Here is a 50,077-nt window from a genome sequence, read left to right as displayed (position 1 = left end):
TGAGCAGAGCGGGCAATGTCTGGGACAACTCGGCGATGGAAAGTTTCTTCTCAACGCTGAAAACTGAACGCACCGCCCGAAAAGTGTATCGGACCCGAAATGAAGCCCGCGCCGATATCTTCGACTACATCGAACGCTTCTACAACCCGCGGCGGCGCCATTCGAAACTGGGCTATCTCAGCCCCATGGAGTTCGAGGCCCGCGCTATGCTAGCTTAACCTGCTGCCCACAAAACCGGTAGCAGCTCACCCCGCCCGGTTCAACCCGCAGACCGCCTTCGGCCGCGTTCGCAGGAAGACACAGCATTTCGGATCGCTGCCTTGGGAGCGGATGCCAGAGCTGTGGCAATGGCTGACGGCGGTGCGCTGCGACGAGATCACACGTCAGTTCGTGATGCTTCTGCTGCTAAGCGCAAAGCGGACCGGGGAGGTCAGGTTCGCGCGGCACTCCTGGTTCACCGAACCGCCACAGGCGGTCTGGGAGACCCCCGCAGAGCACATGAAGATGGGTCAGAGCCATCGCGTCCCGGTCAGCCGCCAGATTGCGACCGTCGTGGACAACATGGCGATCCTTTCCGGTGGAGATGGATGCCTTTTCTCGAAGCCACACACCAAAAGCGGTGTCATCTCGGAGAATGCTGCGCTTGTTCTGCTCAAGCGCTTTAACGCCTTCATCACGGGTCACGGCGCCCGGGCCAGCTTCAAGGGATGGGCGCGGTCGCAGGGTCGCTATCAGAGGGACACGATCGAGTTTGCTCTGGCTCACGGCCTGCCTCCCCTCGAAGCCGCCTACATGCGCGAAGACCTCTTGGAAGAGCGACGGCCGATGATGCAGGACTGGGCCGACTTCGTGACCGGAGACGCGGGCGTGCCGTCCCTTCGGAAGTTACGGACTGACATTGCTCCCTCGGCGGAAGTGGCAAGTCAGGACGTAGGGGTATTCTTTGACTGGGAGCGCAATGCTAAAGGCAACCGTTCAGGCTAGAGGAGCGGAGGCCCACAGGCCCGCACATCCTTCTCTCGAGACCCGCCACCTAACCCAAGCTATGCGACAACCGAGAATGACGCGCCAACCGTGACAGAGCCTGCGCTGGCGGTTGCCTCGCGGGCGCCGCCAAGAAGGATCGGGCCGATGCGCGCGCCCGAGATGATCACCGTCCCCGTCACCGGCGGCAGGCCCATATCCGCCGCACGGATCGAGAGCCAGGCCAAGAAATCCTCGGTCTGCAGCAGGGTCGCACCCTGCTCGGTTGCTGCGACACGCCGGCCGTCCAGTGACACGGTCAGGTCAAGCGGCCCGTTCAGCCGGTCCTGCCAGTCGGGAATGGCACCGCCCAGCACGATCCCCGCCGAATTGAAACAGTCAAGGGCCTCCTCTACCACAGGACATCGAGCCTCATCTGGCCAGCCATCCGCCGAGAGGGATTTCTGCGCCCGGGCCCGCACGGCCACCAGCATGTCTCGCTGTCGCGCGATCCCCGGGTGGCGCGCTACTTCGCGGGCCTGGCAGCAGGCGCGCACGATGAAGGACAGGCAGCCGAGCCGGTCATTCTGGCGGTCTCTCGCGAGGAACTGGCGGGCGTGGGGCTCACGCCCCTGCCCTTCATCGACCTAGTCTGGGGCGCGGGCGAATGCGAATGGGAGGCCGAGGAGGCGGTATCGGGCTTCATACCGGCCAGACTGCTCCGCGAAATCGACATGACGGAGTTCAGGGACAAGCTATTGCGGGAGGAGATCATCGCCCTACGGGAGGCAAGCGATCCGCTGCCCGGCCCCTTTTGATCGCCGCGCCAAGGCGGCTTACTTGGCAGCCTGCCCTATTTCCTTTGCAACGATGCTTTCTATCCGAGGGACGACCTGACCGCAAAGCGCAAGGTCGGCCTTCGCCAGTGGGTCGCTCTCAAGCATCTGGCCAGTAAGGTCGTAGTTGTTCTGCAGCCGGCTGCTGTAGATGTCGCGAAAGCGAACCGCTTCGGCGTCCGAGTTCTTGAACTCAACCTCGAAGTCCTTCGCGGGTAGTCCGCGGTCATGCGCCTGATACGCTCGGATGATCGTCGTGCCGATGACCAGCGTCGTCGAGGCTTTCTGATACTGCTCGACCAGCTCGGCCGGCATGTTCTGCCCGCCATATGCCACGATGCCATCGAAGAGGCCCGCGCACCGCATTGCGGTGTAGGCCGAGACATGGAGGAAGTCGTCTATGCCCTGCATCGTATCGTCGATCGATCGTAGTTCCTGGGACCACGCCGGCGAAGCGCTCACCAGCGCCAAAGCCCAAACCACCGTCCGCATACGACACCTCCATACAGCCCTGCCAATCCATCACATGACGCCGGCAATCCATGCAACCTTTACGTGCATTCAATTATGTCAGTTGCCGCGCGTTCCGTCTTTCCGGCGAACGCCAGTTTCCTTCGGTATCGTAGTGCGACTGGCGCCTGCCTCCCTTGGAGTCTGAGCACTTGGTAGGTATCGTCGTCCCGTGACGACACCAGGACATTCGATCAATGACACCAGATGAGTTCAGGGCTGCCCGCAAGGCTATGGGATTGACGCAGACGGAACTCGCGGTTGAGCTGGGCATGCAACTGCGCCAGATCCAGAACTTGGAAAAGGGGACGGCCGAGCTCCGCCGCATCCACGCCCTCGCAATCGAGCGGGTCACACTGGCCTATGCCGTCGGGTCAGGGAAACCGGACATCGCCGGGCCACTCATTCGTAAAGACGCCCTGGCATTCGCGGACATAGCTTAAGAAGGGAACAGCCCGTGACCAATTTCGAGATTGCTTCCCTGTCCATGCATGCGGCCAACCTTGCAATTTGGTCGACCGTTTTCTTCCTGGTCGTCCGTCGCAACCGACCGGGATCCTGATACCAAAGCGGCAAGTCATGCCACTTTGTGTGTGAGGTCATGCATTCATGGTGAGCAGCTGTCTACTTTGCAGAGGGGGATGCTGTTCGCATATCATGCGTAGCTCCGGATCTTAGCTATGACGTTCCCTTTGCTGTTGGTAAACTCGAGGATATGACAGAACCGGGTCTCGCCTCCGTTGGCGTCCTTGGTAATGCCGCTGACGGCACCAACCTTGCCGTGCGAGATCGCGTGTTCCACGATGACAGCGGACGGAGGTGTGCGCTTATTAAGCCTTTCCTTGAAAGCAGCCATACCTTCGAATGAGTCGTCGTCTACGTCATGCCAAATGACATTGTCGGCGACCATTGCTTCATCAAGCTCACCAATCGCCAGGCCGATCGCGGCATCCTGGACAAGTTTGTTCTTTGGTGAGTTACCGCAGTCCTTGCTTTCCACAATTTTGGTCATGTTCGCTCCGGGTCCGTCTCAGCATTGGAATAATGATAACTCCTCCATTGTTTTGTAGGGGCCCTTTTTTTACCGCCCACGTCGCCATAGACGAATGGCTCCACCGTTCCCGCCCGGAAGCCGATCAACCCTCTTGGCCCAAATCCAGCACAGTCACGCGATCGACCTCACCGTCATAGGTGGCGTCGACCTCGTAGCTGCGCAGGACATAGCCGTCGGCCGTCAGGTCCCAGACGCCGGACGAGTTCGCATCGCCGAGCCCTCGCCACCGCTCCTCAGTCACGATCTGTCCAGTCGCATCGTCGATCGACGGATTGATGAGAGTCGCGGCGGCCTTGTAGCCCACGATGTCGAGGCTCTCGACAGGCCCGACCGCCGGGTCGTCCCGGTTCTCAGCTGTTTCCACGTAGGCGATGTCGAGGACGGGCGTGGCAAAGGACGCTGGACGCAGACCATCCATCTCGGTGTGGATCAGAAATGCTTGCACTTCGTTGTAGGCTCCGAGCGCGCAGTCGAACTCGACGGTCGTTACGGTCACCGCCTCGGAGTAACCCTCGACCTGGAACTCGCGCCGAGTCGGCGACGGCTTCTCCTGCGCGTAATAGGGGCACTGCTCGCTGCCGTAGACGGCCTCGAACATGTGGATGGCCTGTGCATCAAGGTCGTCTGCCAGGGACGGCGTGGCCGCCAGGATGGCAAGGAGTGCGATGGCTTGAATGCGCATGTCGTTCCGGTGGGTCGCTGGCGCCTCCACGCTGGAGGCCCTGCGGCGGAGACAGCGCCATAAGGCGCTAGGTTGCAAGGTTCTTCGTTGACAGGTGCCTGGCGTGGCGGACGGCGCTGGATCAGATCCGCTCTGATCCAGCTGTTCTCTCGGCGCTATTGATGATGGGCATGCACCTCCCGGCGGAGATCGCTATGGATCAACTCTTCGACCCCAATCTGGAACAGCAAGTCGGAATATTGGCATCTTTGCACTGTCGCTTGTCTGAACATGCCGTCCAATAGCCTAGCAAGTCGAGTCACCGCCATCCTAGCCTGATCTGCCAGAACAGCCTCTACGACGATGACGTAGGTCTCCATGCGGTCATTCCTGACTTCAGCAGTCCCGAAGACGGCATATTGCGGGATCGTCGGCGCCACTCCCAAATGATAAGCTGTGATGACATGATCTCGCATCAGGGCGCTGAGCTGCTCTTGCAGCACCACGACAGCCTCAGACTGGTGTCGCAGGGTCTCGATCACGATCGTGCCGACAGCGCCTGCGCATCCCTGCCCCGCCGATGCGATGGTCGTGCAAGGGATACGTTCGAAGTTCCTGAACGCGGTCCGCATCTTTCTGGACCAAGGTGTCGGGTTATCCTGCAAGTCTCGGTATGCTGCGGTTTCGAGGACGTCTAGAGACGCAATGTCGTAGAGCGTGAAATACCGGCCTTCGGTGCTCCTGTAGTCCGCATAGCGGCGCCCGGAAAGAAATCCAGGCACGCAGACGCGTTCCGGCACATGCTCGAAGGTGTGCCATGCCTCATACTCGATGGCCTGCGCCGGATCGTGATCGTTCCAGATGCATAGGAATGCCTTACCCCGTAGGCTCATGCCGCGACCTCGTCCTGCAGGATAATGACTTTCGAGGCGCTTTTGGCCGCAGCGAGACGGAAGCCTTCTCCGACACGGGACATCGGCAGGCGGGCCGAGATGAGCTTCTCGACCCGTTCGCGATTATGTTCGAGATACTCCAGAACAATCGGCCAGGTCTCGACGGGCGCACGATACGTCCCGCGGATCTGCTTGTGGTCGCGAACCAGCGCCGTCAAGTCAATGCTGACGGGGGCAGAATGGATGCCCGCGATGACCAAGACACCGCGCTTGCGCAGCAACGCCAGTGCTTCCGGAACGAGAGCCGGCACGCCTGCGGCCTCGATCACCACATCGAAAAGTCCGACGTCGGTCCAGGGCGCTACCGCTGCAGCAAGGCTACTGCCCGCACTGTCCGCTGTGGCATGAAATCCAAGTTCATTCAGCGTGGCCAGTCTTGCGGCGTCTCCATGGCCGACAATCACGACCTCGGACGCTCCGGCGGCCTCAGCGAATAGAGCAATCCCCTGCCCGATCGTGCCAGGACCGATGACCAGAACGCGTTCGCCGCCGCGAATGTCGGCCGTCCGCACCGCTTCATGGCAAACCGTCATCGGCTCAGTCAGGGCGGCAATGTCGGGGGCCATGCCTTCGGGGGCAGGAACGCAGTTCTCCCAAGGTGCGATCACCTTCGCTGCCAATGCACCATCGCGACCGATCCCGATGCCCTTGCGGCCGGTACAATGGTCGGCGTCGCCTGCTGCACAAGCGGCACACCGATGGCAAAGCACCGATGGTCGCACGGTGACGCGCTGGCCCATCGCGGCCGCTGGAACGCCTGCGCCTGTCGCACGGATGACGCCGCAGAATTCATGCCCCAGGGTGACCGGCATGGCGTCGCGCATCGAGGCATACCCACTGGTCCACGCCGCGATGTGCAGGTCAGTGCCACAGATCCCGGTTGCCTCAACGGCGATCAGCACGTCGCCTTCGCCAAGCATGGCAGGGGCAGCCACCTCACGCAGGGTGATGCCCGGTTCCGGGCGCAGCTTTTGCAGTGCCAGCATTCTAACCCCTCCAGTCCAGAAAGCGCTTTTCGACCAAGCCGATCACCCAGCTGAGCATAAGTCCTAAAACAGAGAGCACCGTCACCCCGGCAAACAGACGATTCAGGTCGTAAAGTGAGCCAGCTTCGAGAATGTAGGCGCCGATCCCGTATTGCGCGCCCAGCATCTCGGCCGCGACCAGAAGAATGATCCCGATGGCCAGCGAGACACGTAGTCCTGACAGGATGCCGGGGAATGCGCCGGGCAACACGATCTTGCTGACGATGGCCCACCAAGACAGGCCGAAGCTCTGTCCCATGCGGATCAGCGAACGGTCCACGTTGTCCACCGCGCCAAAGGTCGAGACCACCGTGGGTGTAAAGACACCAAAGGCGATCAGCGCGTATTTCGAGGTCTCGTCGATCCCGAACCAAATCACAAAAAGCGGCAGCAGCGCGATCTTGGGGATCGGGAAAAGCGCCGATACCAGGGGCAAAAGGCCGGCGCGCACCAGCGTGAACAGACCGATCAGCGTGCCAAGCGTGACACCCGCTATCGTGCCGATCATCCCGCCCACGAGCAGGCGCTGCAGCGATGGCAGAAGATGCTGCCACATTAACCCGGTGCTAATCATGTTGCCTAGCGTCTTGGCGACATCCGACGGGCGCGGCATGGTCAGCCCCGAGATGAAGCCACTACGCGTGCCCAGTTCGAGCACAGCGATCAGCACGACAAAGACCACCGGCGCGACGACGCGCATCGGGCGCGGATTGAATCCGCCGCCCCTGAAGGGAACAGCGCGGGTTGCCGAACTATCCATTGACCAACTCCTGATCTGCGGCCATGGCCTCATCGCGCATCAGCTCCCACAGTTCGGCCTGCTTGGCCTCCAGCAGCGGATCGCCAAGACGCCGTTGCGAAAGAGGCATGTCGATCTGCATTTCCTTGTGCACGCGACCGGGCCTGCGGGAGAGAACGACGATGCGGTGGCCAAGGCGCACGGCTTCGTTGAGGTTGTGGGTCACATAGACCGAGGTAAAGGGCTGGCGGGTCCATAGATCGACCAGATCGTCCATCAGCAATTCGCGCGTCTGGCTGTCCAGAGCCGAAAGCGGCTCATCCATCAGCATCACCGCCGGGCGCACGGCAAGCGCACGTGCGATTGCGACGCGTTGCTTCATGCCGCCCGAAAGCTGCTTGGGCAGTGCCATGGCGAAATCGGTCAAGCGCGTTCGACCCAGCACGTCGCGGATAATAGCATCCGTTTCGCCCCGCGACAGCTTGTGACCCTCCAGCACCAGGCGAATATTGCCTTCGACCGTGCGCCACGGCAGCAGCGCGAAGTGCTGGAAGACATAGGTCAGCGGGTTGAGGGATCCCTTGGGCGGGGATCCGATCTGCAACACTTCTCCTTTTGTCGGGCGTTCCAGACCGCCGATAAAGCGCAGCAAGGTGGATTTGCCACAGCCCGAAGGTCCGACCAGACAAACGATCTGTCCTTGCTGTATCGTGAGTGAGATATTTCTCAATACCTCGACCGAGCCATAGGAGTGGCTGATCTCGTCAAGCTTGATGTCCATAATCTGCCCTATCTTGCGGCCTGAACGGTCACCGGCTCACTAACGGGTCGCCACGTAGCTGGGATCGACCAGCATATCGACCGTGATGCTGTCCGAGACGAGCTTGTTGTCCTGCAGGAACGACAGCTGCTTGGCTACAGATGACGTCGAGAGGGCCAGCCCATCGTTCACGCGCATCGAATCCTCTGTCAGAGAGGGTGCAAACTCAGCGACAGGCATGTCAGTGCCAACATACTTGTGCACCATGCCGACTAGCGCATTGGCCTCATCTTCCGATGCTGTCTTGTCAACGAACGCGGCGTTGTAATCGGTGACGCCGCGCGACAGGGCCCGCAAGAATGCTTCGGTCTGCTCACGCTCGTTCGTGGCGATCTCGGTCGAGGTGAACACGGCCGTAACCTGATAGTCGGGGTCATAGGCGTTGTATTCGCCGATCTTGAGCGCGCTGCCATCCGCCAAGAGCTTGTTGGCAATACTGGGCTGCATCACCCATGCGTCGATCTGGCTTGTGCTGAGTGCGCCCACGATCGCGCCGATCTTTTGCAGCGGCTTCAGTTGCACGCTGTCCAGAGCGAAACCGTCCTTCTGCGCGATTTCGGCCAGCATGTAGTGGAACGACGACCCGGCAGTCGTGGCGCCAAAGCTCTGGCCTTCGATTTTGGAGGGCTCCGTCAGTCCGGCCTCGTAGGCTTTTTGCGAGGCCAGAATGACCGCGCCGGGAATTTCAGGGTCTTCTGAAAGGGCTCCCGCGATCACTTTAACCACACCGCGCTCAGCCAGATTGAAAAGGCTACCGGTGATCGAGGTAATGCCGTAATCGATGTCACCGCCGGCAACCGCGACTGAAAGCGCATTCGCGGCTTCAAAGAACTTCAGGTCAACCTCAAGACCTTCATCTTCGAAATAGCCCTTCTCATAGGCGATAAAGGTCGGGGCCTGGCTTGCCAGACGCAGTGCCCCCACATTGATATCGGTTTCCGCGAAAGCTGTTCCCGTCATCGCGCCCAGCGCGACGATCCCAAAAGACGACAGCATTGCGTGACGCTTGCTTTGCATTTCCATGGATCTCCTCCCAGATCTAGGCTTGCAAAATGCGCTGTCCAATCCATGCGCGCAATCGACAAGTTTTGTGCTGGTCATGCCCTGAGGCTATGGATCAGAGGCAAGAATTCGGGAGAGCTCGTCGGCAAGCAGGTCGAGGTTGCGCGACAAAGGCCGGCTACTGTTCCACTGCAGAAATACTTCGAACTGCGGCGGATCGATCAGCGGCATTGCCAGCAGGTTTGCGCCGATCGGGCCCTTTATCGAAAACGTGTCAATAAGCGCCACGCCCATACCCTGTTCAGCCAAAGCGATGGCAGTGTCGGTAAAGCGAACTATCATCTTCGGATTGGCGATATCGACCACTCCGCCCAGAAATGCCTGAATTGCCCTCTGGTGCGGGCCGTTTGACTGAAAACAGATGATCTCGTGCCCGATCAGGCTCGGCGCGGCAATTGGACCTTGCTTGGCCAGTGGGTGATCGCGATGCATCAGCGCGACTAACTGACCTTTGCCCAGCTTGCGGCGCGCCAACGCAGGGTGGCGGTCCGGCGCTATGGTTACAAGACAATCCCCGGTGCCATTCAACAGATACTGTGCCATCTGGTCGACCGCGAGCACATCGAGGAACAGATCCAGTTCCGGGTGTTTGCGCGAGAGCGCGTGGATTGCCTGCGGCACCAGAGCGCGGGCAACACTGGCGGTGGCGCCCAGGCGAAATATGCCCTCATTGCTGCCAGCAATGCGCGCGATCCGTCTGCCCAGCCCATTCAACTGGGCCATGATGCCATCGACCTCGTCGAAAATGAGCATGGCTTCCTGGGTGGGCACAAGACGTTTGCCATCCTTCGTGAACAGACGAAGTTTCAGGATGTCCTCTACACGTTTGACTGTCCTGCTGATTGAGGGTTGCGATACGCCGAGCAACTTGGCGGTGGAAGTTATTGATCGCGTTGCGAGCACGCTATGCAAGGTTTCGATCTGCCGCAGGCTGAGCGCCGTGCGGTCGGCGGACGCCCTGACTATCGCCTTAACGGGTTCGCGATTTGGAGCATCGTCTGATGTGGACAATCCGATTACCTCCAAGTTCGCCGTGCTCGGCCTGTCTGGCACATCACGCAGACAAGCATGTGTCGGCTCGACGATGGGCATTGAAGAGACCGTATCATCGCCATAGCCTGTCTGGAACAGGGAGCGCACTATGGCTGATCACGATACTCATGAAGCGGCCTGCCATTGCGGTGCAGTCAAGCTTCGCATCCGGTTGGCTGACGGCTTCAATACGGCGAGGCGCTGCACCTGCTCATTGTGCCGCATGCGCGGTGCCGTCGCGGTCACTGCAGACGTTGACGGAATTGATATCCTCGAGGGTGCAGAGCACCTTACACTCTACCAGTTCAATACAGGCTTAGCCCGACATTATTTCTGCGCGATCTGTGGCATCTATACGCATCATCAGCGCCGTTCAAACCCTGATCAATACGGTGTCAATGTCGCCTGTATCGAGGGGGTCAGCCCGTTCGACTTTGCTGAAATCATCGTGACGGACGGCATCAATCATCCTAGCGATAACAGCGGCAGGTCGAGACAAGCCGGCGTGCTGCGTTATACGCCGTCTGTCTGACATAGATGTGCATCCGCTTAAGTGTGATGATTGGGCCGAGCTATGAACCCGATGCTTACGCTATACACTATTTTTCCAGCGTATCGCACATCCCATAGGCCAGCAGTATCGACGCCATCGAGCCCTATGGTCGACCTTGATGCATGGAACATCTGCCATTTGTTATGTGGCATCTAGATTTGTCCGGCACGCTAGAATAGATTTCTGCTACGCCCACTGCGTGAGATCAAAGGGAATATAGCGCCACTCATTGTTCGGAGAACAGCTGAGTATCTGCTTTTCGCATATGTACGTATGCGATCATACATCGCCAGCCGACCAATCGTCGTCCTTCACGCAAACTTGGGCATATGGGTAGCTATGCCGAGGACAAATGGCCGCTCTCTGTCTTAAGACCTTCGCATTGCTCCACTGCAGGAGGCCCGCTCTCTGCCCGTTAGGTTGGCCAAGCGCTCACGATGCTGCGCAGCATCCGAATGCCCGTTCTTGCGTTTCAAGCCCGTGGCTCGTTGCACAACTGGAAGATAGCTTATCGTTTAGAGAGGCCTCCATCCCGTGATCTCGCCGCCCAAACCGAGATGTCCTCGATGTCCTACATAGCAGTCCCCGCTCGGTTGACCTCGCTGCACCGGGTGCGAACGTCCGCTTCGAGGATCGACATCACTGCACCTCGGCGTCCGCGACTGTCTGGTATGGCCGGGTGCGCGTGACACGCTTGCATTCGTTGCGGCAGTCACGACTTTCTATGTCGGCTCTTCACGTCGATTTGCTTCCCCTATCCTATTCTTTGAGATGGTCGATCAACGCGCGCAGCGGCGCGGGGACCTGTCGCCGGCTCGGGTGGAACAGGAAGGCGCCGGGATAGGGTTGGCACCAGTCGTCCAGCACCCGCTCCAGCCGTCCGGTGACAAGGTCCTCGGCCACATCGTCCTGTTCGGTCCAGCCGGCACCGCAGCTTGCCCGCACCGCAGCAAGCGCCAAGTCCGCCGAATTGCAGGCGAGCGGGCCGCGAACCTGAATACGCAGTTCCTTGCCGTATTTTTCGAAATCCCACGGCAATAAAGATCCGTTGCCCAGGTTGCGATAAGCGATGCAGGGATGGGCGAGCAAATCACGCGGATGGCGGGGGCGGCCGTGGGTGTTCCAGTATTCCGGTGTCGCAACGACGGCCATGCGCAGTGACGGGCCGATCCGCACGGCGATCATGTCGCGCTCGACGCTCTCACCGAACCTGATGCCTGCGTCGAAGCCCAGAGACACCAGATCACGCAGGCCATCATCGACATTCACCTCGACCGTAACGCCCGGATGGCTGCTGAGAAAGCCGGGCAGCTTGCGCGACAACAGCGTCGAGGCCAGCCAGTGGAAGGTCGTCAGCCGCACCGTCCCTGCAGGCGACTCGCGCCAGTCCGCCAGCGCCTGTAGCCCCTCATCGATTTGCGCCAGCGCCGGGGCGAGGCGGCCGAGCAGCGCTATTCCCGCCTCGGTCGGGGCGACCGACCGGGTGGTCCGCGCCAGCAGGCGCAGGTCCAGCCGTTCCTCCAGCGCGCGCATCGCGTGGCTGAGGGCCGAGGGCGACACGCCAAGCTCCGCCGCGGCCGCCGTGAAGCTGCGCGTCCGGGCGATGACCGCGAAGGCCGCCAGATCGTTGAGGTTCTGCCGCATCATCTGTGAAGAATACTCACAGGCTCATGCCGCGGAAAGCGGCTAATGCGGCGCGCCGCGCGGCTCTACGGTCACGGCATCACCGCACCAAGGAGCATGATGCATGCAAATGACAGATTACCGCAGCTTTGGCCAATCGGGGCTGATCGTCAGCCCGCTTTCGCTTGGCACCATGACCTTTGGCGCGGGCCGGTGGGGCAGCGATCTGGTCGAAGCGCGAGGCATTTTCGACGCATATGTGGCAACCGGCGGCAACGTCATCGACACGGCCGACGTCTATAGCGGCGGCGAAAGTGAGCGGATGCTGGGACTAATCGTGAGGGACAGCGGGCTGCGCGACCGGCTAGTGCTGTCCACCAAGTCCGGCTTCGCCCGATCGCAAAGCCATCCGCTGCATGGCGGGAACGGCGCGATCAACATCCGTCTCGGGATCGAGGGCTCGCTGCGCCGGCTCGGGACCGACCGGATCGACCTCTACTGGATGCATGTCTGGGACCGAACGACCCCGCCGGAAGAGGTATTGCGAACGCTGGCCGCTGCAGTGGCGCGCGGTGAGATCCTCTATTACGGCTTCTCGAACACGCCTGCCTGGTATGTCGCCAAGATCGCCACGCTGGCCGCGGCGCATGGTCTGCCGGGGCCGATCGGGCTGCAGAACGCTTGGTCGCTGATCGATCGCGGGGTTGAGCTGGACCTGGCACCAATGGCTGCGCATTTCGGCCTTGGGATCATGCCCTGGAGCCCGCTGGCTGGCGGCCTGCTGACCGGAAAATATGGCCGCGAGATGCTGGCCGAGGCCGGACGCGCCTCGGCGGTGCCGGACCGCGCCATGGATGTCGAAGCGGGCAAGAGCGACCGGCTGAGCGGCGACAACCCCTATGGCGGCATGCTGTTCACCGAGCGCAACTTCAAGGTCGTGGACACCCTGCGCGATGTGGCGGCCGAGTTGGGCGTCCCGATGGCGCAGGCGGCGCTGGCCTGGGTCCTGTCGCGGCCGGGCGTCAGCACGCTGCTGATGGGCGCCAGCCGGCCAGAACAGGTCACGGCCAATATCAAGGCGCTGGAGATCACGTTGTCGCCGGAACAGCAGGCCCGACTACACGAGGCCAGCGCTTTGCCAGCGCTGAACCCCTACTTTATCTTCCAATTGCCGCGCGAGGTGATCTTCGGCGGGCAGTCCGTGCAGCCCTGGAAGGAGGCAGCGACCAGCCACGGAGCCGCTTAGGACGTTTCTTGCGCGGTTGAGACAGCATAAGGACGTTGCTACGCCTTATACCACCGTCCAATTTTGGGAAGTCGCTTTGCAGCCCAACAATAGATGGCCGTCCGCTTTGGGCCGTGTGCGCTCGCCAGCGGCTACCCCGCACCGTTTCCGGCGCATGACCGGCAGGTCGACGCGAAAAGACCAAAAAGGTCATCGCGACATGTGTTGATATCGCTCAACGGCCTTAGCGGTCGATGACCTGAAGACCCATGTAAAGAACTTCTCGTCGGAGACGTATCGAAGGATACCGGCAATTGCGGCGGTCGCGGCCAAGCCGAAAACGAGCCGGCCTCCAAGGACGGCCCCGAGATCTGCACCAAGCGCTACCACTATCAGGGTGTCCTCAATGATGCTGTGCGCAAATCCCATGAAGATGCACGAGATGAAGACCTGGCGCGGCGCGACTGCGCCGGATCTCGCCGCTCGGATCAGAAGACCGCCGCCATAGGATATTCCTAAAAACAGACCGACCGCGGTGAACTGCCCGGCCTCGCCCCGAATCCCGGCAAGCCGCAAAACAGGGGCGAGCGCCGTCATGATGAGATCCATGAGACCGGTGATTTTCAAGATCTCCAGCCCCCACGAAAGGGCAAGCAGGATGACAAGCATGGAGAGCATCGTTTCAAAAAGACTCCCGAAGAAACCTGGCCAGTCGGACGTAGCGTTCATCGAAATCCATGTCGGGTGCGCCGTCGTCGACAACCAGCCTGTGCCGTCAAACAAGAGGTGCAGCAGGAAGGCGTAGAATACGCCGCCAGCGACGCGAAGAAGCGTTGTCACGATCATTCCCGGTCCAGCCTTCTGGATGATCCTCTGCTCGATCGGCAGACCATGCGCGAAAAGAAGCAGCGCCGAGAAGATCGTGATGTCGGCCACGCTCAGTGAATCCACCGGCACAAGCACGAATACCAACGGCACCGCGCCCCATATTCCGATCAACATTCCGCTCAGCCATGCCAATCCCAATTCCGGCGGCAGCCCGACAAGGCTCATCACTGGCGCAAACGCAGGGGCTACCGCCTCGATCGCGCCCATCTGGGACAGCAGTTCCGTCAAAATGGTGATCGGAACTACGATCCGGATGAGCATCCAGTAGGTTTCGAGCGTGTTGAGCGTTTTGCGAAGGACGGCGGTAGGGGCGGGCATCGGATGGCTCCTGTAATAATGCCCTGATCACCTATCCCGAGCCAGATCGCATATGCGGTCAAAGATTGCGCATCTATGCAATTTTATTGCATGCCTGTCCTGAAAAGGGGGTCGCGCGATTGGACCGGATAGATCAAAAGCTTCTGAACCTGATGCAACGTGACGCGTCGAGAACGAACGTAGATATGGCCGATGAAGTTGGCTTGTCTCCATCCAGTTGCCTGCGCCGGGTCAGGCGGCTGCACAAGACGGGCATTATCGACCGCATCGTCGCGATCCTGAACCCTGCCAAGACCGGGCGGTTGCTGAAGGCGCTGGTCACGGTGGAACTGAAGCTGCACGGAGAGCAGCACATGCGCCGCTTTCTGGATCTGGCGATTGCCGAAGAAGCGGTATCGCAAGCCTACGCCGTGACAGGTGAGACCGACGTCGTGCTCATGCTGTGCTTGCGCGACATGGAAGAGTTCGACTCGCTCTGCGACAGGCTGTTCCGCGACAGGACCAATGTTGCCCGCTTCTTCACAATGATGGTCATCCGCACCGCAAAAGAGGAAACCGCGATTCAACTCTGATTGGGTCATTATCGGCTAGTAGGCCGCTGGCAGCTTTATTCCTCCGAGCAGACTTTGCCAGGTCGTTTCGCCGCGCCGAGCATGAACGTCTGATTTTGGAAGGCTGCACCGCAGCGCCCGCCAGGGGCCGACTGGCAGCATTGGCCCGTTACTTCTCTTGATAAGTATTTCCAGACCAGCTTGAGGCGGTTTGCCCAATGTGATCGGGCGTAGCTGGTCGAGGTGCTGTCGGTGATCTACCACTCCCAGTGCTGTCCGAATTGCACATTGTGCAAGCAGAATTGCATATAGCCTGTCGCCTTGTTCCGCACTCGACAATTTTGCATGCAATGCATTTTGCGATCCGTTGCCCCGGTTGCACCGCCCTGCGTCATCTCAGCTCACGCATCTGGCGTGTCCGTGACGCCGGAGCGAAGGAACAAGGGGCAGGCATGACCTTCAACTCGGATGGAATATCTCGGCGCTCGCTGCTGTCGATGATCGGTGCGGTAGCGGGTGCAGGTGCGATGTATGGCGCCATGAGCACGATGGGGCTGGCGCAGGGTTCGACTTATGCGGGGCGGCTTGACCTGCAGGGTAGTGTAAACGGCACGCGCGTGCTGGTCCTGGGTGCAGGACTCGCGGGCATGACGGCAGCCTACGAGCTTCGAGCCGCAGGTTATCAGGTGAAGGTGCTGGAGTTCCGCGAGAAGGCTGGGGGAAGGTGCTGGACGCTGCGTGGAGGCGACAGATACACTGAACTAGGCGGCGACACGCAGGACGTCACCTTCTCCGAAGGCAACTACCTGAACCCCGGCCCGTGGCGGATCCCCTCCGACCACTACGCTGTCCTAGACTACTGCAAGCGCTTTGGCGTGAAGCTGGAGCCGTTCATCCAAGTCAACTACAATGCCTATCTGCACAACACTGCCGCGTTCGATGGCCAGCCGCAGCGCTTCAAGGAGATCTCGACAGACTTCCGCGGCCATGTGGCAGAGCTTCTGGCAAAGGTCGTGGACCAGCAGGCGCTGGATGCGGATGTGACCGAAGCGGATGCCCAGCTGCTGATGGACGCGCTGAAGCGCTACGGCGCGCTGAATGACGACATGGCATATGTGACGGGCGAGGCATCATCGGCCTATCGTGGTTGGGCTGTTCCCGAAGGTGGCGGCACGACCGGCAAGCCCGAGCCCTCCGAGATCCATCCTCTGTCGGTCATCCTGCAATCGAACCTGTGGCGCAACCTGACGGCAGGCGACAACCTGCACATGCAGTCGACGATCTTCCAGCCCGTTGGCGGGATGGACCAGATCGCCCAGGCCTTCGAACGCGAGGTGGGCGATCTGATCACCTTCCAAGCGAAGGTGACCCGCATCCGCCACGAGGGCGATACCGTCACCGCGACATGGGTGCCAGCCGACGGTGGAGAGGAACAGACCGAGACGGCCGACTACTGCATCTGCACGATCCCCTTCTCGATCCTTGGGCAGATCGATCATGACTTCTCGGCGCGCATGTCGGGCATCATCGACGGCATGTATTACGCCTCTTCCTTTAAGTGCGGGCTGGAATTCAAGCGCCGCTTCTGGGAGCAGGACGATCATATCTATGGCGGCATCAGCTATACCAACCTGCCGATCTCGCTGATTTCCTATCCCTCGACCGACTATTTCAGCGACGGACCGGGCGTCCTGCTGGCGGCTTACAGCTGGGGCGCGTCGTCCTATCAGTTCAACGCGCTGCCGCCCTCGGACCGGATCGAGGCTGTCCTCGACTATGGCAGCCAGATCCATCCGCAGTATCGGGACGAGTTCGTCTCGGGCGTCTCGGTCGGCTGGCACAAGGTGCCTTGGGTGCGGGGATGCTATGGCATCTGGAAGGACCGCGACGCCGACTACATGGACGCCACCACGATGGATGGCCGGACGCTGATGGCAGGCGAGCATATCTCCTATCTGCCCGCTTGGATGGAAGGCGCGATCCTGTCCGCACTGGACGCCGTCCAGCGTCTGCATGTCACCGTTACGGAAAGCTGAGGAGGCCATGATGACCCGAATGATGACCGTGATGGCCACTGCATTGACGCTGGCGCCCGCCGCTTTTGCGCAAGAGGCGAGCGAGGCTGCGATGATCGACCGTGCCGGTTGGTTCGAGGACCCGGCGCGACTGACCCAGACCGGCGGACAACAGGTCTATGAGGCGATCTGCGCCGCCTGCCACATGCCGGAGGGCGAAGGCGCCAGCGGCGCCGGCGACTATCCGGCGCTGGCCGGCAACGATAACCTGCTGATGCCCGACTACGCCATCTATGTGATCCTGAATGGGCAGAAGGCGATGCCGCCCTTGGGCGGCGTTCTGGACGACACCCAGATCGCCGACGTCGTCAATTACATCCGCACCTCATTCGGCAACGACTTCTCCGAAGACCCTGCCACTCCCGAGCACGTCGCTGACGCACGCTGAACTGAACGAAAAAGGACCTATCATGAAGACCATGTTCGCCGGACTTGCCTTGTCTGCCGCCCTCTCTCTGCCCGCCGCCGCGCAGGAGTTGATCCGCCACCCAATCCCGAACTCGGACTTTCCGATCCTGCAGGCCGTGGAGGTGCCCGCGGGAATGACGACCGTCTATCTCAGCGGCACTGTCCCGGCCGTCATCAACCAGGACGCCGAACCCGGCAGCCTTGAGGCCTATGGCGACACAGAGGAGCAGACAGTCAGCGTCATGACCCGCATCCAGAGCCAGTTGGAGGCGATGGACATGAGCGTCGGCGACATCATCAAGATGCAGGCGTTCTTGGTGGCTCCAGAGGGTGAGGCGGTCGATTTCGACGGCTTCATGGCCGGCTATCGTCAGTTCTTCGGCACGGACGAGCAGCCGAACCTGCCCGTCCGTTCCGCGATGGTGGTCGAAGCGCTGGTGAACCCGGCGTGGCTGGTCGAACTCGAAGTTACGGCCGTTCGTCCCTGACCCGATCCGGTCCGGCGTCGAGGCGCCGGGCCGGACGCTCGCAGATAGGGCTTGTAGCCTGTGACGGAGGAGCAAGTTGAAGGCGCCTACCTGCGGGAAGCACGCCTGACGGCATCAGCAGCATATGAACCAATGAGCGAGCCACACGGCCACAGCTTCATTCTAGAAGCAGTTGTATGGCCATCTTACAAATCCCCATCGCCTCCCTGTCATTCATACCTAGAATCATGACGCTATTGCTGATGGGCATGTCGTCTGTCCATGGTCGGGACCTGTCCAACGCGTTTCAGACAGGATCGGCTGAGATCGTGGACGGCGACGGATTGCGGCTCCACGGCATTCCGATCCGCCTTCACGGGATCGACGCACCGGAGCGTGAGCAGACGTGCCGTGACGCAGTTGGATCTGAATGGCCATGCGGAACAGTCGCCACCAGCCGCCTCGCCATGCTCGTGCAGGACCATTCCGTCACCTGTTCCGAAGTCGAGCGCGACCGCTACGACCGACGCGTTGCGCGCTGTGAAGCGGCTGGGGTCGACCTCGCCGAGGCAATGGTGTCGGAAGGCCTGGCCTGGGCCTATCTGCGCTACTCGGATGCCTACGCACCTGCGGAGGCGGCCGCTCGGCAGCGGGGTATTGGAATCTGGTCCGGAGAGAACCAACCAGCATGGGAGTATCGAGCCACCAAGCGGGCGGACACTTCAGACGCGCCTGGCTGCCGGATAAAGGGCAACATCTCGCAATCGGGCGAGCGTATCTATCATCTGCCTGATAGCCGCAGCTATGCCGCGATCCGAATCAGCGACGCGCGGGGCGAGCGCTGGTTCTGCAGCGAGGAAGAGGCGCGGACGGCCGGGTGGCGAGCGCCACGGGGCTAGACCGTCCACGGTATTCTCCCTGCCGTCCATGCCGCTCAGAGCGCCGCGTCGACCAGTCTCAGCGCGCCGTCCGGCAGCGGCCGCTGCAGCTCCTCGGCGCGGATGCCGCTGAGCCAGGCGTTCCATTCCTCGGGACGGGTCAGGATCACCGGCATCGCCTTGGGATGGATCGTCGCGACCTCGGCGTTCGGCGGACAGGTCAGGAAGGCGTAGAGATCATCGGTCGTCTCGCCATCCTTCACTTTGCGGAGCGAGGTCCAGCCGCGCGTTTCGATCCCCGCAAAGAACATCGTCGTATCTCGATCGGTCGGTGTGAACCACTGCACCCCCTGCCCCTTGCCGCGCGGCTCCGAGAAGCTGGTGACCGGCACCAGGCAGCGATGTCCCTGCCCCAGCCAGCGCCGCCAATGCGGCGAGCCGAGGTTGCGCACGTTGGTGACGCCCGGGTCGCGTGCGGTCTTCAGCACCGACGGCGGCGAGGGCATGCCCCATCGCGCCTTGACCAGCTCCGGGGCGTCGTCGCCGTTGCGGATGATCGGCGCAAGCTGATCTGGATAGACGCTGCCGGACGCCAGGTTTCCGGCGCGGTCGGTGAGCCCATCGATCAGGCGGGTCAGTGCCTCCTGCGAGGTTGTCACGTTATACAGATTGCACATCGCCCGGCCCTCGCGCTGGTCTGGCTTCCGTTCTGGGCCTGCTTTCCGCCTGCGTCAATGTCGCGGCGGCCGACGCATTGCCCCTGTCGGGGATCAGGATGGATCAGTCACCACGTCTCCCGGTGACTTATCCCCCGCTTTGAATCCAGCCTCTCCAATACCTTGTGGCGTCGGCGCCCAGACTCACGCTGGAACCTCTGCCACATCGGTTGACAGAATGGCATCACGAGAACAAAACAGGAACTAATCAGACCTGTTCATTGCCAACCCTGAGGAGCCCCGTCCCATGCCAGCCGTCCGCCCCGCCCTGGCCGAATTGCGCGCCCGGATCGGCGAGATCGATGGCACGGGAGCGCGCCAGCACGGCGTCTTGCCGTTCGGGGTGCGGGAGCTGGATCAGCGCTTGCCACAGGGCGGGTTATCGCTCGGCGCACTGCACGAGGTGGCCGGAGGCGGCCAGGGCGCAGTGGACGGCGCGGCGGCTGCCTGCTTCGTGGCGGGTATCGCCGCGCGGATGACGGGCCAGGTGCTGTGGTGCGTGACCCAGGCCGATCTCTTCGCGCCGGGATTGGCGCAGGTGGGCCTGCCGCCCGAGCGGGTGATCCATGTGGAGGCCGGCGACGACATCTCGGTCCTAGCCGCGATGGAGGAAGGCCTGCGCCATGGCGGACTGGCCGCGGTGGTGGGCGACGTGGCGCGGCTGTCGATGACCGCCTCGCGCCGGCTGCACCTCGCAGCCAAGGGGTCGGGCACCATTGGCCTGGCACTCAGGCGCTGGCGGCGGCAGGCCGATGCCAGCGATTTCGGACAGCCGACCGCGGCGATGACCCGATGGCGGGTGTCCGAGCTGCCCTCCGTGCCCCTGCACGTTCCGGGCATCGGCCGGGCGCGGTGGCTCGTCGAGCTGATCCGGGCCCGGGCCGGGGATTCCTTCGATCTCGAACTGGAGGCATGCGATGGCGCGGGTCATCTCCGTCTTCCTGCCGATGTGGCCGATCGATCGGCGGCAACGGCAGGCGGGCGTCATATCGCCGTCGGGTGACGGACCGTTGATCATCGCCGGTCGCGCAGGCAACCGGCGGGTGATCACCGCTGCCTGTCCCGCGTCGCGGGACCTCGGCTTGCAGAAGGGTATGACGGTCAGCCGGGCGCAGGCGCTGGTGCCGGATCTGCGCATAGAGGCGGACGACGCCGGGGCCGATGCCGCGGCGTTGGAGCGTCTGGCGCTCTGGCTTCTGCAGCGGGTCGCGCCCATCGTATCGGCCGATCCGCCGGACGGGATCGTCATCGACTCCACCGGCGCCGATCACCTGCACGGCGGCGAGGCCGCGATGCTAGAGTTGCTGGCAGGCAAGCTGGCGCTTTCCGGCATCACCGCGCGGCTGGCCCTGGCCGATAGCTGGGGCGCGGCCCATGCGCTGGCACGGCACGGGGCGAACGGCGTCATCATCGTGCCCCCCGGTGCGTCGGACGCCGCGCTGGCGCCGCTGCCCCTGGAGACGCTGCGCCTGCCCGCCGCCACCGCGGCCGGGCTGCGGGATCTCGGCTTCGAGACCATCGGTGATCTGATGGAGCAGCCGCGCGCACCCCTGACGCGCCGCTTTGGCGCGGAGTTGTGCCGGCGTCTGGATCAGGCACGGGGGCTGGCCTCCGAGCCGATCGCGCCCCTGCGCCCGGAGGGGCTGATCGAGATCCGCCGCGCCTTCGCCGAACCCATAGCCGCGCCCGAGACCCTCGCCCGCTATATCGGCAAGCTGGTGGGCCGGCTCTGCACCGAGCTGGCTGGCAAGGGGCTCGGCGCGCGGCGGCTGGACCTGCTCTGTTCGCGGATCGACAACCGCACCGAGGTCCTGCGCGTGGGCCTCGCCGTGCCGCAGCGCGACCCGGCCCGGCTGACCCGGCTGCTCTGCGACCGGATCGTCACACTCGATCCGGGCCTCGGCATCGAGATCATGACCCTGACCGCCACGATCGCCGAGCCGCTGGTGCCGCGACAGGCGGCGACTTCGCTCTTGGAGGAGGCGGCGCCCGATCTCTCCGGCCTGATCGACACGCTGTCGAACCGGCTCGGGGCTCGGTCGGTCTTCCGCTTCGCAGCTGTTGCCAGCGACGTGCCGGAACGCGCCATCATCCGCATCCCGCCGCTGGCGGACACGGCCACTCCCGGCATGGACGCCTGGCCCGACCACTGGCCGCGCCCCGCGCGCCTGCTGCCGCGGCCCGAGCCCATCGAGACCATGGCGCTGCTGCCCGACCATCCGCCGCGCTGGATCCTCTGGCGCGGCGTGCGGCGCCACGTGCAATGCGCCGACGGGCCGGAACGCATCTTCGGCGAATGGTGGAAGCGCGACGCCGAGGCGCAGGCCGTGCGCGACTACTTCCGCATCGAGGACGAGGCCGGGGCCCGCTACTGGATCTTCCGCCAGGGCGACGGCGAGGACCGGGCCACCGGATCGCATCGCTGGTTCCTGCATGGAATGTTCGGATGAGCGAGGTTTTTTTTAGATGACAGGTCCTCCTTACGTCGAGTTGCAGGTCACCTCGCAGTTCTCCTTCCTGCGCGGGGCCTCCTCGGCCGAGGAGCTGTTCGCCACCGCCGCCCTGATGGGGATGGAGGCCCTGGCCGTCACCGACCGCAACTCGCTGGCCGGGATCGTGCGCGCCCATGTGGCGGCCAAGGAGACCGGGGTGCGCCTGATCGTCGGCTGCCGGCTGGACCTGGCCTGCGGCATGTCGCTGCTGGTCTATCCGACCGACCGCCCCGCCTGGTCACGCCTCTGCCGGCTGCTGTCGGTCGGCAAGGGGCGGGCAGGCAAGGGCAAGTGCCACTTGGAATGGTCGGACGTGGCTGCCGCCTGCGAGGGCCTGATCGGCATCCTGATCCCCGATCAGGCGGATGATCTCTGCGCCCTGCAGCTGCGCCGGATGCGCGAGGCCTTCGTCGACCGCGCCCACCTTGCGCTGACCCTGCGGCGGCGCCCCAACGACCAGCTGCGGCTGCATGAGCTGTCGAACCTCGCCGCCCGAATGCGGGTGGCAACCGTGGTCACCAACGACGTGCTGTTCCACACCCCCGACCGCCGCATCCTGCAGGACGTGGTCACCGCGATCCGCCACAACACCACCGTCGACGCCCTGGTCTTTCGCCGCGAGCGTCACGCCGACCGCTACCTGAAGACGCCGGGGGAGATGCATCGGCTCTTCACCCGCTACCCCGAAGCGTTGGCCCGATCGGCCCGGATCGCGGACGCCTGCCGCTTCTCGCTCGATGAGCTGGAATACCAGTATCCCGAGGAGCGCGACGATCCCACAGTCACCGCTCAGGCCACGTTGGAGCGGCTGACCTGGGAGGGCGCGGCCGGGCGCTATCCCGAGGGCGTCCCGGCCGAGGTCACCGCCAGCCTGCAGCATGAGCTGCGCCTGATCGACCGGCTGGACTATGCCCCCTACTTCCTGACCGTCAACAGCATCGTCCGCTTCGCCCGCTCGCGCGACATCCTCTGCCAGGGCCGGGGGTCGGCCGCGAACTCGGCCGTGTGCTTCGTGCTGGGAATCACCTCCATCGATCCGGGGCGCAATGACCTGCTGTTCGAGCGCTTCGTCAGCGAGGAGCGCCGCGAGCCCCCCGACATCGACGTGGACTTCGAGCATGAGCGGCGTGAGGAGGTCATCCAGTGGATCTACCGCACCTATGGCCGCGACCGCGCCGCGCTGACCGCCGTGGTGATCCGCTATCGCACCAAGGGCGCGCTGCGCGACGTGGGCAAAGCCCTGGGCCTGCCTGAGGACCTGATCCGGGCGCTCTCCAGCCAGATCTGGGCCTGGTCCGAGGAGGGGATCGCCGATGACGAGTTGCGCGCCCTGAACCTCAACCCGGATGACCGCCGCCTGCGCCTGACGCTGGAGCTGGCAGCCCAGCTGCGTGGCACGCCCCGGCATCTCAGCCAGCATCCGGGCGGCTTCGTGCTGACCCATGACCGGCTGGACGATCTGGTGCCCATCGAGCCTGCGGCGATGGAGGATCGCCAGATCATCGAATGGGACAAGGACGACATCGAGGCGCTGCGCTTCATGAAGGTGGACGTGCTGGCCTTGGGCATGCTGACCTGCATGGCCAAGGGCCTGCAGCTCCTGGCCGAAAACAAGGGCATCCGGCACGATCTGGCCAACATCCCGGCCGAGGATCCGCGCACCTATGCGATGATCCGCAAGGCCGACACGCTCGGCACCTTCCAGATCGAGAGCCGGGCGCAGATGTCGATGCTGCCAAGGCTGCGGCCCCGCACCTTCTACGATCTCGTCGTGCAGGTGGCCATCGTCCGACCCGGCCCGATCCAGGGCGACATGGTCCATCCCTACCTGCGCAGGCGGGCGGGACAGGAGGCCGTGAATTTCCCCACCCCCGAGTTGGAAAAGGTGCTGGGCAAGACACTCGGCGTGCCGCTCTTCCAGGAGCAGGCCATGCGCGTCGCCATCGAATGCGCGGGCTTCACCCCCGGCGAGGCCGATATGCTCCGCAAATCCATGGCGACCTTCAAGTTCACCGGCGGCGTGTCCCGGTTCCGCGACAAGCTGATCGAGGGCATGGCCGCGCGCGGTTACGACCGCGACTTTGCCGAGCGGACGTTCCGCCAGCTGGAGGGCTTCGGCAGTTACGGCTTTCCCGAAAGCCATGCCGCGAGCTTCGCGCTGATCTCCTATGCCTCGGCCTGGCTCAAGTGCTGGCATCCGGACGTGTTCTGCGCGGCGCTCCTGAACAGCCAGCCGATGGGCTTCTACGCCCCCGCCCAGATCGTGCGCGACGCGCGCGACCACGGGGTCGAGGTCCGCCCAGTCTGCATCAACGCCTCGCATTGGGACTGCACCCTGGAGCCGCTCTGCGACAGCCGGCGCTTCGCGGTCCGGCTCGGGCTGCGGATGGTCAAGGGCCTGGCCAACGCCCATGCGGCGGCGATCGTGCTCGGCCGCGCGGATCAGCCCTTCACCTCGGTCGAGGATCTCTGGCGCCGCGTCCGCACCCCCATTGCAGCCCTGACCCGGATCGCCGAGGCCGACGGCTTCCGCCCTGCCCTGCGCCTCGGGCGCCGCGAGGCGCTGTGGCACCTCAAGGGGCTGGCCGACGAGGACCTGCCCCTCTTCGCCGCAGCCGAGGCACGCGCAGCACCACCGGAGTTCGCCGAGCCCACCGTCGCCCTGCGCCCGATGGCCGCCGGGCGCGAGGTGGTCGAGGATTACGGCCATACCGGCCTGTCGCTGCGCCGCCACCCGGTGGCCTTTCTGCGCGACGACCTCGCCCGCCGCCGGATGATCCCCTGCGCAGAAGCGATGGCCTCTCGCAACCGCCGCCGCTGCGAGGTGGCGGGCATCGTCCTGGTCCGCCAGCGCCCGGGCTCCGCCAAGGGTGTGATGTTCATCACGCTGGAAGACGAGACCGGCATCGCCAACCTGGTGGTCTGGCCCAAGGTCTTCGAGGCCAACCGTCGCACCATCCTCGGCGCCGGCATGATCGCCGTCGCGGGCCAAGTGCAGCGCGAGGGCGAGGTCGTCCATCTCGTCGTCCACCGCATCACCGACCTCTCAGCCGACCTCGCCAGCATCGGCCAGCGCGGCGACGCGTTCCCGCTGACTCACGGCCGAGGGGATGAGTTTAGGGCAACCGGCGGGAGCCTGACGGGTAACGCCACCCCACCGGCGCCGCGCGACATCTACATCCCGGATCTGCATATCGACACTGTCAGGGTGAAGACGAAGGACTTTAGGTAAGGTGAAGCTGTGCCACCTTCGCTCGGGAGAGGGCGCGTCACGGGCGGCAAGCAGCCCGACGGTGGTGCAGTATAGCAGTCGCGGCATCAGCCCAAAGCGGACGGTCACCCTATCGAACGTCAGGTGAGCACCCTTGTCGATGGGAGGGGTGAGAAGCGGCGTGTTGGTATTGCACCGAATTAGCTTATGTATATGCGAGAAGCGGCCATTCGTATGCGGAGCAACTTCTCTTGCGGCAGGATCAGCCTTGATGGTGAAAACTAGCTGACCGGAGTGCCGAATTGCCGCAATAGCTCAGCCACCGCAGGTCAACCACTCTCCGAACCGAACCGGTTAGGTAGCAAATCGAGGTCGAATATGACAACTTAAGTCGTCGAGTTGCCTCAATGACGTTGATGGACATGCGCCCGGCCGATTATCAGCTTTGCAACGGTAGCCGCGTCACGGCAAGCATACCATCGCAAACAGTTTGTCAGCTGAATTTGCGGTCCAAGTATTCGAGATAGGCGGAGGGATCGTTACTCGCCAGGCCGAGGCGGTCCAATATCTGAGCACGTGTCAATGACCGCCCGTGCTTCCAAACCGCCTCTCTCAAGCTGCCTCGGAGTGGTTCTAGATTGCTTTCGTTCACCGCGCTGATGACCCCTGGCGATCCTTCTCCAAGGTGCCGCATCAACTGTGCGGCCGTCATATTGCCGATCGTGTAGGTCGGAAACGATCCTATATATCCGGATGACCAATGAACGTCCTGCAAGCACCCGTGAGCGTCACTGTCGATCTCGATCCCCAGATCAGATTTCATCGCCTGGTTCCAGGTGTCGGGTATGTCAGCCACCTCCAGGCTGCCCTCCATGAGGGCCATCTCAATCCGGACGCGCAGCATGATATGCAAGTCATAAGTCAACTCGTCAGCCTCAACACGAATGGGCCCCGGTTCGACCCTGTTGACCGCAGCGACGAACTCTTCCGTCGTCACGTCGGAAAGCTGGTCGGGAAAGGTATCGCGAAGATGCGGGAAATGCGCATGCCAGAAGGCCGGACCGCGCCCAACGTGGTTTTCGAGAAGACGCGACTGGCTTTCATGCATGCCGAAGCTGGTGCCGCCCACGGCGTAGAGCCCAATCATGTCCGTCGTAAAGGCGCTGCGAGTGTGGATCGGGTCAACGCCCTGTTCATAGAGCGCGTGGCCGACCTCGTGGATGGTGCCGAAGATCGACATCGGCAGATAGTTGCGGGACCATCGTGACGTGATGCGGACATCATTGCGAGTAAAGCTGACCTCGAAGGGGTGGACAGCGGTGTCCAGGCGGCCCCGGTCGAAATCATAGCCCAAGGCGTGGGCGATCTTGGTCGCGAACTGCTTCTGAAGCCGCGGATCGTAGTCCCGATAGAGGAAATCCGTGCGGGGTGCGGGTCGGGCGCGTGCGCGATCCAGGATGGGAAGAATGCCCGCGCGAAGGCTGTCGAAGAGTGTCTCCAAGCTGGCTGCCGTCTCGCCCGGTTCGAAAACCTGCACCATGGGATCGTAAGGATGCCCCTGATGACCAAGAGCATCGGCAGTCCGACGTGCCAAGGTCACGACCTTTTCCAGATGCGGTTGGAAGATTGCAAAATCACCTTGTGCGCGAGCCTTTGCCCAAGCTGCGCCAGCGACTGTCGCATGCTGTGCCTTGGCCTGCAGCAGATCCGCCGGCAAGCGGGCGTGATGGTCGATGGCCTCCCGCACGGCATAGGCTTGAGGGTCGTCGCCGGCCGCATCAACAGCATCCTGCATGGCCGTGTCGAGGATCATCTGACGCGCGATGCCCATCAGCGTAGCAACCTGGTGGCCGCGCGTTTCGGCACCGCCCGAGGCCATTTGCGTGCGTGCGTCCCAATTGAGCATGTTGACCGTGCAAAGCACGTCGTTCAGCTGTCCAATCCGAGTGCGAAGATCAATGGTCATGCGGCACCTTTCTGCATATCGACCCCGCCGTCGTTCAGATGACAGGCCACCGTCCGCACCGGCCCGGCCGCGGTCAGCCGCGGCACCTCGGTGCGGCACCGCGAGCCGGCGAAGGGGCAGCGCGGATGGAAGGCGCAACCGGGCGGCGGTGCGATCGGGGACGGGATCTCTCCCTTGATGGCCTCGAACCGGCCGCGGCCCGTGCCCACGGTCGGGATCGAGGCGAACAGCGCGCGGGTATAGGGGTGGCGCGGATCCGCATAAAGCTGATCGGCCGGCGCCAGTTCGACCAGCCGGCCCAGATACATGATTGCCACGCGATCGCAGACATGACGGACGACCGACAGATCGTGGCTGATGAACAGCGCGGTCAGGCCCAGATCGTGGCGTAGGTCCATGAACAGGTTCAGAACCTGCGCCTGGATCGACACATCAAGCGAGGCCACGGCCTCGTCCAGCACCAGCACCTCGGGCTGCATCGCCAGGGCGCGGGCGATGGCAATCCGCTGACGCTGGCCGCCGGAAAACTGGTGCGGCAGCCGGTCGGCATAGGCTGCCTCCAGCCCGACCTGCTCCAGCAGGGCACGGACGCGGGTGCGCACCTGATCCGCGGGGATGATGCCATGATAGCGCGGACCTTCTGCCAAGGTCTCGCCGACCTTCATCCGCGGGTTGAGGCTGGCGAAGGGGTCTTGATGGATCATCTGGACCTGCGTCGTCCGCTTGTGGATGGTGCCACCCCGCTGATCGGCAATCGGCTGGCCGTTCAACGTCACGCTGCCCGAGGTCGGAGCATGGATGCCCGCGATGACCCGACCCAGCGTCGATTTCCCGCAGCCGGATTCACCGACGATGCCCAGAACCTCGCCCTTTGCGACCTCCAGTGACACGTCAGTCAGCGCATGCACGATCACGGGTTTGCCCCCGCCGGTGAACTTACCGGCCAGACGCTCTGCCAGTCCTGGCCTGCCAGTGAACTGCTTCGAAACGGTATCGATCTTCAGGATCGGATCGGTCATACGCCCTCCAGAGGGTGGTGGCACAAGACGGCCTGCCCGTCGCGGACATCCAGCGGCGGCTCGGTGCGGCACAGGTCGGTCGCACGGGGGCAGCGGGGCCGGAACGGGCACCCCTCCGGCAGGCGCGAAAGCTGTGGCGTCGATCCGGGGATCTGCGGAAGCTTACGACCAGGTTCATGGAGTGCTGGGATCGAGTCCAGCAACCCTTGGGTATAGGGGTGCCGCGGGCCCCCGATCACCTGTTCCGCCGTGCCGCGTTCGACGATGCGGCCCGCATACATCACGCAGATATCGTCGGCCAGGCTGGATACCACGGCCAGATCGTGAGTGATCCAGACAATGGCAGCGCCAGTCTTGTCTGCCAACTCGCGCACTTCGGCCAAGATCTGGCCCTGGATCGATACATCCAGCGCCGTCGTGGCCTCGTCGGCAATGATGACCGATGGGCTGTGGAGAAGCGCCATAGCGATCGCAACCCGCTGGCGCATGCCGCCGGACAGCTGATGCGGATAGGCCTTGAGGCGCTCTGCGGGGGATGGAATGCCCACCACCTCCAGTGCCTTCCGTGCGTGCTCCAAGGCATCCGATTTGGACATGGCCTGATGGACCCGCACCGCCATCGCCATCTGGTCACCCACGCGGAGGACCGGGTTCAGGGTCATCATCGGATCCTGAAAGACCATCGCGACCTTGCGGCCGCGCATCTTGCGCAGGTCCTCCGTGGACAGCAGCCGGAGATCCACGCCGTCGACCAGGACGGCACCTGCCGTAACCTCTCCCGGTGCGTCGATCAGACCAAGGATCGAGAAACCGGTGACGCTCTTTCCAGACCCACTTTCGCCCACAAGGCCCATGATCCGGCCGGGCTGCACGGCGAAGCTGACATCGTTGACAGCTGTGACATGACCTGCGCGAGTCTCGAACCGCGTGGTCAGTCCCTTGACGTCCAGTGCTGCGGTCATCGGCTGTTCCTCGGGTCGATCACGGTCCTGACCTGATCGCCGACCAGGTTGATGGCCACGACCGTGATCATCAGAAAGACGCCGGGATAGATGGACAGCCATGAACGCCCGGCATGGATATACTTGAAGCCGTTGGAGATCAGCGACCCCAGTGACGGTTCAGTCAGCGGCAGGCCTACGCCCAGAAAGGACAGCGTCGCCTCCAGTGAAATGGCGCTGGCAACCTGCACGGTGGCCACGACGATTAGCGGGGGCAGGACGTTGGGCAATAGATGCTTGAACAGGATCCGCCGGGTCGGCAGCGGGGTCGACCGGGCGGCCTCGATATAGTCCTTTCGACGCTCGACAGACGCGGCGCCATGGGTCGTGCGGGCGAAGTAGGCGTATTGCGCCACTACCAAGGCCAGGATGATCTGCGGCACCCCTTGCCCCAGAACGGCGGCCATCACCAAGGCCAGCAGGATGGCGGGCATGGACAACTGAAGGTCCACGATCCGCATCAGCAACGCCTCGATCCGGCCGCCGAAATACGCGGCCGTCAGGCCGATGCTGATCCCCAAGGTCAGCGCCAGCACCCCGGCCAAGATCCCGATCAGGAAGCTGGTCCGCAATCCATAAAGGATCGCCGAAAGCATATCGCGACCCGCATTGTCCGTGCCGAGCAGATGGACATAGCCGCCGGATCCCGTCTGGCCCGGTTGCAGGAAGGCATCCGCCCAATCCAGTTGCCCTAGATCATAGGGATCCTGCGGCACCAGCCAAGGTGCCCCGAAGGACGCGACCAGCAACGCCACGATCACCACCAGCGCGCCGACCGCCACCCACGACCGGCGATAGTCGGACCAGAAGTTGCGCAGGCGCATCACCCGCGTCTCGGCCGAGGCCGCGGAAGGGACCACCAGGACGTTTCCGATATGGGCCATCAAGAGCCTCCCTTCAGACGGACGCGGGGATCAAGCTGCGCATAGATCAGGTCGACGACCAAGTTGATCATCACGAACAGCAGCACGACCATCACCAAGTAGGAAACCATGACCGGTCGGTCCAATTGCAGGATGCTGTCGATGATCAGCTTGCCTACGCCCGGCCAGTTGAAGACGGTCTCGGTGACCACCGCGAACGCGAGGGTCGAGCCCAGTTCCAGCCCGAACACGGTGACCAGCGGGATCGAGATATTGCGCATGATGTGTCCGAACACGATCTGCCGGTCGGGCAGTCCCTGCGCGCGCGCAAAGCGGACGTAATCCGTTCCCATCGCCTCGACCATGCCGGCACGGGTCAGTCGGATCATCAGGCCCATCTTGAACAGCGACAGATTGACCGCCGGCATGATCACGTGTGCCCAGCCATCCGCAGTCGCCAACGACGTTTTCAACCACAGGACCTGCCCGACCTCTCCGCGCCCCCCAGAAGGCAGCCAGCCGAGATTGACGGCGAACCCCATGATCAGCAGCATCCCAATCCAGAAGGTTGGAACGGAAAAACCCAGGACGGACAGCGCCATGATCAGCTTGGCAGGGATGCCGTTCGGACGGTAGCCCGCATACATTCCGGCAGGCACGCCGATCAGCGTAGCGATTCCCACGGACACCAGCACCAGTTCCAGCGTCGCGGGCAGACGCGAAAAGACAAGCGACGTGACCGGGATGTTGTAGACCATGGACCGGCCCAGATCGCCTTGGAACACATTGCCGACGAAGGTGAAATACTGTTGCCACAGGGGCTGGTCGAACCCGTATTGCCGGATCAGGTTCTCGCGGATCTCCTGGCTTGCGCCGGGGTCGATCATCACGTCGATCGGGTTGCCGATCGCGTAGACGCCAACAAAGACGATTACCGACATGACGAACACGACCATCATCGCCTGTATCAGTCGACCGACAAGATAGCCAAACATCGCAATCCCCCGTTTCTTCCCTGCCCGATATCGCCCGACAGGGGGCGTCGGCGGCGCGCCTCCTAATAGGGACGCGCCACACGGTTGTCAGATTACTCTTTCGGGGTGATCGCGTAGGCCCGGGTTTCCTGGTCGACGCGAGGGGTGAAATCGACCATGCCCGCCTTCGATGCCCACACGCTCTGCAGAATTACGGTAGGGATCAGCGCGCGATCCTCCATCGCGATCTCGGACGCCTGCTCATAAAGCTCGCGGCGCACGTCCGTATCCAAGGTCTGGCTTCCCTCGCTGAAGATCCGGTCGAATTCGGGGTTCGAATAGCCGGACCTGTTGAAATTGCCAAAACCCTTCTCGGCGTCCTGGGTATGGACAAGCGCACCATAGGTATAGGCCGCCTCGCCGGTTAGCGTGCCCCAGGCGGACATGGTCATCGTGTATTCTTCTCGCTGCGCCGCCGGGAAGAAGACCGTGCCGTTCAAGGCCTGCGCGTTCACCGTCAGGCCCAGGCGCGACCACATCTGGGCCAATGCCTCGCAGACCACCGCGTCGCCGGGAACACGATTGTTCGTGCAGGTGAAGTCGATCTCGAACCCGTCGGGATAACCTGCCTCGGTTAGCAGCGCTTTGGCCTGATCGATGTCATAGGCCGGCGCCGGGATGTCCGACGAATAGCCGAAGAACCCTTCGGGCATCAGCTGGTTGGCCGGCGTGCCCAGACCCTCCAGCACCACGTCCACCAGGACGTCGCGGTTGATCGCCAGATCCAGCGCCTTACGGACGCGCACGTCCTGCAGTGGGTTGCCATCGATCTCCTGCCCGTTGACCTTGATGGGCTGCGGCTCCTCATCCTTCACCGACGGCGCAATGTTCAGGATGTAGATCGAATCCGATACGAACGTGTCGAGGTTGCTGTCGGACTGCATCGCCAGATAATCAGTGGCAGGAACATAGTTGATCATGTCCACCTGTCCCGACTTAAGGGCAGCAACACGTGCGGCATCGTCGGGGATCTCGCGGCGCGTGACCCGCTCCCACGCCGGGGCCTCCCCCCAGTAATCATCGTTGCGTTCGACAACCAAGTCGCCCTTGGGCTGCCAGCTGACGAACTTGTAAGGGCCGGTGCCGATCGCCTTCTCGCCGGAATTGAATTCCTCGTTCCCTGCTTCCATCCCGGTCTCGGACGGAACAACAAACAGGCGCGTGAAGTCGTTCGGCAGGGACGGTGCCATCCCGTTGGTCGTGATGCGCAGCGTATAGTCGTCCACGACTTCGACCGACGCGACATATTTGGTATAAAGGGTCATAGGCATCGGGCCGGTAACGGCAGGAATGCGCTCGATCGAGAACTTGACGTCCTCGGCTGTGAAGGGCGTGCCGTCATGGAAGGTCACGCCTTCGCGCAACTTGAACTCCCAGGTGGTGTCGTCAATGGGTGTCCAGCTGACGGCGAGGCCCGGCTGCAGCTGCAGCGTCTCATCCGCATCGACCAACGTATCGAAGACATGACGAAGCGCCTCGGCCTGACTACCCAAGGTCGACCAGTGCGGATCGATCGAATCCGGGCCGGCGCGAAGGCCGATGGTCAGATCCTGCGCCATGACCGCCGGTGCGGCAGCCATCAAGGCGACGAAAGCGATTCCCGAGTAAAGAGCATTTCTAGCCATTTCCGAACCTCACCTGTTATCATTGACTGTAACACTAGAGGCCGTTTTTTTTGCACGTCAAGAAATTTTCGAAATTAAATGTCTTAAGCTGTCGTTGCTGCTAGACTTCTGACCATCGGTTCATCGCAATATCGCCAAAATTGTTCTTGAGCCACTAACTGTTATCATTCAATGATACGGTATGAGCGCAGACCCCACCCTTGAGCTGGACGCCGCCCTGTCGCGGATTGCCCATGCAATTGACCCGGCCTCATCGGTCCCGGTTTCCGTGCAGCTGCGGGGAGCATTGGAATACGGGATCGCTGCGGGCGACATCCCCCCCGGCAGCCGCCTACCTTCGGTGCGAAAGCTCGCGGCGACATTAGGGATGTCGCCTGTCACGGTCAGCAACGTCTTTGCCGCCTTGCAGGAACGAGGCCAGATCGAGGGGCGCATCGGATCGGGCACCTTCGTTACTGATCGCGGCATCCCTTGCGCCGCACGCACGCGGCAGTTGGCCGCACTGGAACGTCAGATCGCCGCGCTTGTCGCAGCTGGGCGTGAGCTGGGGCTGACAGCGCAGGATATTGCCTTTCGCGTGACGATGGCGGCGTCCGCAGCGCCGCGTCCCCTGCGCGTCGTGGTATTAGGGACGTTCAGTGACGCGACCGCGGCCTATGCCCGGGATCTGACGCCGTATCTGTCGCCAGACGACGATGTCATGCCTTGGACCATCGACCGACGGGACGACCTGCCTGCCCGCGTCGATCTGGTCGTCTCACCGCGGACGCTTGCGACACAGGCGGCCGATTTGTTTCCGGGCATCCCGCAGGTCAGCATGATCCTGATCCCGAACGAAGCCACACGCGTGGCCCTTGCCGGCATCCGACCAGATGCGCGCGTGCTGCTGGTCTCATATTTCGATGATTTCCTTAGCGTGCTGAAGGCTGGCGTCAGTCGGTTCGCACCGCATCTGGGTCGTGTGACCGCCATCGCACGCAACGCCGAGGATCTTGATCGCCTACTGGCGGACTGCGACGTGCTGATCCACGCGACAGGGGCGGACTATCTGGGATCCCGCCTGGGCCCCCAGCAGACCAGCATCGAATATCGCCACACCCCCGACAGCCATGCCGTGCAGACCCAGCTGTTGCCGGCGTTGGAGACCCTCCGCACGGCTGGCGCCACCAAAGGAGAGACGCCATGAAGATTTCCGAAAGCTCGTGGTTCGACATCGAGGCCTATCTGCAAACGGACGACCGCTGCATCCTGCCCCTGGGCAGCACCGAACAGCATGCCCATCTGAGCCTGTCGGTCGATTCAATCCTTTCCGAAAAGATCGCCACCGATGCAGCCGCACCTTTGGGCGTCCCGGTCTTTCCGGCGGTGCCTTATGGACTGACGCCCTATTTCATGGCCTTTCCCGGCACCGTTTCCCTGAAGCTGTCGACCTATGCGGCACTGGTGAGGGATATCCTGGACAGTCTTTACGACACAGGCTTCCGACGTGTGCTGATCGTGAACGGGCATGGCGGCAACAGCCCGGTCCAGCCGGTCTGCGCCGAATGGATGCAGGCCCGTCCCGGCGCGCGGTGTCGGTTCCATGACTGGTGGCGGGCGCCGCGCACCTGGGCTGCCGTGCAGGCCGTCGACCCGGTGGCCTCCCACGCATCATGGATGGAGAATTTCCCTTGGACCCGACTGCCGGGGCGCCCGGTGCCGCCGGAGCAGAAACCCTATGTCGATTTCGACCGCTTGCGCGATCGGAACGCGCAAGGCGTGCGCGACCTGATCGGAGACGGCAATTACGGCGGCCACTATCAAAAGCCAGACGACCATATGGACGGCATCTGGCAGGTCGCCGTCGCGGAAACCCGTGCCCTGATCGAAGGCGATTGGGCATGACCGCCGGGGAACCCATCCTGATCTGGGGGGCCGGGGCCATCGGTGGCATCTTGGGCGCCTATGCAGCCCGCGCCGGCCACCCTGTGCAGATGGTCGACATCGAGGCCGATCATGTCCAGGCCATGCGTCGCGACGGTCTGCGTATCGAAGGCCCCGTCGAGGAGTTCGCTCAAATCCTTCCGGCTGAGACCCCTGCCACGCTGACCGGCACCTATCGCCGTGTGATTTTGGCCGTGAAGGCGCATCACACCCGGCAGGCCATGCTGATGCTGATGCCGCACCTTGCGCAGGACGGCTTCGTCGTGTCGGCGCAGAACGGCCTGAACGAGCGCGTGATCGCTGAGATGATCGGCGCGGATCGCACGGTCGGCTGCTTTGTCAACTTCGGCGCGGACTGGCTGGCGCCGGGCCGCATCCTTTACGGCAATCGGGCTGCGGTCGCCTTGGGCGAACTGGACGGTCGCATCAGCCCGCGAGTGCGCGAGATGCACGCCCTGTTCGCCCTGGTCGAACCCGAGGCGGTCGTCACCAACAACATCTGGGGCTATCTGTGGGGCAAGATGGGCTATGGCGCGCTGCTGTTCGCGACCGCGCTGACGCCGGAATCGATGTCCGACGCGATGGACCCTGCCCAATGGCGCCCGGTTTACGCGGCCTTGGGCCATGAGGTCATGCGTCTAGCCCAAGCCGAGGGCGTCACGCCCTTGGGCTTCAACGGCTTCGACCCGGACGCATTCCTCACCCGTGACACCGCACGGATGGATGCCTCAATCGACGCCATGGTGGCGCATAACCGCAAGACGGCGAAAACCCATTCCGGCATCTACCGCGACCTGGCCATCCGCAAGCGTAAGACCGAGGTCGATGCGCAGGTCGGCGTCCTGATCGAAATCGGCCGCGGACACGGCATACCGACCCCCGCCCTGTCGGAGTTGTGCAACCTGATCCACGGCATCGAGAACGGCACCCGGACGCAATCGACCGCGCTTCTGGACCGGATGGTGGCGATATGCAGCTGACCCTGGCAGGACAGGTCTTTGCCGTCACGGGGGCGGCCCAAGGCATCGGCGCGGCGATCGTGCGGACGCTTGCGGGCTCAGGCGCGACGGTGGCCGCGATGGACATCGACGATGCTGGGCTGACGCCGCTGGTCGGCCTGCCGGGCGTCAGCTGTCACGCAGGTGATCTCGGGCGGCAGGAGAGCGCCCGCGCGCTTTGTGAAACGGTTCTGGACCGGCACGCTCGGGTCGACGGGCTGATCACCGCCGCCGGCGGTGTCCGTGATCAAGTCGGCCGGCCCCTGGACACCGTGGACGAAGCCGACTGGCGGGCCATCTTCGCGGCCAATGTCGACGCAGTCATGTGGTGCGCGCAGGCGCTGACCCCCGGAATGAAGGCGGCGGGCGGCGGCCGGATCGTAACCATCTCGTCGGGTGCGGGGCTGAAGCCCAGCCTGACCGGCATCCAGGCCTATACCGCCGCAAAGCACGCCCTTGTCGGGCTGACGAAGCAACTGGCGCTGGAGCTGGGGCAGTCGGGGATCACTGTAAATTCGGTAGCGCCGGGATTCATCCTGTCCAATCCCTCGACCGAAAAGCAGTGGCAAGCCTTCGGGCCCGATAGGCAAAAGCGCATTATCGATAGCATCCATCTCCGTCGTCTTGGGCAGGCCGACGACATCGCCAACGCGGTCGCGTTCCTGTGCTCGCGGCAGGCGGACTGGATCACTGGACAGATCCTGCAGGTGGACGGAGGGCACGGATGATGGACCCGCATGACTGGCCAGAGGACGTCTGGCGCGCCAAGGTCGGCGCGGTGCGCGCGGGCCGCAGCCTTCTGCCCCAACGATGGCCGGGCGGTGCGCGCTGCGCCGTGGCACTGTCTTTTGACAGCGATCACGAGACCAACGAACTGCGCGACGGTGGCAATTCCGTGGCCCGTCTGAGCTGGGGCGAATTCGGCGCGCGGCGCGGCATTCCCCGAATTCGGCAGGTGCTGGACCGCCACGAGGTCAAGGCGACCTTCTTCGTCCCCGCGGTCGCGGCGCTGTTGCATCCGGATGAACAGCGCGCCCTTGCGCAGGACGGGCACGAGATCGGCTTGCATGGATGGATCCACGAACTGAATACCACGCTGGACGCCGCGACGGAGCGCGAACTGATGATGCGCGCGGCCGACACGCTGGAGCGTGTCAGCGGTTGGCGGCCCGTGGGGATGCGGACGCCGTCCTGGGACTATAGTCCCGCCACCCTTTCGATCGCACGAGAGATGGGGCTGCTCTATGATAGTTCGCTGTTCTCAGACGACGACCCTTACGAGATTCTCCAGGATGGACAGCCGACAGGTATGGTCGAGCTGCCGGTCGAATGGATCCGCGACGATGCGGTGTATTTCATGATGAACCGCTTCGGGGCGCAGCGCCCCTATACGCCGCCCGCGGATGTGCTGGACATCTTCCTGCGAGAATTCGAGGGCGCCTATGCCGAAGGTGGGCTGTTCCTGCTGACCATGCACCCGCATGTTACCGGATACCGCAGTCGCATCTTCATCCTTGAGCAACTTCTGGAACGGATCGCAACCAAGGATGACTGCTGGATCGCCACACATGCCCAGATCGCGGCCTATTGCGCGGAACAGGCCGGACTGGGCAACGGAGCCTCCTGATGACCAAATTTTCACTCGCAGTGCATGGCGGGGCCGGCACGATCCTTCGCCACACCATGACCGATGACCTGGAGGCCCGGTATCACGCAGGTCTGCGCCGCGCGCTGCAGGCAGGGCATGATGTCCTGGCGCAGGCCGGCAGCGCGATGGACGCCGTCACGGCGGCGGTTTGCGTGCTGGAGGACGAACCGCTGTTCAACGCGGGCCGGGGCGCGGTCTTCACGTCGGACGGCCGGCAGGAAATGGATGCCGCGGTCATGGACGGCGCCACGCGCAAGGCCGGCGCCGTCGCGGGCATCATGGGGCCGCGCAACCCGATCCTGGTCGCACGGTCGGTGATGGAGCGGACCGATCATGTGCTGCTGATCGGCCCCAACGCCCTGCAGGTCGCACGCAATGCCGGCCTGCCGTTCGAGGATGCACCCTATTTCTTTACGCAACAGCGTTGGGACGCCCTACAGGCGACCTTGCAGATGCGCCGCGATGGCATCGACGATACCGACCCTGCCCGTCGCCACGGGACCGTGGGTGCCGTAGCACGCGATACACACGGCAACTTGGCCGCAGCCACCTCGACCGGCGGTATGACGGCCAAGTCGCCCGGCCGCATCGGCGACACCCCGGTCATTGGCGCCGGCACCTATGCGGACAACGAAACCTGCGCTGTATCTGGCACCGGGCATGGCGAAATCTTCATCCGGTGGCATGCCGCCGCCGAGATTGCGGCCCGAATGCGTCATGCAGGGCAGACACTGGCGGACGCGGCGCACCATGTGGTCATGAAGGACCTTGGATCGAATGACGGATCAGGTGGTGTCATCGCCGTCGATGCCCAAGGGAACCTGTCCCTGCCCTTCAACTGCGAAGGCATGTATCGCGGCACCGTCACACAGGACTCCGACTTCAAGTCGTATATCTATCGCTGAAGTTTGCTTCTAGGCTCAGGACTCATTCTCGCGTCATAGCCAGAACATGACGGTTGCGGCGAGGGCGACGGCGGAGAGGAAGACCCTCGGGCATCGGTCGTAGCGTGTAGCGACCCGTCGCCAGTCCTTCAGGCGCCCGAACATGATCTCGATCCTGTTGCGGCGCCTATAACGGCGCTTGTCGTGCTTGATTGGCTTGCCGCGCGACTTCCTTCCGGGAATGCAGGGCTTTATCCCTTTGTCTTGCAACGCATCCCTGAACCAGTCAGCGTCATAGCCGCGGTCAGCCAGCAGCCACTCCGCCTTTGGCAGGCTGCCCAGCAGGGCCGCCGCACCGGTGTAGTCGCTGACCTGGCCTGCGGTCATGAAGAAGCGGATCGGGCGACCATTGTCATCGGTGACGGCATGCAGCTTGGTGTTCATGCCACCCTTCGTGCGGCCGATCAGACGGCCCCTCTGGTCGCCGGCCCCCCCTTTTTCGACCTCAGGCTGCTCGCCGTGCGGTGCGCCTTGAGATAGGTCGCGTCGATCATTACCGTCTTCGGGGCGGCGGCCTCGGCGGCCAGCCCAGCCATCATCCGGGCAAAGACCCCCTTGTCGCTCCACCGCTTCCACCGATTGTAGAGGGTCTTCGGCGGGCCATACTCCTTTGGCGCATCGCGCCATCGCAAGCCATTTCGATTGATAAAGATTATTCCGCTCAACACTCGCCGATCATCGACGCGCGGCTTGCCATGGCTCTTGGGAAAGAAGGGCTGGAGCCGAGCCATCTGCGCATCGGTCAGCCAGAAAAGGTTGCTCATCGTTCAGTCTCCTTACCGAGCCTGAATCATGCCGACGGCGTAGGATCAATGGGTCCTGACCCGAGGTTCATCGTCTTTGCTGGGAGCCGCCTCAAATACCCGTTTCGACGCACAGTCAGTCAATGAAGGAGTTCCTAAATGCCGCAGTGGCTTGAGACGCTGGAGGAATTGCACGGTCACTATGGCACTCCGGGTGAGGCCTCGCAGATAAAGGTGACGGGGCATCTCACGTCCGGATACCGCGCTCATATCGAACGCGCCCGCTTTTGTGTTCTTGCAACTGTGGGCCCCGAGGGCACCGACTGCAGTCCCAGAGGGGATGAAGGTCCTGACGTTCGCATCGAGGACGATCGCACCCTGCTGCTTCCGGACTGGAACGGAAACGAGCGAATCGATTCGCTGCAAAATATTGTCCGCGACGGCCGCGTCAGCCTGCTGTTCCTGATCCCTGGTTCTAATACGGCCATACGCGTTAACGGGTTAGCCAAGCTCTCCCCGGATCAGTCCGTGTGCGGCCAGTTCGAGCGCCAGGAAAAGCGTCCGCGGACTGTCATCGTCATTCATACCAGCGAGATTTACTCACAATGCGCAGGGCCCTGATCCGCTCTGGCTTGTGGACCAGCGGTGACGCATCGGCGGGTTTGCCCAGCATCGGCGACATGCTGAAGGAGATAACCGACGGCAGTTTCGACGGCGCGACCTATGATGCCGAGTGGCCGGGTCGTGCGGCACGAACGATGTGGTAACGAGGTTGTCCCATGGTCCTCTGCGTGATGTAACTTAGCATCGTGGAGGACATGTCGATGGGAGGCCGAATTGCCCGCGCGGCAGGCAGATGGAGCGCACTGCTGGGTGCAGTCCTCTGCCTTGTCGATCCTGCCACAGCGCAAGAGCTTCGTATCATCACTTCATATCAGGAAGAGGTGGTCGAGCCGATGATCGAGGCCTTTGCCCGGCGGCACCCGGATATCCGCGTTCGAGTGCTAAACAAGAACACTCCGGCCGCCGTTAGCGAAATGATTGCCGGAAATCAGCGCCGCTTCGACTTGTTCTGGGCGTCGGCGCCGGAAGCTTTCGTTGTGCTTGATGAGGCGGGACGCCTGCTCGATCAGGGCCGGGGGGCCTACGCGGATTTTGCCATGTCGGCACTTGGATGGTCCTGGCATGTTTCCCGCAATGATCTGTTTCCCGAGGATTGGGACGATCTGCTCGATCCGGCTTTCACAGGACAGATCGCAATGTCGCACCCCATGCGCTCGGGGACTATGCATTCGCTCCTGGAGACTATCCTGCAGCAGCGAGGCTGGGAGGAAGGATGGGCATGGGTCTTACAACTTGCAGGTCAGCTGAACACCATTTCCGCTCGCAGCTTTGGCGTGCTGGAAGGAGTGGAGAAAGACGAGTTCGAAATAGGCCTGACCATCGACTTCCTTGCATTGACGAGAAACGATCTGCACTTCCGCTATGGAACGCCCGTAACCCTCATCCCGGCGCGGATCGCATCTCTGCAAGGCGGGCAGCACCCTGAATCGGCAGATAAGTTCATAGGCTTCGTTCTTTCGGAAGACGGGCAGCGCATCCTGCTACACCCGGATGTGATGCGCATTCCAGTCGATCCCCGCGTTCAGGCAGATGCCCCCCAGCTTCCAGATGCCGTCAAGGCCGCGCTCAGTTCTGGGCGGGCGCTTTATGATCCGAAGCTGGCCGCAACCCGCTACTGGCAGGTCAATCAGCTCTTCGAGGCATTCATCGCTCGAGATTTGCTGTTGCGGCGAGAGCTATGGCGTCGGCTTGGCCGCCTTCCGGCGCGGCATGGTGCTGAAATCGCGCAAGCTCGGCAGTTGCTGACCCTGATGCCGCTGAGCGAGGAGCAGGCCCGCCACGCCGCGCCCGAACAAGCGACAGTCATTGAATGGGCTTCACGCTCTTACGGCATCCTGAGCGAAGTCGAGGCGCTTATCCGGCATCTCGAAGAGCAATGACGCGCCGGGGCACCATCCGGTCTCGAATGGTGGCCGCCCTTGTTGCAATCCTGATCGTGGCGATTGGCATCCTGACTACCGGCATGGTCGTGATGCTGACGGCCGAGCGCGACTTTCGGGATTTGGCGGAAGATCGCATCCCGGCTGTCGCGCTGTCCGGGGAACTTGCCGAAGCGACCGGTCAGCTGGCCGCCCTCACCATGCAGATTGTCGCCGACCCCACGACCAGCTCGGACATGATGAGCCGAGCAGTCGAGACCGCCTCGGCCACTGTTGATGAAGTCCTTGGCTCGCCTGTGTGGACGGCCGCGCCCGAACGCGAGCGGACGCGGGAAAGAATGAAAGCCGCGACCAGCTCGCTGCAGCAGGCGCTGAGGGAGTTCATTGCGATCAGCGCGCGTCTGGACCAGATGGCGCAGGCCGAGGCGCGTGCCGGAACGGAACTGAGATGGGCCCACGCCGACGTCCAGGACCAGGTCCAAGGCATCCTCAGCGATCTCTCCTTCAATCTTGACACGCAACTGGCGGTCATGATCGCCTCGCCAAGTCGCGGGGCAACCAGCGAGGCCGAGCAATCGCTATCAGAAGGCTGGCTGCTGCGGGATCGCGTGCAGCAACTGGGCTCTGAAGCAGCGACCCTGACAGCGCTTCTGCTGCAGGCACAATCCGCGAACTCCGCCGAAACGCTGGAACAGACGAGGGCGCTGGGCCGCGATACGCTGGACCAGCTGAGCTTGGGGCAGTTGAACCTTGGCCCAAGGGTCGATGTCGCCCTGCTCATCGACGCGCTCGAGCGGCTAATAGCGCTCGCGACCGGCGACGAGGGCATCTTTGCGCAGGTCCAGCAGCGCCTCGACCTGCGTAACGAGGCGATTAATCGGCTTCAAACGGCACAGCTTGGGCTGGCGGAGATGCAGACGCTGCTGACCAGCATGGGGCGCGCTGAACGGATCTCAGCGCAGCGTGGGGCGGATTCTGCGGCATCTGCGATCCTGCGCGGTTCCCTGTGGCTGGGGACCGCCACCCTTCTTGGCGGGCTGGCCACCGCAGTCATCGTCGCAGTGTTCATCCATCGACGTATCCTTGTCCGAATCGAGAAGCTATCTGCCGATCTCGTCCGCATCGCCCGCGGCACTTCCGACCTGCCCCGGCCCGCAGATGGCGCTGCGCGGCGCGACGAGATCGAAGAGATGGCTGCCGCGGTCAATGTTTTTCGGGCCTCGATCCAGGAGCGTCGCGAGGCCGTGGAGCGGCTGGAGACGACGCAGCGCGAATTGGTGCAAGCGGGGAAGATGGCCGCGCTTGGCCAGATGTCGGCGGCGATCAGCCATGAGATCAATCAGCCCTTGGCGGCGATCGGGCATCGCCTTCACAATCTGCGCGCCGCCCATCCCGACGCCGAACCCGCCATCCATAGGATCGAAGGTCTTTTGGACCGTATGACGCGCACCATCGGGCACCTGCGCCGCATCGCGCGCCGTTCGGCGCATCAGAACTCTCGTGTAGATCTGTCCGAACCTTTGGCGGCGGCTGTCGAGCTACTGGACCACCGCTGGCGAAACGGGCGCGTCCGCTTTCGGTCCGCCGTGTTGAAGGGGATCGAGGTGTCGGGCGACGAAATCCTCATTGAACAGGTCCTGCTCAACGTTCTCGGGAACGCACTCGACGCGATAGAAGCTCGCGAGAGCCCTTACGAGGACGGACTTGTCACCTTGGAGGTGTTCGGCTCCGACGCGGTCGAGCTTGTCATCCGCGACAATGGGGTCGGGCTGAGTGGACATGCCGGCCAAAGTCTCATCGACCCTTTCGTCACCACGAAGGATGCCGGCAAGGGGCTGGGTCTTGGGCTGTCCATTGCGTTCAACATCATGCAGGACATGGGCGGCAATCTCGAGATCGAGCAACACGAAGGCGGCGGAGCCGAGGTTCGGTTACGTCTGAACAGATGGAAGGCGGCGGCGTGACATGACGGAAGTGATCCTGGTCGAGGACGATGATGATCTAAGGGACGCAACGGTCGAAACGCTTGAACGCGAGGGCTTTGGCGTCCACGCCTTCAATTGCGCTGCGCCTGCGCTGAGGGCGCTGTCGCCAGACTTCACCGGAGTCATCCTATCCGATCTGCGAATGCCGGGGCTTTCCGGCCTCGAATTTCTCGATCAGGCGCAATGCCGGGCGCGGGACGTGCCCTTCATCCTGATCACCGCGCATGGCGACATTCCCGTCGCGATCCGCGCAGTGCGCGCCGGAGCCTTCGATTTTCTGGAGAAACCCTGTTCGCCCGAGCTGATGCTGACCGCCTTACGGCGCGCGCAGGCGATGCGGGACATGCATCTTGAAAACGCCAGGCTACGCCAGGCCCGGATCGACGAGCGGATGATAGGTCGATCACCCGTCATGCAGGATCTGCGGCAGCGGCTGCGCTCGCTCGCGGGGCTTCACCTGGATCTGCTGATCGCGGGCGAGACCGGCACGGGCAAGGAACTGGCCGCGCGCCTGCTGCACGATTTGTCGCCGCGTGCCGCGGGCCCCTTCGTCGCGGTGAATTGCGGCGCGCTGACCGAAGCCAAAATCGATCGCGAGCTTTTTGGCACTAGCGACACGAAGGGGCTGGTCGCGCGGGCGGAAGGGGGCAGCCTCTATCTGGACGAGCTGGAGGCGATGCCAGACATCCTTCAGGTCCGTCTGCTGCGTGTAGTCGAGACGCGAGAGATCACGCCTCTTGGCGCCGCGCCGCGTCCCGTCGAGCTTCGGGTGCTCGCGAGCGTGAAGCGCCCACCCGAGGCCCTGATCGAAGAGGGCAAGCTGCGGCTCGATCTCTTTCACCGCTTTAACGCTGCCATCGCCTTGCCGCCCCTGCGCGATCGCGACGGGGATGCGCTTCTTCTTATCGACCATTTCGTCGCCGAGGCCGCAAGGCGTCACGACCTTCCCAAGCCCCATCTCGACAACAGCCTGCGCCAGCGGATCGGCAACCACCCTTGGCCCGGCAATGTCCGAGAGGCGCGGAACTATGCCGAGGGTCTCGTGATCGGCCTCGACGAAGGACTGGCGCCCGCACCCGTGGGGGGCACAAGCAATACCCCGCGATACGATGCGGCAATGTCTTCCTTCGAGGCCCGCCTGCTGCGCTCCGCGTTGATCCAGACAGGTGGACGCAAGTCGGATGCGGCTGAGCTATTGGGCGTTCCACGCAAGCGGCTTTACCTGCGCCTGCGTCACCATGGCATGTTGTAGGATCAGAAATGGGTCAGGATTGACCCAAGCTGCGGGTCAAATATGACGCATAACTCTATTTAAAACAATAGCTTGATCGAATTTGTTGCATGATGCACAGTTCTCGGGCGCCGGCAGGGACACGCCCGCCTGCGCCTCTGGGAGGAGAGACATGCACAAGATTTTCAAGCTCAGCGCCGCCGCGCTGATGATGACCTCGGCTGCGGCCTTTGCAGATACCGTGACGGTTGTTACCTCGTTTTCCAAGGATCTGACTGACCCGTTCAAGGCTGCCTTCGAGGCCGCCAATCCGGGCGCGACGCTGGAGGTTGTCAATCGCAACACCAACGCAGCGGTCTCCTATCTGCAGGAAACGCGCGGCTCGAATACCACCGATATCATGTGGGCCTCGGCGCCCGACGCGTTCGAGGTCCTTAAGGAGCAGGGACTGCTGGCAAACGTGGATATCCAGTATGAGGGCATACCCGACATGATCGGCGGCTATCCGGTCCACGATGCCGACGGGACTTATTTCGGCTTCGCGGCGTCCGGCTACGGCATCATGTATAATACGCGCTATGTTGAAGCAAACGAACTGCCCATCGCCGAGGAGTGGGAGGATCTTAAACGCGCCGAATACAACGGCCATGTTGCGATGTCCTCGCCCTCGCGCTCGGGCACGACCCACCTGACGGTCGAAACCGTCTTGCAGGGCGAGGGTTGGGACGAGGGCTGGGCCACCTGGAAATGGATCTCGGGCAACATGAATACGGTGACCGAACGAAGCTTCGGCGTTCCGGATGCCGTGAACTCGGGCGCGACCGGCTTCGGGATCGTGATCGACTTCTTCGGCTTGTCGTCCAAGGCCTCGGGCTTCCCGGTCGAGTTGGTCTACCCCAGTGTCACCGCTATCGTGCCCGCTAATATCGGCATTATTGAGAACGCGCCGAACCAGGACGGAGCCAAGCGCTTCGTCGAGTTTGTTCTGTCGCCCGAAGGGCAGAAGGTGCTTCTTGAGCCTGCCATCATGCGCCTGCCCGTGAACCCTGATGCTTATGCCGACGCACCCGAGGACTTCCCGAACCCCTTCTCGGAAGACTTCGCGCCCGGCGCGATCGAGTTCGACGTGGACAAGTCGGGCCTGCGTTATGAGCTGGTGAACTCGCTGTTCGACGTTCTTGTGACATATCGCCTCGACGACCTGCGCGCCGCAGTCACGTCCGTGCAGCGTGCCGAGGCCGCACAGGCGGAGTCCGGCAACGAAGAGGCCGCCGCGCTGATCGCTGAGGCGCGGGCCCTGATCGAGGCCATGCCAATTACCGAAGAACAGGCGCTCGATCCCAGCTATACTCAGGCCTTCACCGTCTCGCGCGCTGATCCAGAAACTCAGGTCGTCGGCCGTCAGGCCGAAATCGAGCAGGAGTGGGACCGCTTCGCTGTCGAGAACTACGCGAAGGCCCGGCAGCTGGCCGAGCAGGCCATCGCGCTAAACTGAATTGTCGTCGCCGAACCAGTCCCGCGCCGCCCTCGGCGGCGCGGCTTCAAGTGATGCCTCGAGGACACCATGCCAGCTATCACCGACAGCCCAAAACGCCGCCTCACGCTCTTCCCAAAACTGTCGGGTGCGGCCGTGGCCGGAATCGCGATTGCGATCTTCCTGATGGCCTTCCTGATCCTTCCGGTCGCTCAGGTGCTCTACGTCGCCTTCCTGGACGCACGGACGGGGGCGTTCACCTTGCAGAACTTTCAGGACTTCTTCAACACGACGCTGTTTCGCGAGAGCTTCGTGAACTCGTTCTACGTCTCGGCAATGTCGGTCGTAGTCGCGACGATGATCGCACTACCCCTTGCCTATATCACGACGCGCTTCAATTTCGCGGGCACGGCCGCGATCCAGGCACTCGGGATCATCCCGCTCATCATGCCACCCTTCGTCGGTGCAGTCGCAATGTCGCTGCTCTTTGGCCGTAATGGGTCGATCAACCTGCTGCTGAACGATCATTTCGGGTTTCGCATCCCCTTCATGGAGGGGCTGAACGGCGTCATCCTGGTCCAGTCGATCCACTACTTCCCGTTCATCCTCATCAACCTGTCCGCATCCCTGCGCAACATCGACCGCTCGATGGAGGAGGCCGCCCAGAACCTCGGCTCGCACGGGATGCGCATGTTCCGCCGAATTGTCTTTCCGCTGGCGATGCCGGGCTACCTGGCCGGCGCGGCGCTGGTCTTCATTAAAGTGTTCGACGACCTCGGCACGCCCTTGCTGCTCAATGTAAACAACATGCTAGCGCCTCAGGCTTATCTGCGGATCACCGGGGTCGGGATCAACGATCCAATGGGCTACGTAATTTCCTTCATCCTGGTGGTGTTCTCGGTCTTCTCCCTGTGGGCGTCGTTCCTTTTCATGCGCGGCAAGGACTATGCAACGGTGCAGAAGGGCGGGGGCGGGCTTTCGCGGCGCGACCTGAACACCCGTGAGAAATGGCTGGCCTGGGCGACGATCCTGCTGATCCTTGCCTTGGTGCTGTCACCGCATATTGGCTTGCTGCTGCTTGCCTTCGGGACAATCTGGTCCTTCTCGCCGCTACCCGACGGCTTCACGATCCAGCACTTCGGGACGATCTTCACCCAATCCTCTCAATACGTCTGGAACACGATCATCTACGCGGGCACCGCCGCGCTGATCGATGTCGTGCTAGGCTGTGCGATCGCCTATATAGTCATCCGAACCGGCCTGACGGGGCGGAAGTGGCTGGACTACATGGCAACGGCAGCGCTGGCCGTGCCGGGCGTCGTGCTGGGGATCGGCTATCTGCGGATGTTCCACGGCATCCAGCTGCCCTTCGGTCTGGGTCAGATGTCCAGCTTCTGGGGCATCATCATCGTCGCGCTGGCTGTGCGTCGGCTACCCTATGCCCTGCGGGCCTGCATGGCCGCGCTGCAACAGGTCTCACTGTCGCTCGAGGAGGCGGCGGAAAGCCTCGGGGCGTCGCGGACCAGCACCATCCGGCGGATCGTAGTGCCCCTGATGACCGGCGGCATTCTGGCCGGCTTCGTGACAAGCTTCGCCACCGCCGCGGTCGAGCTGTCCGCGACAATCATGCTGGTCTGTCGCTCGTCCGACGCGCCGCTGGCCTATGGCATCTACCTTTACATGCAGTCCCCCGCCGGGCGCGGACCAGGGGCGGCGCTCGGCATCCTCGCGGTCGCCATCGTGGCGCTCGGCACCTACCTTTCGCAACGCATCATCGAGCGCGAGCGGTCCCGCCAGTCCACGATCAGCGACCAGCACTGAGTTTCGGAGAAAGACACATGACACAATCCAAAGTGGGCATCCGGATCGAAGACCTTCACTTGTCCTTTGGCAATACGAAGGTTCTGGAAGGCATCCAGCTGGGAATCGAACCGGGCGAGTTCTTCGCCTTCCTGGGGCCGTCCGGCTCGGGCAAATCCACGCTGCTGCGCGCGATCGCGGGCTTCGGGCCGACGCCGCGCGGGCGCATCCTGATCGGAGACCGTGACGTCGCCACCCTGCCGCCCTGGAAGCGCAACGTCGGGATGGTCTTCCAATCCTACGCGCTGTGGCCGCATATGTCAGTTAGACGGAATGTCGCCTTCGGCCTAGAAGAACGGCGGATGCCGGCCAGCAAGATCGCGCCAAAGGTCGAGGCCGCGCTGGAGACCGTCGGCCTTCTGCATCTGGCCGACCGGATGCCCGGACAACTGTCGGGCGGCCAGCAGCAGCGCGTCGCGCTGGCCCGGACCATCGCCATCGAGCCGCAGGTGCTACTGCTTGATGAGCCGCTGTCCAACCTTGACGCGGCTCTCAGGGTGCAGATGCGCCGCGAGCTGCTGTCCCTTCAGCGCAAGCTGGGTCTGACAACGATCTTCGTGACCCACGATCAAGAAGAGGCGAACACGACCTCGGACCGGATGGCCGTCCTGGACAAGGGGGTGATTCAGCAGATCGGAACGCCGCAGCAGCTTTACGATTATCCTGCGAATGCCTTTGTCGCGGGCTTCCTCGGCACTGCGAACGTCCTGGACGGCACCCATGACGGAACGCATTTCATCACAAGCGGTGGCCAGCGCCTGTCCGTTGCAACGTCGTCTGCAAACGCGAAGCGCATCGTCCTGCGGCCGCAGAACATTCGCGTTTCGAGCTCGGGTGAGGGCGTGCCGGGAAGGATCAGCCATCGCGAGTTTCTAGGCAGCCAAATCCGCTATCTGATCGACACACCAGACGGGCAGATGATCGTCGATACCCTACATGCGACAGGTTATCCGCCCTTTGATGAGGGACACGAGGTGAAACTTTCAATAGACAGCCAAAGCGCGGCTCTGCTTGAAGATTGATACATGGGGCAGCTTTGGTTCGTCCGCCATTTTCGAACGCCTTGGAACAGCGAGGCCCGCCTGCAAGGGCGCCGGGACATAGACTTGGACGATCCACTGGGCAAGGGCGATCTGGCTGCACTGGCGGTCAACCGCAAGGAACTCGCCGGTCAGGATTTCGAACTGGTCCTGACGTCGCCGCTGCGCCGCGCCCGTCAAACGGCCGCGCTGCACGGGTTTCCCGCGGCCGTGCCTGATCCTGACCTTGCGGAGCTTTGCTTTGGAAGCTTGGAAGGCAGGACCTGGGCCGATCTCGAAGCCGCTTATCCCGGACTGTGGGGCAGTGATCCGCATAGTCTTCCCTTGGGGGAACCGTTCGCGGATTTTCTGGAACGCATCCAGCGGGTGCAGCAACGCGTTGCTAATGCAAACACACCGGTCTTGGCCTTTGGCCACGGCGCCTGGCTGTCGGGTCTAAGGCACATGCTTAACGGAACACGAGGTCTCCACGCGAGAAGCATCGACAACGGCGCCCTGATCCGGCTTGATCTGTCGCCGCGCTCTTCCGTCCCTGCAACCCGCTAGAAGACGGTGCCACCCCTCGCCGGTTAATTCGTGGCAATAACCGCCTCAACAGAAAGTCTTCTTGTGAAGTCAAAGATCAAGCTTCCCCGCGACACCGCCATCATCAGCGACTTGGACGGCGTGACCTATCGGGGCGATGCGCTCATCCTGTCGGCCGTTCTGGCGTTCAGGCATTGGCACGAACAAGGCGTGCCCTATGCTTTTGTTACCAACAACTCGACCAAGTCCGCCGAGGAATTTTCCGACAAACTGAACAGTATGGGCATTCACGCATCGCCGGATCGGATTGTCACCAGCTCCATGGTCCTGGCGAAGCGCCTATGCGCAGATCTGCCCGCACGCTCGCGCGTTATGGTCATCGGAGCGAACTCTTTGGTCGAGGCCGTGGCAGCACAAGGTTTCCAGATCGATGATCAGGACGCAAAGGCTCTTGTCGTTGGCCTCGACCGCGCGTTCACGTTCGAGAAATTGCGCAAGGCGCAGTCGACCCTTCTCGCAGGCGCATTATTCTACGGGACAAACCCCGACTGCATGCTTCCTCATGGAGACAGCTACGAGCCAGGCGCAGGATCGCTGCTGGCTGCAATCCAAACAGCATCAGGCATAGCGCCCCGGATCATTGGCAAGCCTCAACCTGATCTGCTTCATGTGGCATTGGAGATCCTTGCCAGCGATCCTCAGTCAACCTTCATGTTGGGCGATCAGATCGAGACCGACATCATGGCCGGTCAGTCTGCGGGGCTGAAGACGATCCTCGTGCGAACCGGGGTCCCGCCGAGGGAAGTGTCTGGCGTTGTGCCGGACATCGAGGTGGAAACGCTTCTTGAACTTGACGTGGACTGCGACGCGTAACGCCAACGACGCCGTGAGCTGCTACCGGTTTTGTGGGCAGCAGGTTAAGCTAGCATAGCGCGGGCCTCGAACTCCATGGGGCTGAGATAGCCCAGTTTCGAATGGCGCCGCCGCGGGTTGTAGAAGCGTTCGATGTAGTCGAAGATATCGGCGCGGGCTTCATTTCGGGTCCGATACACTTTTCGGGCGGTGCGTTCAGTTTTCAGCGTTGAGAAGAAACTTTCCATCGCCGAGTTGTCCCAGACATTGCCCGCTCTGCTCA

General features: G+C 62.8%; 49 protein-coding genes and 1 pseudogene. 29 read left to right on the top strand and 21 right to left on the bottom strand.

The window, feature by feature from the left end; all coding sequences use genetic code 11:
- On the top strand, positions 1 to 218 hold a 218-nt coding region (locus GBO37_RS06495), incomplete at its 5' end, for an IS3 family transposase (protein WP_252927352.1).
- Between the two features lie 112 nt (positions 219 to 330).
- Positions 331 to 984, top strand: a complete 654-nt coding sequence (locus GBO37_RS06490) for a site-specific integrase (protein WP_252927951.1) — start codon at positions 331 to 333, stop codon at positions 982 to 984.
- 59 nt (positions 985 to 1,043) lie between these two features.
- Here the strand turns inward: GBO37_RS06490 and GBO37_RS06485 are convergent, their stop codons facing one another.
- Positions 1,044 to 1,382 carry a hypothetical protein gene (locus tag GBO37_RS06485; protein ID WP_252927948.1) on the bottom strand — a complete coding sequence of 113 codons (339 nt, stop codon included), beginning with the start codon at positions 1,380 to 1,382 and terminating at the stop codon, positions 1,044 to 1,046.
- A gap of 99 nt (positions 1,383 to 1,481) precedes the next feature.
- Here GBO37_RS06485 and GBO37_RS06480 point away from each other — a divergent pair, with 99 nt between their 5' ends.
- Positions 1,482 to 1,781, top strand: a complete 300-nt coding sequence (locus GBO37_RS06480; protein WP_252927946.1) for a hypothetical protein — start codon at positions 1,482 to 1,484, stop codon at positions 1,779 to 1,781.
- 18 nt (positions 1,782 to 1,799) lie between these two features.
- Here GBO37_RS06480 and GBO37_RS06475 read toward each other — a convergent pair whose 3' ends face one another.
- A complete protein-coding gene (locus tag GBO37_RS06475; protein WP_252927944.1) occupies positions 1,800 to 2,291 on the bottom strand; it encodes a hypothetical protein in 492 nt (163 codons plus the stop codon).
- Positions 2,292 to 2,506: 215 nt separating this feature from the next.
- On the opposite strand from GBO37_RS06475, the gene GBO37_RS06470 reads away from it, so the two are divergent.
- The gene (locus tag GBO37_RS06470; RefSeq protein WP_252927943.1) at positions 2,507 to 2,752 is read left to right on the top strand and encodes a helix-turn-helix transcriptional regulator; all 246 of its coding nucleotides are present in this window, start codon (positions 2,507 to 2,509) and stop codon (positions 2,750 to 2,752) included.
- Positions 2,753 to 2,964: 212 nt separating this feature from the next.
- Here the strand turns inward: GBO37_RS06470 and GBO37_RS06465 are convergent, their stop codons facing one another.
- The 8 genes from GBO37_RS06465 to GBO37_RS06430 all read right to left on the bottom strand — a co-directional run bounded on the left by GBO37_RS06465 (position 2,965) and on the right by GBO37_RS06430 (position 9,715).
- On the bottom strand, positions 2,965 to 3,321 hold the full coding sequence (locus GBO37_RS06465) for a hypothetical protein (RefSeq protein WP_252927942.1): 357 nt from the start codon (positions 3,319 to 3,321) through the stop codon (positions 2,965 to 2,967).
- Between the two features lie 124 nt (positions 3,322 to 3,445).
- Entirely contained in the window at positions 3,446 to 4,045 is a 600-nt protein-coding gene (locus GBO37_RS06460) for a DUF1176 domain-containing protein (protein ID WP_252927941.1), read from the bottom strand.
- Between the two features lie 155 nt (positions 4,046 to 4,200).
- Entirely contained in the window at positions 4,201 to 4,917 is a 717-nt protein-coding gene (locus tag GBO37_RS06455) for a hypothetical protein (RefSeq protein WP_252927940.1), read from the bottom strand.
- Positions 4,914 to 5,963 (bottom strand): zinc-binding dehydrogenase, encoded by a 1,050-nt coding sequence (locus GBO37_RS06450; RefSeq protein ID WP_252927939.1) that lies wholly within the window; start codon positions 5,961 to 5,963, stop codon positions 4,914 to 4,916. Before GBO37_RS06450 ends, GBO37_RS06455 begins: the two co-directional genes overlap by 4 nt.
- Position 5,964: 1 nt before the next feature.
- Entirely contained in the window at positions 5,965 to 6,762 is a 798-nt protein-coding gene (locus GBO37_RS06445) for an ABC transporter permease (protein WP_252927938.1), read from the bottom strand.
- A complete protein-coding gene (locus GBO37_RS06440) occupies positions 6,755 to 7,522 on the bottom strand; it encodes an ABC transporter ATP-binding protein (RefSeq protein ID WP_252927937.1) in 768 nt (255 codons plus the stop codon). Before GBO37_RS06440 ends, GBO37_RS06445 begins: the two co-directional genes overlap by 8 nt.
- 39 nt (positions 7,523 to 7,561) lie before the next feature.
- The gene (locus GBO37_RS06435; RefSeq protein ID WP_252927936.1) at positions 7,562 to 8,584 is read right to left on the bottom strand and encodes an ABC transporter substrate-binding protein; all 1,023 of its coding nucleotides are present in this window, start codon (positions 8,582 to 8,584) and stop codon (positions 7,562 to 7,564) included.
- A gap of 87 nt (positions 8,585 to 8,671) precedes the next feature.
- Complete coding sequence (locus GBO37_RS06430) at positions 8,672 to 9,715, bottom strand: LysR family transcriptional regulator (protein WP_252927934.1); 1,044 nt, start codon at positions 9,713 to 9,715, stop codon at positions 8,672 to 8,674.
- 49 nt (positions 9,716 to 9,764) lie between these two features.
- On the opposite strand from GBO37_RS06430, the gene GBO37_RS06425 reads away from it, so the two are divergent.
- Positions 9,765 to 10,187 (top strand): GFA family protein, encoded by a 423-nt coding sequence (locus GBO37_RS06425; protein WP_252927933.1) that lies wholly within the window; start codon positions 9,765 to 9,767, stop codon positions 10,185 to 10,187.
- Positions 10,188 to 10,967: 780 nt separating this feature from the next.
- Here GBO37_RS06425 and GBO37_RS06420 read toward each other — a convergent pair.
- Positions 10,968 to 11,855: a LysR family transcriptional regulator gene (locus GBO37_RS06420; protein WP_252927932.1), complete on the bottom strand. Its 888-nt coding sequence runs from the start codon at positions 11,853 to 11,855 to the stop codon at positions 10,968 to 10,970.
- A gap of 100 nt (positions 11,856 to 11,955) precedes the next feature.
- Here GBO37_RS06420 and GBO37_RS06415 point away from each other — a divergent pair, with 100 nt between their 5' ends.
- The gene (locus GBO37_RS06415) at positions 11,956 to 13,077 is read left to right on the top strand and encodes an aldo/keto reductase (RefSeq protein ID WP_252927931.1); all 1,122 of its coding nucleotides are present in this window, start codon (positions 11,956 to 11,958) and stop codon (positions 13,075 to 13,077) included.
- A gap of 189 nt (positions 13,078 to 13,266) precedes the next feature.
- Here the strand turns inward: GBO37_RS06415 and GBO37_RS06410 are convergent, their stop codons facing one another.
- Positions 13,267 to 14,262 carry a nucleoside recognition domain-containing protein gene (locus GBO37_RS06410; RefSeq protein WP_252927930.1) on the bottom strand — a complete coding sequence of 332 codons (996 nt, stop codon included), beginning with the start codon at positions 14,260 to 14,262 and terminating at the stop codon, positions 13,267 to 13,269.
- Between the two features lie 65 nt (positions 14,263 to 14,327).
- On the opposite strand from GBO37_RS06410, the gene GBO37_RS06405 reads away from it, so the two are divergent.
- From GBO37_RS06405 to GBO37_RS06385, 5 genes are all read left to right on the top strand, one after another.
- A complete protein-coding gene (locus GBO37_RS06405; RefSeq protein WP_252927929.1) occupies positions 14,328 to 14,834 on the top strand; it encodes an Lrp/AsnC family transcriptional regulator in 507 nt (168 codons plus the stop codon).
- A 431-nt stretch (positions 14,835 to 15,265) separates the two neighbouring features.
- Complete coding sequence (locus tag GBO37_RS06400) at positions 15,266 to 16,849, top strand: flavin monoamine oxidase family protein (protein ID WP_252927928.1); 1,584 nt, start codon at positions 15,266 to 15,268, stop codon at positions 16,847 to 16,849.
- A 7-nt stretch (positions 16,850 to 16,856) separates the two neighbouring features.
- Positions 16,857 to 17,276 carry a cytochrome c gene (locus GBO37_RS06395; RefSeq protein ID WP_252927927.1) on the top strand — a complete coding sequence of 140 codons (420 nt, stop codon included), beginning with the start codon at positions 16,857 to 16,859 and terminating at the stop codon, positions 17,274 to 17,276.
- A 22-nt stretch (positions 17,277 to 17,298) separates the two neighbouring features.
- A complete protein-coding gene (locus tag GBO37_RS06390; protein WP_252927926.1) occupies positions 17,299 to 17,784 on the top strand; it encodes a RidA family protein in 486 nt (161 codons plus the stop codon).
- Between the two features lie 227 nt (positions 17,785 to 18,011).
- A complete protein-coding gene (locus GBO37_RS06385; protein WP_252927925.1) occupies positions 18,012 to 18,662 on the top strand; it encodes a thermonuclease family protein in 651 nt (216 codons plus the stop codon).
- Positions 18,663 to 18,697: 35 nt separating this feature from the next.
- Here the strand turns inward: GBO37_RS06385 and GBO37_RS06380 are convergent, their stop codons facing one another.
- Positions 18,698 to 19,318: an SOS response-associated peptidase gene (locus GBO37_RS06380; protein ID WP_252927923.1), complete on the bottom strand. Its 621-nt coding sequence runs from the start codon at positions 19,316 to 19,318 to the stop codon at positions 18,698 to 18,700.
- 286 nt (positions 19,319 to 19,604) lie between these two features.
- Here GBO37_RS06380 and GBO37_RS06375 point away from each other — a divergent pair, with 286 nt between their 5' ends.
- From GBO37_RS06375 to GBO37_RS06365, 3 genes are read left to right on the top strand one after another with little or no spacing between them, the layout of a single operon-like run.
- Positions 19,605 to 20,360: an ImuA family protein gene (locus GBO37_RS06375; protein WP_252927921.1), complete on the top strand. Its 756-nt coding sequence runs from the start codon at positions 19,605 to 19,607 to the stop codon at positions 20,358 to 20,360.
- A complete protein-coding gene (locus tag GBO37_RS06370) occupies positions 20,275 to 21,807 on the top strand; it encodes a DNA polymerase Y family protein (protein ID WP_252927919.1) in 1,533 nt (510 codons plus the stop codon). Before GBO37_RS06375 ends, GBO37_RS06370 begins: the two co-directional genes overlap by 86 nt.
- Before the next feature lie 16 nt (positions 21,808 to 21,823).
- Complete coding sequence (locus GBO37_RS06365) at positions 21,824 to 25,081, top strand: error-prone DNA polymerase (protein ID WP_252927917.1); 3,258 nt, start codon at positions 21,824 to 21,826, stop codon at positions 25,079 to 25,081.
- Between the two features lie 472 nt (positions 25,082 to 25,553).
- Here the strand turns inward: GBO37_RS06365 and GBO37_RS06360 are convergent, their stop codons facing one another.
- The 6 genes from GBO37_RS06360 to GBO37_RS06335 all read right to left on the bottom strand — a co-directional run bounded on the left by GBO37_RS06360 (position 25,554) and on the right by GBO37_RS06335 (position 32,502).
- Positions 25,554 to 27,026: a carboxypeptidase M32 gene (locus GBO37_RS06360; RefSeq protein ID WP_252927915.1), complete on the bottom strand. Its 1,473-nt coding sequence runs from the start codon at positions 27,024 to 27,026 to the stop codon at positions 25,554 to 25,556.
- Positions 27,023 to 28,045, bottom strand: a complete 1,023-nt coding sequence (locus tag GBO37_RS06355) for an ABC transporter ATP-binding protein (RefSeq protein ID WP_252927913.1) — start codon at positions 28,043 to 28,045, stop codon at positions 27,023 to 27,025. The genes GBO37_RS06360 and GBO37_RS06355 overlap by 4 nt, the downstream gene beginning before the upstream one ends.
- Positions 28,042 to 29,007, bottom strand: coding sequence for an ABC transporter ATP-binding protein (locus GBO37_RS06350; RefSeq protein ID WP_252927911.1), 966 nt, complete (start codon positions 29,005 to 29,007; stop codon positions 28,042 to 28,044). The genes GBO37_RS06355 and GBO37_RS06350 overlap by 4 nt, the downstream gene beginning before the upstream one ends.
- Positions 29,004 to 29,930, bottom strand: a complete 927-nt coding sequence (locus GBO37_RS06345; RefSeq protein WP_252927909.1) for an ABC transporter permease — start codon at positions 29,928 to 29,930, stop codon at positions 29,004 to 29,006. Before GBO37_RS06345 ends, GBO37_RS06350 begins: the two co-directional genes overlap by 4 nt.
- Positions 29,930 to 30,904 carry an ABC transporter permease gene (locus GBO37_RS06340; RefSeq protein ID WP_252927907.1) on the bottom strand — a complete coding sequence of 325 codons (975 nt, stop codon included), beginning with the start codon at positions 30,902 to 30,904 and terminating at the stop codon, positions 29,930 to 29,932. The genes GBO37_RS06345 and GBO37_RS06340 overlap by 1 nt, the downstream gene beginning before the upstream one ends.
- Positions 30,905 to 30,996: 92 nt before the next feature.
- Positions 30,997 to 32,502 carry an ABC transporter substrate-binding protein gene (locus GBO37_RS06335; RefSeq protein ID WP_252927905.1) on the bottom strand — a complete coding sequence of 502 codons (1,506 nt, stop codon included), beginning with the start codon at positions 32,500 to 32,502 and terminating at the stop codon, positions 30,997 to 30,999.
- 247 nt (positions 32,503 to 32,749) lie between these two features.
- Here GBO37_RS06335 and GBO37_RS06330 point away from each other — a divergent pair, with 247 nt between their 5' ends.
- From GBO37_RS06330 to GBO37_RS06305, 6 genes are read left to right on the top strand one after another with little or no spacing between them, the layout of a single operon-like run.
- The gene (locus tag GBO37_RS06330; protein ID WP_252927903.1) at positions 32,750 to 33,754 is read left to right on the top strand and encodes a GntR family transcriptional regulator; all 1,005 of its coding nucleotides are present in this window, start codon (positions 32,750 to 32,752) and stop codon (positions 33,752 to 33,754) included.
- Positions 33,751 to 34,452, top strand: a complete 702-nt coding sequence (locus GBO37_RS06325) for a creatininase family protein (RefSeq protein ID WP_252927900.1) — start codon at positions 33,751 to 33,753, stop codon at positions 34,450 to 34,452. Before GBO37_RS06330 ends, GBO37_RS06325 begins: the two co-directional genes overlap by 4 nt.
- Positions 34,449 to 35,471 carry a ketopantoate reductase family protein gene (locus tag GBO37_RS06320; protein ID WP_252927898.1) on the top strand — a complete coding sequence of 341 codons (1,023 nt, stop codon included), beginning with the start codon at positions 34,449 to 34,451 and terminating at the stop codon, positions 35,469 to 35,471. The genes GBO37_RS06325 and GBO37_RS06320 overlap by 4 nt, the downstream gene beginning before the upstream one ends.
- On the top strand, positions 35,462 to 36,217 hold the full coding sequence (locus tag GBO37_RS06315) for an SDR family NAD(P)-dependent oxidoreductase (RefSeq protein ID WP_252927896.1): 756 nt from the start codon (positions 35,462 to 35,464) through the stop codon (positions 36,215 to 36,217). The genes GBO37_RS06320 and GBO37_RS06315 overlap by 10 nt, the downstream gene beginning before the upstream one ends.
- A complete protein-coding gene (locus tag GBO37_RS06310) occupies positions 36,214 to 37,116 on the top strand; it encodes a polysaccharide deacetylase (protein ID WP_252927894.1) in 903 nt (300 codons plus the stop codon). Before GBO37_RS06315 ends, GBO37_RS06310 begins: the two co-directional genes overlap by 4 nt.
- Positions 37,116 to 38,042: an isoaspartyl peptidase/L-asparaginase family protein gene (locus GBO37_RS06305; RefSeq protein ID WP_252927892.1), complete on the top strand. Its 927-nt coding sequence runs from the start codon at positions 37,116 to 37,118 to the stop codon at positions 38,040 to 38,042. Before GBO37_RS06310 ends, GBO37_RS06305 begins: the two co-directional genes overlap by 1 nt.
- A 33-nt stretch (positions 38,043 to 38,075) precedes the next feature.
- Here GBO37_RS06305 and GBO37_RS06300 read toward each other — a convergent pair.
- Positions 38,076 to 38,845 (bottom strand): annotated as a pseudogene (locus tag GBO37_RS06300) (IS5 family transposase).
- A gap of 138 nt (positions 38,846 to 38,983) precedes the next feature.
- On the opposite strand from GBO37_RS06300, the gene GBO37_RS06295 reads away from it, so the two are divergent.
- From GBO37_RS06295 to GBO37_RS06255, 9 genes are all read left to right on the top strand, one after another.
- A complete protein-coding gene (locus tag GBO37_RS06295; protein ID WP_371927500.1) occupies positions 38,984 to 39,445 on the top strand; it encodes an MSMEG_1061 family FMN-dependent PPOX-type flavoprotein in 462 nt (153 codons plus the stop codon).
- A 203-nt stretch (positions 39,446 to 39,648) separates the two neighbouring features.
- On the top strand, positions 39,649 to 40,827 hold the full coding sequence (locus GBO37_RS06290; protein ID WP_252927890.1) for an ABC transporter substrate-binding protein: 1,179 nt from the start codon (positions 39,649 to 39,651) through the stop codon (positions 40,825 to 40,827).
- 26 nt (positions 40,828 to 40,853) lie between these two features.
- The gene (locus GBO37_RS06285) at positions 40,854 to 42,791 is read left to right on the top strand and encodes a sensor histidine kinase (protein ID WP_252927888.1); all 1,938 of its coding nucleotides are present in this window, start codon (positions 40,854 to 40,856) and stop codon (positions 42,789 to 42,791) included.
- Between the two features lies 1 nt (position 42,792).
- On the top strand, positions 42,793 to 44,064 hold the full coding sequence (locus GBO37_RS06280; RefSeq protein WP_252927886.1) for a sigma-54 dependent transcriptional regulator: 1,272 nt from the start codon (positions 42,793 to 42,795) through the stop codon (positions 44,062 to 44,064).
- Positions 44,065 to 44,215: 151 nt separating this feature from the next.
- Positions 44,216 to 45,538, top strand: a complete 1,323-nt coding sequence (locus GBO37_RS06275) for an ABC transporter substrate-binding protein (protein ID WP_252927884.1) — start codon at positions 44,216 to 44,218, stop codon at positions 45,536 to 45,538.
- A gap of 69 nt (positions 45,539 to 45,607) precedes the next feature.
- Positions 45,608 to 47,338 carry an iron ABC transporter permease gene (locus tag GBO37_RS06270; RefSeq protein WP_252927883.1) on the top strand — a complete coding sequence of 577 codons (1,731 nt, stop codon included), beginning with the start codon at positions 45,608 to 45,610 and terminating at the stop codon, positions 47,336 to 47,338.
- Between the two features lie 17 nt (positions 47,339 to 47,355).
- Positions 47,356 to 48,399 (top strand): ABC transporter ATP-binding protein, encoded by a 1,044-nt coding sequence (locus GBO37_RS06265; RefSeq protein WP_252927882.1) that lies wholly within the window; start codon positions 47,356 to 47,358, stop codon positions 48,397 to 48,399.
- A gap of 3 nt (positions 48,400 to 48,402) precedes the next feature.
- Positions 48,403 to 48,963, top strand: coding sequence for a histidine phosphatase family protein (locus GBO37_RS06260; protein ID WP_252927881.1), 561 nt, complete (start codon positions 48,403 to 48,405; stop codon positions 48,961 to 48,963).
- 63 nt (positions 48,964 to 49,026) lie between these two features.
- The gene (locus tag GBO37_RS06255) at positions 49,027 to 49,815 is read left to right on the top strand and encodes an HAD-IIA family hydrolase (protein ID WP_252927880.1); all 789 of its coding nucleotides are present in this window, start codon (positions 49,027 to 49,029) and stop codon (positions 49,813 to 49,815) included.
- A gap of 44 nt (positions 49,816 to 49,859) precedes the next feature.
- Here the strand turns inward: GBO37_RS06255 and GBO37_RS06250 are convergent.
- The coding region (locus tag GBO37_RS06250) for an IS3 family transposase (RefSeq protein ID WP_252927352.1) at positions 49,860 to 50,077 on the bottom strand (218 nt) is incomplete at its 5' end.

It is taken from the genome of Paracoccus sp. 08 (genome assembly GCF_024105395.1).
Classification (GTDB): Bacteria; Pseudomonadota; Alphaproteobacteria; order Rhodobacterales; family Rhodobacteraceae; genus Paracoccus; species Paracoccus marcusii.
This window is presented reverse-complemented; position numbering and strand designations above follow the sequence as displayed.

What these genes read in the sequence shown, in the direction of transcription:
- GBO37_RS06490 (WP_252927951.1), top strand. Translation starts at nt 331, where the DNA reads ATGCCAGAGCTGTGGCAATGGCTGACGGCGGTGCGCTGCGACGAGATC.
- GBO37_RS06475 (WP_252927944.1), bottom strand. Translation starts at nt 2,291, where the DNA reads ATGCGGACGGTGGTTTGGGCTTTGGCGCTGGTGAGCGCTTCGCCGGCG.
- GBO37_RS06470 (WP_252927943.1), top strand. Translation starts at nt 2,507, where the DNA reads ATGACACCAGATGAGTTCAGGGCTGCCCGCAAGGCTATGGGATTGACG.
- GBO37_RS06465 (WP_252927942.1), bottom strand. Translation starts at nt 3,321, where the DNA reads ATGACCAAAATTGTGGAAAGCAAGGACTGCGGTAACTCACCAAAGAAC.
- GBO37_RS06460 (WP_252927941.1), bottom strand. Translation starts at nt 4,045, where the DNA reads ATGCGCATTCAAGCCATCGCACTCCTTGCCATCCTGGCGGCCACGCCG.
- GBO37_RS06455 (WP_252927940.1), bottom strand. Translation starts at nt 4,917, where the DNA reads ATGAGCCTACGGGGTAAGGCATTCCTATGCATCTGGAACGATCACGAT.
- GBO37_RS06450 (WP_252927939.1), bottom strand. Translation starts at nt 5,963, where the DNA reads ATGCTGGCACTGCAAAAGCTGCGCCCGGAACCGGGCATCACCCTGCGT.
- GBO37_RS06445 (WP_252927938.1), bottom strand. Translation starts at nt 6,762, where the DNA reads ATGGATAGTTCGGCAACCCGCGCTGTTCCCTTCAGGGGCGGCGGATTC.
- GBO37_RS06440 (WP_252927937.1), bottom strand. Translation starts at nt 7,522, where the DNA reads ATGGACATCAAGCTTGACGAGATCAGCCACTCCTATGGCTCGGTCGAG.
- GBO37_RS06435 (WP_252927936.1), bottom strand. Translation starts at nt 8,584, where the DNA reads ATGGAAATGCAAAGCAAGCGTCACGCAATGCTGTCGTCTTTTGGGATC.
- GBO37_RS06430 (WP_252927934.1), bottom strand. Translation starts at nt 9,715, where the DNA reads ATGCCCATCGTCGAGCCGACACATGCTTGTCTGCGTGATGTGCCAGAC.
- GBO37_RS06425 (WP_252927933.1), top strand. Translation starts at nt 9,765, where the DNA reads ATGGCTGATCACGATACTCATGAAGCGGCCTGCCATTGCGGTGCAGTC.
- GBO37_RS06420 (WP_252927932.1), bottom strand. Translation starts at nt 11,855, where the DNA reads ATGATGCGGCAGAACCTCAACGATCTGGCGGCCTTCGCGGTCATCGCC.
- GBO37_RS06415 (WP_252927931.1), top strand. Translation starts at nt 11,956, where the DNA reads ATGCAAATGACAGATTACCGCAGCTTTGGCCAATCGGGGCTGATCGTC.
- GBO37_RS06410 (WP_252927930.1), bottom strand. Translation starts at nt 14,262, where the DNA reads ATGCCCGCCCCTACCGCCGTCCTTCGCAAAACGCTCAACACGCTCGAA.
- GBO37_RS06400 (WP_252927928.1), top strand. Translation starts at nt 15,266, where the DNA reads ATGACCTTCAACTCGGATGGAATATCTCGGCGCTCGCTGCTGTCGATG.
- GBO37_RS06395 (WP_252927927.1), top strand. Translation starts at nt 16,857, where the DNA reads ATGATGACCCGAATGATGACCGTGATGGCCACTGCATTGACGCTGGCG.
- GBO37_RS06390 (WP_252927926.1), top strand. Translation starts at nt 17,299, where the DNA reads ATGAAGACCATGTTCGCCGGACTTGCCTTGTCTGCCGCCCTCTCTCTG.
- GBO37_RS06385 (WP_252927925.1), top strand. Translation starts at nt 18,012, where the DNA reads ATGACGCTATTGCTGATGGGCATGTCGTCTGTCCATGGTCGGGACCTG.
- GBO37_RS06380 (WP_252927923.1), bottom strand. Translation starts at nt 19,318, where the DNA reads ATGTGCAATCTGTATAACGTGACAACCTCGCAGGAGGCACTGACCCGC.
- GBO37_RS06375 (WP_252927921.1), top strand. Translation starts at nt 19,605, where the DNA reads ATGCCAGCCGTCCGCCCCGCCCTGGCCGAATTGCGCGCCCGGATCGGC.
- GBO37_RS06370 (WP_252927919.1), top strand. Translation starts at nt 20,275, where the DNA reads ATGGCGCGGGTCATCTCCGTCTTCCTGCCGATGTGGCCGATCGATCGG.
- GBO37_RS06365 (WP_252927917.1), top strand. Translation starts at nt 21,824, where the DNA reads ATGACAGGTCCTCCTTACGTCGAGTTGCAGGTCACCTCGCAGTTCTCC.
- GBO37_RS06360 (WP_252927915.1), bottom strand. Translation starts at nt 27,026, where the DNA reads ATGACCATTGATCTTCGCACTCGGATTGGACAGCTGAACGACGTGCTT.
- GBO37_RS06355 (WP_252927913.1), bottom strand. Translation starts at nt 28,045, where the DNA reads ATGACCGATCCGATCCTGAAGATCGATACCGTTTCGAAGCAGTTCACT.
- GBO37_RS06350 (WP_252927911.1), bottom strand. Translation starts at nt 29,007, where the DNA reads ATGACCGCAGCACTGGACGTCAAGGGACTGACCACGCGGTTCGAGACT.
- GBO37_RS06345 (WP_252927909.1), bottom strand. Translation starts at nt 29,930, where the DNA reads ATGGCCCATATCGGAAACGTCCTGGTGGTCCCTTCCGCGGCCTCGGCC.
- GBO37_RS06340 (WP_252927907.1), bottom strand. Translation starts at nt 30,904, where the DNA reads ATGTTTGGCTATCTTGTCGGTCGACTGATACAGGCGATGATGGTCGTG.
- GBO37_RS06335 (WP_252927905.1), bottom strand. Translation starts at nt 32,502, where the DNA reads ATGGCGCAGGATCTGACCATCGGCCTTCGCGCCGGCCCGGATTCGATC.
- GBO37_RS06330 (WP_252927903.1), top strand. Translation starts at nt 32,750, where the DNA reads ATGAGCGCAGACCCCACCCTTGAGCTGGACGCCGCCCTGTCGCGGATT.
- GBO37_RS06325 (WP_252927900.1), top strand. Translation starts at nt 33,751, where the DNA reads ATGAAGATTTCCGAAAGCTCGTGGTTCGACATCGAGGCCTATCTGCAA.
- GBO37_RS06320 (WP_252927898.1), top strand. Translation starts at nt 34,449, where the DNA reads ATGACCGCCGGGGAACCCATCCTGATCTGGGGGGCCGGGGCCATCGGT.
- GBO37_RS06315 (WP_252927896.1), top strand. Translation starts at nt 35,462, where the DNA reads ATGCAGCTGACCCTGGCAGGACAGGTCTTTGCCGTCACGGGGGCGGCC.
- GBO37_RS06310 (WP_252927894.1), top strand. Translation starts at nt 36,214, where the DNA reads ATGATGGACCCGCATGACTGGCCAGAGGACGTCTGGCGCGCCAAGGTC.
- GBO37_RS06305 (WP_252927892.1), top strand. Translation starts at nt 37,116, where the DNA reads ATGACCAAATTTTCACTCGCAGTGCATGGCGGGGCCGGCACGATCCTT.
- GBO37_RS06295 (WP_371927500.1), top strand. Translation starts at nt 38,984, where the DNA reads ATGCCGCAGTGGCTTGAGACGCTGGAGGAATTGCACGGTCACTATGGC.
- GBO37_RS06290 (WP_252927890.1), top strand. Translation starts at nt 39,649, where the DNA reads ATGGGAGGCCGAATTGCCCGCGCGGCAGGCAGATGGAGCGCACTGCTG.
- GBO37_RS06285 (WP_252927888.1), top strand. Translation starts at nt 40,854, where the DNA reads ATGGTGGCCGCCCTTGTTGCAATCCTGATCGTGGCGATTGGCATCCTG.
- GBO37_RS06280 (WP_252927886.1), top strand. Translation starts at nt 42,793, where the DNA reads ATGACGGAAGTGATCCTGGTCGAGGACGATGATGATCTAAGGGACGCA.
- GBO37_RS06275 (WP_252927884.1), top strand. Translation starts at nt 44,216, where the DNA reads ATGCACAAGATTTTCAAGCTCAGCGCCGCCGCGCTGATGATGACCTCG.
- GBO37_RS06270 (WP_252927883.1), top strand. Translation starts at nt 45,608, where the DNA reads ATGCCAGCTATCACCGACAGCCCAAAACGCCGCCTCACGCTCTTCCCA.
- GBO37_RS06265 (WP_252927882.1), top strand. Translation starts at nt 47,356, where the DNA reads ATGACACAATCCAAAGTGGGCATCCGGATCGAAGACCTTCACTTGTCC.
- GBO37_RS06260 (WP_252927881.1), top strand. Translation starts at nt 48,403, where the DNA reads ATGGGGCAGCTTTGGTTCGTCCGCCATTTTCGAACGCCTTGGAACAGC.